Below are 56,255 nucleotides of genomic sequence, written 5' to 3' on the forward strand. Positions count from 1 at the left end.
CAACAGATCTCAACGCCGGACGGGTCACAACAACACTCCTCAATCAGATGTGTTGCATCCATCCCTTGAAGCCGAGGCGCGCAGTTTCGCAACAGCTTCACACTCGGCGCGAGCTCGGCGCGCTAGGCGCCGTAGACCGGGACCGGCGGGCGCGACTTGGCCAGCAGGTCGGCCACGACCGGCCCGAGCTCGGCGGGATCCCACCGCGCGCCCTTGTCGATCTGCGGTCCGTGCGCCCACCCCTCGGCGACGCGGATCTTGCCGCCCTCGACCTCGAACACCCTCCCGCTGACGTCGCGCGACTCGGTGCTGCCCAGCCACACGACCAGCGGCGAGACGTTCGCCGGCGCCATCGCGTCGAAATCCTGGTCCTGCGTCGACATCATCTCGGCGAAGACGGTCTCGGTCATGCGGGTTCGCGCCGACGGTGCGATCGCGTTGACCGTGACGCCGTAGCGACCCATCTCGGCGGCCCCGACCAGTGTCATCGCCGCGATGCCGGCTTTGGCGGCGCTGTAGTTGCCCTGTCCCACGCTGCCCTGCAGGCCGGCACCCGAGCTGGTGTTGATGATCCGTGCCTCAACGGTTTTGCCCTCTTTGGACAGCCCGCGCCAGTACGACGCGGCGTGCCGCATCGTGGCGAAGTGACCCTTGAGGTGCACGGCGACGACGGCGTCGAACTCCTCCTCGCTGGTGTTGGCCATCATCCGGTCGCGCACGATGCCGGCGTTGTTCACCAGGACGTCCAGCCCACCGAACTTCTCGACGGCGGTCCGGATCAGTCCCGCCGCCTGGTTCCAGTCCGCGACGTTGGACCCGTCGGCGATGGCTTCGCCACCGGCAGCGGTGATCTCGTCGACGACACCCTGCGCGGCACTGCCGCCGCTCGCGGGCGACCCGTCCAGGCCAACACCGATGTCGTTGACGACGACGCGCGCACCCTCGGCCGCGAAGGCCAGCGCGTGCGCGCGACCGATACCGCCGCCCGCCCCGGTGACGATGACGACACGGCCGTCGACCACTCCCATAGTTTCCTGTCTCCTCTACTTGACTGCGCTCGCGTTCGTGGTGGCCAGATAGTGCGGCGGCTCGCCACCCCCATGCACCTCCAACGTGGCGCCGCTGATGTAAGACGCCGCGTCCGAGGCCAAAAACGCTGCGGCCCAACCGACATCCTGCGGCTTGGCCAGCCGCCCCAGCGGCACGTTCTTCGAGATCGCGGCGATCGACTCCGCGTCGCCGTAGAACAATTCCGACTGTTCGGTCTCCACCATGCCGACCACGCACGCATTCACCCGGACCTTCGGCCCCCACTCGACCGCCAGGGTCTGGGTGAGGCTCTCCAGGCCCGCCTTGGCTGCCCCGTAGGCGCCGGTGCCCGGCGACGGGCGGCGGCCGGACAGGCTGCAGATGTTGACTATCGAGCCACCCTGCGGCTGGCCTTGCATGTGAGCGTTTGCGTGCTGCGAAACCGACAGCGCACCAATCAGATTGAGCTCGATGATCTTACGGTTGAAGTTCGGGGTGGACTCCGCGGTCAGCACGTACGGCGATCCGCCGGCGTTGTTGACGACGACGTCGAGCCCACCGTGGTTGCCGACGATGGTGTCGATCATCGCCTTGACGGCATCGTCGTCGCGGACGTCGCAGGCGTGAAACTCATAGGGCAGACCCTCGACGGCGCGCCGAGCGCAGGTGATCACGGTCGCGCCCTGCCGGGCGAAAACGGAGCTGATGCCGGCACCCACCCCACGCACGCCGCCGGTGACCAGAACGACCCGCGCGGCTAGCCCCAGGTTGATGCCTTCCGAAAGGGGCGAGCCTGCTTCGGGCGGAGTCACTGTGCTAGCGTACCAAGCAAGTGCTTGCTTAGGTAACCACCCCATCAGGAAGTGCAATGACGATCACATCCACCACCACGGAACCGGGCATCGTCGCGGTCACCGTCGACTACCCGCCCGTCAACGCCATCCCGTCACGAGGCTGGTTCGAGCTCGCCGACGCGATCACGGCCGCCGGCGACGACCTCGACACCCACGCCGTCATCCTGCGGGCCGAGGGCCGCGGCTTCAACGCCGGCGTCGACATCAAGGAAATGCAGCGCACCGAGGGATTCACCGCGCTCATCGACGCCAATCGCGGATGCTTCGCCGCGTTCCGCGCGGTGTACGAATGCGCGGTGCCGGTGATCGCGGCGGTGAACGGATTCTGCGTCGGCGGCGGCATCGGGCTGGTCGGCAACTCCGACGTCATCGTGGCCTCCGACGACGCCACCTTCGGGCTGCCGGAGGTGGAGCGCGGCGCGCTCGGGGCGGCCACCCACCTGTCCCGGCTGGTGCCGCAGCATCTGATGCGGCGCCTGTTCTTCACGGCGGCGACCGTGGACGCCGCCACCCTGCACCACTTCGGCTCGGTGCACGAGGTGGTGCCCCGCGACCAGCTCGACGAGGCCGCCCTGCGGGTGGCCCGCGACATCGCCGCCAAGGACACCCGCGTCATCCGCGCGGCCAAGGAGGCGCTCAACTTCATCGATGTGCAGCGGGTCAACTCGAGTTACCGCATGGAGCAAGGCTTTACGTTCGAGCTCAACCTCGCCGGGGTGTCCGACGAGCACCGCGACGCATTCGCCGGTACGACGAAGGGCGAGAAGTCTTGAGCGACAAGCGGACCACCCTCGACGATGCCGTCGCGCAGTTGCGCAGCGGCATGACGATCGGCATCGGCGGCTGGGGGTCGCGGCGCAAGCCGATGGCCTTCGTGCGTGCCATGCTGCGCACCGACGTCACGGACCTGACGGTGGTCACCTACGGCGGGCCCGACCTGGGGCTGCTGTGCTCGGCGGGCAAGGTCAAGCGCGCGTACTACGGCTTCGTCTCGCTGGATTCGCCGCCCTTCTACGACCCGTGGTTCGCCAAGGCCCGCACCAGCGGTGCGATCGAGGCCCGGGAGATGGACGAGGGCATGTTGCGCTGCGGGCTGCAGGCGGCGGCGCAGCGGCTGCCGTTCCTGCCGATCCGCGCCGGGCTGGGCAGTTCGGTGCCCGACTTCTGGGAGGGCGAATTGCAGACGGTGACCAGCCCCTACCCCGCCCCGGGCGGCGGGCACGAGACGCTGATCGCCATGCCCGCGCTGTCGTTGGACGCCGCCTTCGTGCACCTCAATCTCGGTGATAGCCAAGGCAATGCCGCCTACACCGGCATCGACCCCTACTTCGACGACCTCTTCCTGATGGCCGCCGAGCGGCGCTACCTATCGGTGGAGCGCGTCGTGCCGACCGAGGAGCTGGTCAAGGCGGTGCCGCCGCAGGCGCTGCTGGTCAACCGGATGATGGTCGACGCCGTCGTCGAGGCGCCCGGCGGGGCTCACTTCACCACCGCCGCACCGGATTACGGCCGCGACGAGAAGTTCCAGCGACACTACGCCGAGGCCGCCTCGACCGAGGATGGCTGGCGGCGGTTCGTCGAGACGTACCTGTCCGGCGGTGAGGACGAATACCAGGCGGCCGTGCGCGCTTTCGGAGAGGAGTCGGACCAGTGAGCACCCGGGCCGAGATCTGCGCGGTCGCCTGCGCCGAATTGTTCAGGGACGCGGGCGAAATCATGATCAGCCCGATGACGAACATGGCATCGGTCGGGGCGCGGCTGGCCCGGTTGACCTTCTCGCCGGACATCCTGTTGACCGACGGCGAGGCCCAGCTGCTGGCCGACACTCCGGCGCTTGGCAAGGCCGGGGCAATCGAGGGTTGGATGCCGTTCGGCCGGGTGTTCGAGACGCTGGCCTGGGGGCGGCGCCACGTGGTGATGGGCGCCAATCAGGTTGACCGCTTTGGCAATCAGAACATCTCGGCGTTCGGCCCGCTGCAGCACCCGACCCGGCAGATGTTCGGCCTGCGCGGCGCGCCCGGCAACGCGATCAACCATGCGACCAGCTACTGGGTCGGCAACCACTCCAAGCGGGTGTTCTGCGAGGCGGTCGACGTGGTCTGCGGCATCGGCTGGGACAAGGTGGACACCGGCAATCCGGCGTTCCGGTTCGCCAACCCGTATCGGGTGGTGTCCAACCTCGGGGTGTTCGACTTCGGCGGCCCCGGCAAGACCATGCGCGCGGTGTCCCTGCACCCCGGGGTGTCGCCCGACGAGGTCCGCGAGAACACGTCGTTCGAGGTGCACGGCCTCGACGAGGCCGGGGAGACGAGGCTGCCGACCGACGACGAGCTGCGCCTGATCCGTGAAGTCATCGACCCGAAGTCGTTGCGGGACAGAGAGATAAGGGCATGAGGTTGCGCACGCCGCTGACCGAGCTGGTCGGCGTCGAGCATCCGGTGGTGCAGACCGGGATGGGCTGGGTGGCCGGGGCCCGGCTGGTGTCCGCCACGGCCAACGCCGGCGGGCTCGGCATCCTGGCGTCGGCGACGATGACGCTGGACGAGCTGGCCACCGCGATCGGCAAGGTCAAGGCCGCCACCGACAAGCCGTTCGGCGTGAACATCCGCGCCGACGCCGCCGACGCCGGGGACCGGGTCGAGCTGATGATCCGTGAGGGCGTGAAGGTCGCCTCGTTCGCGCTGGCGCCCAAGCAGGAGTTGATCTCCCGGCTGAAAGACGCTGGGGCGGTTGTCATCCCCTCGATCGGCGCGGCCAAACACGCGCGCAAGGTCGCGAGCTGGGGCGCCGACGCGATGATCGTGCAGGGCGGCGAGGGCGGCGGGCACACCGGGCCGGTCGCGACCACGCTGCTGCTGCCGTCCGTGCTGGACGCGGTGCAGGGCACCGGCATCCCGGTGATCGCGGCGGGCGGGTTCTTCGACGGCCGCGGGCTCGCGGCCGCGCTGTCCTACGGCGCCGCCGGCGTCGCGATGGGCACCAGGTTCCTGCTCACCTCGGATTCCACCGTGCCCGACGCCGTCAAGCGTCGTTACCTGGAGGCGGCGCTGGACGGCACCGTCGTCACCACGCGCGTCGACGGCATGCCGCACCGCGTGCTGCGCACCGGGCTGGTCGAGAGGCTGGAAAGCGGCTCCCGGGCAAGGGGTTTCACCGCCGCGGTGCGCAATGCGGCGAAGTTCAAGAAGATGTCGCAGATGACCTGGCGGTCGATGATCCGCGACGGGCTGGCGATGCGGCACGGCAAGGAGCTGACCTGGTCGCAGGTGGTGATGGCGGCCAACACCCCGATGCTGCTCAAGGCCGGCCTCGTCGAGGGCAACACCGACGCCGGGGTGCTGGCGTCCGGGCAGGTGGCCGGCATCCTCGACGACCTGCCGTCGTGCGCCGAGCTGATCGATTCGATCGTCCGCGACGCGATCGAGCACCTGCGGGCCGCGGCGGCGCTGATCGAGGAACCGTAGCCGGAGGACCAACGACCCTGGCCCCGGCCCAGGGCGCGGCGTCATCCTGGATGGATGATCACGCTCGCACCAGAATCCTGGCCCGCCCCGCTCCTGAACGCGGTTCGCGCCTCCAACAGGCATCTGCTCAACCCGCTGATGTTGCGGCTGGCCGGCCACACGCACTGGTACGCGGCGGCGATCCGGCACACCGGACGGCGCTCGGGCAAGCAGTACGCCACACCGGTCGTGGCCGAGCGCGTGCCCGACGGCTTCGTGATTCCGCTGCCGTACGGCACCCGGGTCGACTGGTTGCAAAAACGTCCTCGCCGCGGGGCATGCGGCGATTTCGTCCGGGGGCGAAAGCTACGACGTGACGCAGCCCGAGATCATCGACGCGGCGACGGCCCTGCCCCTGCTGTCGGCGCGACGGCGACGCACCTTCCAACGGGTCGGCATCGAACGGTATCTCAGGGTCAAGACCGGCCCTTAAGCCATGTCCTAAATTCTGCCTGAATGAAGCTATACTCTTCATATGGCAAGGGTGAAGGCTGCCCCTTCACCGCGTGCGACCCTGATCGGCGACGTGGTGGGATCCAGGCGGGCCGGCGATCGGCCCGCCCTGCATCAACGCGTCGCCGCCGCCCTACGCCGGGCCGCCGACGGCGCGCTCGACCCGCCCGCCTTCACCGTCGGCGATGAGTTCCAGGGCAGCTACCCCACCCTCGGTGCCGCCATCGACGCGGCATTGACCGTGCGCCTACTGCTCGCCCCCGAGATCGACATCCGTTTCGGGATTGGTTGGGGCGCGGTCACCGTGCTCGACGCCGACGCGGGAATCCAGGACGGTCCGGGCTGGTGGACCGCGCGGGAGGCCATCCAGCAGACCGCGGAAACTCAGCGGCAGCCCGGCTTCGCGCTGGTGCGCACGACATTCCGGGCGGACGACGACACGCGCACCGACGTCCCCGCCGTCAACGCGGCCCTGATTTGTCGGGACCATCTGCTTGGATCGCTCGACGAGAGATCGTCACGGATTGTGAGGGGCTTGATGACGGGCCTGACCAAAAAGGAACTCGCCGCGGCGGAGGGCATCAGCCCTTCCGCGGTGTCCCAGCGGGCGGCCCGCGACGGTCTGGATCTGATTGTCCTTGCGTCCCAATATCTTCGGGGTCTCCCGTGAGTGGTGTTGCGGTCCTGCTGCTCGCGGTCGGAATAGCCGACCTGTGCCGGCGGGCGGTCCGCACCGCATGGCCCCCAATGGCGATGGGTCCGGCGGTGGTGGTGGCGTGCGCGGCGCTGGGCGCGCTGTGGCATCGCGGTGACATCCCGCTTCTCGCTGTGGCGGCCGCCGCGGCGGTCGTCTGGGAGTGGCTATGCCTGCGCAGCGAGCGCAGCGGCCGTCAGCAGGCGGCCCCGTTGGCCGTGTTCGCCGCCGCGCTGGCGCTGCTGATCGTGTTGTCCGGATGGTCGTCGCGGGTCGGCGGGGTCGTCGGCCGGTGGTCGGCGTGGGTGCAGCTGCCGCTGAGCCACGTGACGCCGACCCGGCTGCTGATGATCGTCGGCGTGGTGCTGGCGCAGTTCGCCACCGGAAATCAGTTGGTCCGCCTCGTGCTCGGCTCGGTGGGCGCGGTGCGCCCGGCCGGTGAGCCGCAACCGTCGGACCGGCTCAAGGGCGGCCGGCTGCTGGGACCGATGGAGCGCCTGCTGATCCTCAGCCTCGGCGTCGGCGGACAGGTGGCGGCGGCCAGCGCCGTCGTCGCCGCCAAGGGCATCATCCGCTTTCCCGAGCTGAGCGCCCAGAAGAACCGCAATGGCGACGTGGGCATCGACGAGGTGACCGAGTACTTTCTGGTGGGCAGCTTCACCAGTTGGCTGCTGGCACTCGGCGGGATCGCGCTGGTTGTGGCTACCCGGTAGGCGCTTTGCCCACCGCCGAGCGTGCGCAGTTGTACGCGCGACGCGGCGTGCCGGCGTACAGATACGCACGCTCGGCGAAAAGGATTACAGGCGCTCGATGATGGTGACGTTGGCGGTGCCGCCGCCCTCGCACATCGTCTGCAGGCCGTAGCGGCCGCCCACGCGCTCCAACTCGTTGAGCATGGTGGCGAACAGCTTGGCGCCGGTGGCGCCCAGCGGATGCCCCAGGGCGATCGCCCCGCCGTTGGGGTTGACCTTCTCCGGGTCGGCCTTGATCTCCTTGAGCCAGGCCAGCACGACGGGCGCGAATGCCTCGTTGATCTCGACGGTGTCGATGTCTTCGATCGACAGCCCGGTCTTTTCCAGCGCGTAGCGCGTGGCCGGGATGGGGCCGGTCAGCATGAACACCGGGTCGGCGGCGCGGGCGCTGATGTGGTGGATGCGCGCCCGCGGGGTCAGCTTGTGGTCCTTGACGGCCCGCTCGGAGGCCAGCAGCACCGCGCTGGCGCCGTCGGAAATCTGGCTGGCCATAGCCGCCGTCAGCCGGCCGCCCTCGACCAGCGTCTTGAGGCCGGCCATCTTCTCCAGCGACGACTCGCGCGGTCCCTCGTCGACCCGGAACGGCCCGGATTCTGTTTCCACGGTGATGATTTCGTTGTCGAAGTGGCCGCCGCGGATCGCGGCGAACGCGCGCTCGTGACTGGTCAGCGCGTACTGCTCCATCTCCTCGCGCGACAGGTTCCACTTCTCGGCGATCATCTCGGAGCCGCGGAACTGTGAGATCTCCTGATCGCCGTACCGGTGCAGCCACTGCTTGGATTCGCTTGTGGGCGAGGTGAACCCGAACTGCTCGCCGACCGTCATCGCCGACGAGATCGGGATCTGGCTCATGTTCTGCACGCCGCCGGCCACGATGAGGTCGGCGATGCCGGCCATGATCGCCTGCGCACCAAAGGAAATCGCCTGCTGGCTGGAGCCGCACTGGCGGTCCACCGTGACACCGGGCACCTCTTCGGGATAGCCGGCGGCCAGCCAGGAGAGCCGGGCGATGTTGCCCGCCTGTCCCCCGATGGCGTCGACGCAACCGGCGATCACGTCGTCGACGGCGGCCGGGTCGACGTCGACGCGGTCGAGCAGCCCGCGCCATCCCAACGCGCCGAGGTCGACGGGGTGTATGCCGGCCAGTGATCCGCCGCGCTTGCCGACCGGGGTGCGGACGGCGTCGATGACGTACGCCTCAGCCATTACAGAACTCCTTCTTTGGTGATCCCGCCGAGAACGATGGCGAGATATTGCTGACCCACCTGCTGCGCGGTGAGCGGTCCGCCGGGTTGATACCAGCGCACCGACACCCAGGTGGTGTCACGGATGAATCGGTAGACGAGGTCGACGTCGAGGTCGGGCCGGAAGTAGCCCTCGTCGACTCCCTGGTTGAGCACCTCGACCCACATCTTGCGTTGCTGGCGGTTCATGTCCTCGATGTAGGAGAACCGGGGCTGCGACAACAGCCGCTTGGCCTCGTCCTGATAGATGACGACTTGCGCGTGCCGATGCTCGATCGCCTCGAACGACGCCATGAACAGCCCCTTGAGTCGCTCCAGCGGGTTGGCCTCGCTGTCGATGATTTCCCGATAGCGGGCGAACAGCCAATCCAGGAAGCTGCGCAGCACCTCGTCGACCATCTCCTCCTTGGAGGAGAAGTGGTGGTAGAGGCTGCCGGACAGGATGCCGGCGCTGTCGGCGATGTCGCGCACGGTGGTGGCGCGCAGGCCGCGCTCGGCGAACATGGCCGCGGCGAGCTCCAGGAGCTCGTCGCGGCGGGTGTTCGCTTGACCGGTCACTCGGTCCACTCGATCAGGGTATCAACCAAGCGCTTGCTTGGCCAGTTCGCGCTCACGGGTGCTGACTCGAGACGGAAATGACCTCGCCGGTGAGGTAGCTGGAGTAGTCACTGGCCAGGAACGCGATGGTGGCCGCCACTTCCCACGGCTCGGCGGCCCGGCCGAACGCCTCGCCGGCGGACAGCCGGTCGAGCAGGTCGGCCGACGTGGTCTTGTCCAGGAATTTGTGCCGGGCGATGCTCGGCGACACCGCGTTGATGCGGACCCCGTACTCGACGGCTTCGATTGCGCTGCAACGGGTTAGGGCCATCACCCCGGCCTTGGCGGCGGCGTAGTGCGACTGCGAGTGTTGCGCGCGCCAGCCCAGCACGCTGGCGTTGTTGACGATCACCCCGCCGTGCGGCGCGTCGCGGAAGTACCGCAGCGCCGCGCGGGTGGCCCGGAACACCGACGTCAGGGTCACGTCCAGGACGCGGTCCCACTCCTCGTCGGTCATGTCGACCACCGGCGTCTGCCCGCCCAGCCCGGCGTTGTTGACTAGCACGTCGATGCGGCCCATCCGGGCGTGGGCCGACGCGAACAGCGCGTCGACCTGGACGCTGGACGTCACGTCGCACAGCACGCTCTCGACACGGCCCTGCCGCAGCGCCGCCAGCTCGTCGGCCGTCGCCCCCAGCCGTCGCTCGTGGTGGTCGGAGATCACCACGTCGGCCCCCTCGGCCAGCGCCCGCCGCGCGGTGGCCGATCCGATGCCGGTGCCCGCGGCGGCGGTCACGACGACGACCTTGCCGGTCAGAAGCCCGTGTCCGGCAACCTCTTTGGGAGCTTCGGCCAGACTCATCCCTTGACCTCTCGGGGTAGGCCGAGCACCCGCTCGGCGATGATGTTGCGCTGGATCTCGTTGGAGCCGCCGTAGATGGTGTCGGCGCGGGTGAACAGGAAGAGCCGCTGCCACTCGTCGAATTCGCCGTCGGGCATGGTCATGCCGGGCTTGCCGATGACGTCCATCGCCAGCTCGCCCAGATCGCGATGCCAGTTGGCCCACAACAGCTTCGACACGTTGTCCTGTCCGGGCTGCTCGACATCCATGGTGGCCAGGGCGTACGACCGCATGGCCCGAAGCCCGGCCCACGCCCGGGTCAGCCGCTCCCGGACGAACGGGTCGTCGGCGGCGCCGTTGCGCTGCGCGAGCTCGGCCAGGTTGGAAAGCTCACGGGCGTAACGGATTTGCTGCCCCAGCGTCGACACGCCGCGCTCGAAGGTCAGCGTTCCCATCGCAACCCGCCACCCGTCGCCCGGCTGGCCCACCACCAGCGACGCGTCGGTGCGGGCGTCGTCGAAGAACACCTCGTTGAACTCCGCGGTGCCGGTGATCTGCACGATGGGCCGGATCTGCACGCCCGGCTGGTCCAGCGGCACCAGCAGATACGACAGCCCGGCGTGCCGCTTGGATCCCTTCTCGGTGCGCGCGACCACGAAGCACCACTGCGACAGGTGGGCCAGCGACGTCCACACCTTCTGGCCGTTGATCACCCACTGATCGCCGTCGAGCTCGGCCGTGGTCGACACGTTGGCGAGGTCGCTGCCGGCGCCCGGCTCCGAATATCCCTGGCACCACAGCTCGGTGACGTCGAGGATGCGCGGCAGAAATCGCTGCTGCTGCTCGGGGGTTCCGAACGCGATCAGCGTCGGTCCGAGCAGCTCCTCGCCGAAGTGGTTGACCTTGTCCGGGGCGTCGGCGCGGGCGTACTCCTCGTAGAACGCCACCCGGTGCGCTGTGGACAGCCCGCGGCCGCCGTGCTCGACCGGCCACCCCAGACACGTCAGCCCGGCCTTGGCGAGGTGCTGGTTCCACGCCCGGCGCTCCTCGAACGCCTCGTGCTCGCGCCCCGGCCCGCCGAGGCCCTTGAGCGCCGCGAATTCGCCGACCAGATTGTCGGCGAGCCAAGAGCGGACCTCCGCCCGGAACTCCTCGACGTCCTGCATGCCCTGTAGGCTAACCTACCAAGCACTTGCTTTGTTAGCCCAGGAGCATCAATGTCGAACGATCCCCGCACCGTGCCCGCGGCGCTGGATCGTTTCGCGCGCCAGCTCCCCGACCACCCCGCGCTGGTCACCGACGACCGCTCGTTTTCCGCGGCCGAGCTGCGCGACGAGGTGCACCGGGCGGCCGCCGCGCTGATCGCGCTCGGCGTCCAAGCCGGCGACCGGGTGGCCATCTGGTCGCCGAACACCTGGCACTGGGTGGTCGCCTGCCTGGCGATTCACCACGCCGGCGCCGCGATGGTGCCGCTGAACACGCGCTACACCGCGTCGGAAGCCGCCGACATCCTGGCCCGCACCCGGGCGCCGGTGCTGTTCGGGATGGGCCGGTTCCTCGGCAACGACCGCGTCGCCGACCTGGACCGCTTGGGCTCTCAAGCCCTGCCCGCGCTGCGGCACGTCGTGCGGATACCGATCGAGGCCGACGACGGGACGTGGGACGAGTTCGTCGCCGGGGGCGCCGGCGCCGAAGCGGCCGTCGCGGAGCGGGCCGCCGCCGTCACCCCCGACGACGTCAGCGACATCCTGTTCACCTCCGGCACCACCGGGCGCAGCAAGGGCGTGCTGTGCGCGCACCGGCAATCGCTGTCGGCCTCGGCGTCGTGGGCCGCCAACGGCAAGATCACCAGCGACGACCGCTACCTGTGCATCAACCCGTTCTTTCACAACTTCGGGTACAAGGCCGGCATCCTGGCCTGCCTGCAGACCGGCGCGACGCTGATCCCGCACCTGACGTTCGATCCGCTGCGCGCGCTGCAAGCGATCGAGCAGCACCGCATCACCGTATTGCCCGGGCCCCCAACGATTTACCAAGCCCTGCTCGATCACCCGGCGCGCCGCGATTACGACCTGAGCTCGCTGCGGTTCGCGGTGACCGGTGCGGCCACGGTGCCGGTCGTGCTGGTGGAGCGCATGCAGTCCGAGCTCGACATCGACATCGTGCTGACCGCCTACGGCCTGACCGAGGCCAACGGCATGGGCACCATGTGCCGCCCCGACGACGACGCGGCGACCGTCGCCACCACCTGCGGCCGCCCGTTCGCGGACTTCGAGTTGCGCATCGATGACACTGGCGAAGTCCTGTTGCGTGGGCCCAACGTTATGCTGGGCTACCTCGACGACCCGGAGGCCACCGCCGCGGCCATCGACGCCGACGGGTGGCTGCACACCGGTGACATCGGCGCCGTGGACAAGGCCGGCAACCTGCGCATCACCGACCGGCTCAAGGACATGTACATCTGCGGCGGATTCAACGTCTACCCCGCCGAGGTCGAGCAGGTGCTGGCCCGGATGGAGGGCGTGGCCGACGCCGCGGTGATCGGGGTTCCCGACGAGCGGCTGGGCGAGGTGGGCCGGGCGTTCGTGGTCACCCGGCCCGGGCACCACCTCGACGAGCAATCGGTAATCGCTTATACCCGTGAACATCTGGCGAACTTCAAGGCCCCGCGGTCGGTGCGGTTCGTCGACGCGTTGCCGCGCAATGCGGGCGGCAAGGTGGTCAAACCACAACTGCGAGAAATGACGTAATGGACCTGCAACTAGACGAAGAGACATTGGCCTTCCGGTCCGAGGTGCGCGAATTCCTCTCGGCAAACGCCGCGGCGATCCCGACGAAGTCCTACGACAACGCGGAAGGCTTTGAACAGCACCGGCGTTGGGACCGGGTACTGTTCGACGCCGGCCTGTCGGTGATCACCTGGCCCAAGAAGTACGGTGGGCGCGACGCGCCGCTGCTGCACTGGGTGGTGTTCGAGGAGGAGTACTTCCACGCCGGGGCGCCGGGCCGCGCCAGCGCCAACGGCACCTCGATGCTGGCCCCGACGCTGTTCGCGCACGGCACCGAGGAGCAGCGCGACCGGATACTGCCCAAAATGGCCAGCGGCGAACAGATCTGGGCGCAGGCCTGGTCGGAGCCCGAATCCGGGAGCGACCTAGCGTCGCTGCGTTCCACCGCCACCAAGACCGAAGGCGGCTGGCTGCTGAACGGTCAGAAGATCTGGAGCTCGCGGGCGCCGTTCGCCGAGATGGGCTTCGGGCTGTTCCGGTCCGATCCCGCGGCGGAGCGCCACAACGGGCTGACGTACTTCATGTTCGACCTGAAGGCCAAGGGCGTCACGGTGCGGCCCATCGTCCAGCTGGGCGGCGACACCGGCTTCGGTGAGATCTTCCTCGACGACGTCTTCGTGCCCGACGAGGACGTCATCGGTACCCCGAACGACGGCTGGCGCGCGGCCATGAGCACGTCGAGCAACGAGCGCGGCATGTCGCTGCGCAGCCCGGCCCGCTTCCTGGCCGCCGCCGAGCGGCTGGTGCGGCTGTGGAAGGACAACGGGTCGGCCGCCGAATTCGCCGATCGGGTCGCCGACGCCTGGATCAAGGCGCAGGCCTACCGGCTGCAGACGTTCGGCACGGTGACCCGGCTGGCCGCCGGCGGCGAGCTGGGCGCCGAATCGTCGGTGACCAAGGTGTTCTGGTCCGACCTCGACGTGGCGATACATCAGACCGCGCTGGACATCCTCGCCGCCGACGGCGAGCTCGCCGGGCCGTGGACCGAGGGCCTGCTGTTCGCGCTCGGCGGCCCGATCTACGCCGGCACCAACGAGATTCAGCGCAACATCATCTCCGAGCGCTTGCTGGGTTTGCCCCGGGAGAAGCGGTAATGGACTTCGCACTAGACGAACAGCAACGCGACTTCGCGGCCAGCATCGACGCCGCGCTGGGCGCCGCGGACCTGCCCGGCGCGGTGCGGGCGTGGGCCGCCGGGGATACCGCGCCCGGCCGCAAGGTGTGGGAGCAGCTGGCCAACCTGGGCGTCACCTCGCTGGCCGTGCCGGAGAAATTCGACGGCATCGGCGCCGACCCGGTGGACCTGGTGGTCGCGCTGGAGCGCCTCGGGCGCTGGTGCGTGCCCGGACCGGTGGCCGAATCCATCGCCGTCGCACCGGTTTTGCTCGCCTCTGACGATCAGGCTGAGCGCTGCGCCGGGCTGGCGTCCGGTGAGCTGATCGCCACCGTCGCACTGCCGCCGCAAGTCCCGCGCGCGGTCGACGCCGATACCGCCGGACTGGTGCTGCTGGCCACCGACGACGGGGCTGGCGGCGTCAGCGAAGCCGCGACGGGCGAGTGCCACCGCTCCGTCGACCCCAGCCGCCGCCTGTACGACGTGACGGCGACGGGCCAGTCCTGGCGGGCAGACATCAAGCGCGCCTACGAGTTCGGCGCGCTGGCGACCGCGGCGCAGCTGGTCGGCGCCGCGGAGACGCTGCTCAACGATGCCGTCGACTACGCCAAGCAGCGGACCCAGTTCGGCCGGGTGATCGGCTCGTATCAGGCGATCAAACACAAGCTGGCCGATGTGCACATCGCGATCGAGCTGGCCCGCCCGCTGGTCTACGGCGCGGCGCTGTCGCTGCAGCCGCGCGACGTCAGCGCGGCCAAGGCGGCGGCATCCGAGGCCGGCCTGCTGGCGGCGCGCGCCTCGTTGCAGACGCACGGGGCGATCGGGTTCACCCAGGAGCACGACCTGTCCCTGTGGCTGCTGCGGGTGCAGGCACTACGCTCGGCCTGGGGCACACCCGAGCACCACCGGCGGCGGGTTCTGGAGGCGCTATGACCGTAAACCAAGAGCGAGAGCTGCTGCGGGAGACCGTCGCCGCATTGGTCGCCAAGCACGCGGACCCGGCGGCCGTGCGTTCGGCGATCGAATCCGAACGCGGCTACGACGAGTCGCTGTGGCGGCTGCTGTGCGAGCAGGTGGGCGCCGCCGCACTGGTGGTGCCCGAGGCGCTCGGCGGCGCCGGCGGCGAATTAGCCGATGCCGCAACGGTTTTGCAGGAGCTGGGCCGCGCACTGGTGCCCTCCCCGTTGCTGGGCACCACGCTGGCCGAGCTGGCGCTGCTGGCCGCGCCCGAGCCCGATGCCGACACGCTTTCGGAGCTGGTCGAGGGCAGCTCGATCGGCGCGCTGGTGCTCGACGCCGACTACGTGGTAAACGGCGACATCGCCGACGTCGTCGTCGCCGCCGACGGCGGCCAGCTGAGCCGGTGGACCCGATTCGGCGCGCAACCCGTCGCGACCATGGACCCCACCCGCCGGCTGGCCCGGGTGCGGCCCGAAGAGACCACCGCGTTGGGCCCCGACCCGGGCCTCGCCGACTCCGCGGCCATCCTGCTGGCCGCCGAGCAGATCGGGGCCGCCGAACGCTGCCTGGAGCTGACCGTCGAATACACCAAGAGCAGAGTGCAATTCGGCCGCCCCATCGGCAGCTTCCAGGCGCTCAAGCATCGGATGGCGGATCTGTACGTCGCGGTCGCCGCGGCCAAGGCCGTTGTCGCCGATGCGTGCGCCGACCCCACGCCCACCAACGCCGCCACCGCGCGCCTGGCCGCGACCGAGACACTAACCAAGGTGGCCGCCGAGGGCATCCAGCTGCACGGCGGCATCGCGATCACCTGGGAACACGACATGCACTTGTATTTCAAACGCGCACACGGCAGCGCGCAGCTGCTCGGCTCGCCACGAGAGGTGTTGGGCCGCCTGGAATCTGAGGTGCTCAAAACGTCGTGAGCCTTCCCGTCGCGCTGCGTGCCGGCATCCCGCCGTTCTATGTGATGGATGTCTGGCTGGCCGCCGCGGAGCGCCAGCGCAGCCACGGCGATCTGGTGAACCTGTCGGCGGGCCAGCCCAGCGCCGGCGCCCCCGAGCCGGTGCGGGCGGCCGCGGCCAGCGCGCTGCATCTCAACGAGCTGGGCTACACCGTGGCGCTGGGCATCCCCGAGCTGCGCGACGCCATCGCGGCGGATTACCAGCGCCAGCACGGGATCTACGTCGAGTCCGATGCCGTGGTGATCACCACGGGTTCCTCGGGCGGGTTCCTGCTCGCCTTCCTGGCGTGCTTCGACGTGGGTGATCGGGTGGCGCTGGCCAGTCCCGGGTACCCGTGCTACCGAAACATCTTGTCGGCGTTGGGATGTGAGGTGGTGGAACTTCCGTGCGGGCCGGACACCCGGTTCCAGCCGACGGCGCAAATGCTGGCCGCACTCGACCCACCGGTGCGGGGCGTGGTCGTCGCCAGCCCGGCCAACCCCACCGGGACGGTCATCCCACCGGCCGAGCTGTCGGCGATCGCGTCGTGGTGCGATGCCTCGGGGGTACGGCTGATCAGCGACGAGGTGTATCACGGTCTGGTCTACCCGGGAGCACCGCAGACCAGCTGCGCCTGGCAGACTTCGCGAAACGCGGTGGTGGTCAACAGTTTTTCGAAGTATTACGCGATGACGGGCTGGCGGCTGGGCTGGCTGCTGGTGCCGCCGGAGCTGCGCCGCGCGGTTGACTGCCTGACCGGCAACTTCACCATCTGCCCGCCCGTGCTGTCGCAGATCGCGGCGGTCGCGGCGTTCACCCCGGAGGCGATCGCCGAGGCCGACGGCCATCTGCAGCACTACACGGTCAACCGCTCGCTGCTGCTGGACGGGTTGCGCCGCATCGGGATCGACCGGTTGGCGCCGACCGACGGCGCGTTCTACGTGTACGCCGACGTCTCCGACTTCACCGACGACTCGCTTGCGTTCTGCTCGAAGTTGCTGGCGGACACCGGTGTTGCCATCGCGCCGGGCATCGACTTCGACACGGCCCGCGGGAATTCGTTCGTCCGGTTGTCGTTCGCCGGGCCGACCGGCGACATCGAGGAGGCGCTGCGGCGGATCGGCCCGTGGCTGCCGCGGCGGGGCCCGACCTAAGCGGCGAGGACCTTGTCGAGGCGCGCCTCGAGCGCGCCGGGCTCGCCGAGGCCGTCGAGATCGATGCCGAACCGGTCGCGCAGCGCGTCGACGACCGCCGCGGCGTCCTCGAGGCGGATCTTCTCGCTCCCGTCGGCGCGGTGAATGGTCAGGTCGCGCCCGGCCAGGTTAATCCGGGCCTCGCCGGTGACCCGCGCGACCATCAGGCCCGTCACGAAGTGCGACGACGGGTGGGTCGAGACGTACCAGCTGCCCACCTGCAGGTCGATGATCGGCCGGGTCCGCGTGGTGAACTCGTAGAGCGGCCGCCACTCGCCGCGGACCTGAGCCTGCAGGACCAGCCCGTCGCGGCGGTCCTGCAATCGGCACGGTTCGTGCGTGGTCTGCTGGACGCCGCCCGTCTCGAGGCGGATGGGCGACGTCGGCGTCTGGCCGCCGAAACCCACGTCGACGAGATACGGCCCCCCGCAGCCGGGGAACGTCACCGCCAGGAGCGTGTGCGTCTGTGCCCCCACCGGCGCGTCGGGCGGCAGCATCCAGACCACCCGCCCGGCCAATCGCCGCACCCGAAAGCCGATTTCGGTCAGCACATAGCCCATCAGCCCGTTCTGCTCGTAGCAGTAGCCACCCCGGCGCCGGCGAACCAGCTTGTCGGCGAGGGCCTCCGGGCTCAGGTCATAGACCGGCACCCCCATCAGCGGGTCGAGGTTCTCGAAGGGGATGGCTTGCGTGTGGGCGGTCACCAGACCCTGGAGCACATCGAGGTTGGGCTCGGCAGCGCCGCGATAGCCGATGCGATCGAAATATCCGTTCAGATCCAGCCCCATGCAGCCATTCTGGCAAAGGGCCAGATAACGATCCTCACCGAATCTTTTCCACAGGAGATTGCGAGCGATACTCTTGACCTCGCGAATTAAATCGTCAGCAGAATGGGCGGCTCAGAAATGGCTGAAGGACCCACCCCCGACGGTCCGGCGCCGGCACCGAGCGGGCTCGCGACGGAGTTGGCCGCCGCCGGATTCGAAGACGCGCGCCAGGTGGCCAGGGGCGGCGCCGGGGTGGTCTATTGCTGCTACGAGACGGCGCTGGGTCGAAACGTCGCGGTCAAGGTGTTGCCGTCGCATTTCGACCAGGACAGCAGGGAGCGCTTCCTGCGCGAGGGCTACGCGATGGGCGGGCTCTCGGGGCATCCGAACATCGTCAACATCCTGCGCGTCGGCGTGACCGAGAGCGGGCGGCCATACATCGTGATGCCCTACCACGCCGAGGATTCGCTGGCGGTCCGGCTGCGCCGCGAAGGCGCGATCCCGTGGCCCGAGGCATTGCGGATCGGCGTCAAGTTGTGCGGCGCGCTGGAAACCGCGCACAAGAGCGGCACTTTGCACCGCGACATCAAACCCGCCAACGTGCTCATCAACGACTACGGCGAGCCGCAACTGAGCGATTTCGGCATCGCCCACATCGAGGGCGGGTACGAAACGGCGACCGGGTTCTTCTCCGGCACAATCGACTACACCGCGCCGGAGGTGATGACCGGCAATCCGGCGACGGTCGCCTCCGACCTGTACTCCCTCGGTGCGACGATCTATGCGCTCATCGCCGGCAACGCCGCGCATGAACGCCGCAGCGGCGAGGACCTCATCGCGCAGTATCTGCGGATCAGCACGACGCGGGTCCCGGACATGCGTCCGGACGGGATCCCGGACGCGGTGTGCTCGGCGATCGAGCATGCGATGGCGATCGATCCGGCGGAGCGGCCGGCGTCGGCGGCGGAGTTCGGCCGCGAGTTGCAGGCGGCGCAGCGGCTCAACGGCCTGAAACCCGATTCGATGGCGATCACCAACGCCGGCGTCGATCCGGCGCGCGCGGTGGGCGTGCCAGCGGGCCCCGGTGCGACCCCGTCCGTCCCGCCCGGCGAGCACACCGCGGCGATGCCGCCGCCCGAACGGACCACGTCGACCATTCCGAAGCCGCCGGTTGCGGACAGCGCCCCGGCCACCACCAAGACGCCGAGTCGGCCCGCGCCCGCCGGCCGCGACGAGTTCTCCGAAGCGGCGATCAGGTTGCGCGGCGGCGGCATCGCGCCGCCCGGAAACGGCAGCCCGATCGGCCCGCCGGGCGGTCCCGGGCGGCCGACGTCTCCGGGCGCGCCCGGTGGGAAACCGCCGCTGACCGCGCGGGCCGCCGCCTGGTTCGGGGAGCCGGGAAAGAAGCGCAATCGCATTGCGCTGGTCGCCGGTGCCGCCGCGCTGGTGGCGCTGGTGGTGATCGCCGGGATCTTCTTCGCGCTTCCGAGCGACAAAGGCAATCGCGGCGGCACCGCGAGCCAGCCGACCACCCAGGCGCCGGTGGTGTGGAAACCGATCACGAACGCGCGCGTTTCGCGCGACGCCGCGGCGACCACCCAGGTCGACGGGACGATCTGGATCTTCGGCGGAATTCGCGCCGACGGCGCCCTCAGCGCGATGCAGGAGGGCTATGACCCCGTCATCGACAGCTGGAAGGGCGGCGACGATCTGCCGGTCCCGGTTCAGCGCGCGGCGGCGGTCAACTGGCAGGGAAATCCCGTCGTGCTGGGTGGTTTCAAGACGGTGGGCGGCAAAAACGTTGCGTCGGACCAGGTTTGGCGGGTGATCAACAGTCGCTGGGTGGAGATGCCGCACATGCTGCAGCCCAGGGCGGCGGCCGCCGCGGCCGTGGTGGGTGATCACCTCGTCGTCACCGGCGGTGTCGACGCGGGCGGCGCGCTGCTGAACACGACCGAGGTCTTCGACGGCAACTCGTGGAGCCTGGGCACGCCGCTGCCGACCCCGCGGCAGATGCTGGCCGCGGCATCGGACGGAAAGCTGGTCTACGCGGTCGGCGGCAGCAACGGCGGCTCGGACCTGGCGACCGTCGAGGCGTACGACCCGGCCGCGAAGACCTGGACGTCGCTGCCGGCGCTTCCCGAAGCACGCAGCGACCTCGGCGTGGCCATCGCCGACGGACGCCTGGTGGCGGTCGGGGGCGTGTCGTCGGGGCAGGTCCTCAAGACCGTTTCGGTGTTCGACCTGATGACCAAGGCGTGGGCGGGGCTGCCGGACATGACGACCGCGCGCCACGGCATGGCCGTCGCCGCGGTGGAGAAGGCCGTATACGCGATCGGCGGGTCCACCGCCGTCGGGGATGGCCAGCTGACCGCGTCGGCGGAGGTGCTGAAGCTGCCCGCGCGCAAGGTCCAGCCGGTTTCGCAGTGGCGGTCGCTGCCGGACGCACCCACCCCCAGGCTGATGATGGCGTGGGCCGTGCAGGGCGACAAGATCTGGATCGTGGGCGGCCTGCGCAACGGCGTCGCGCTGCAGACCGTCGAGAGCTACGACCCGCGCAGCGGCGCCTGGGAACCCGGGCCGCCACTGCCGATCCCGCTGCACCACGCGGCGGCGGCGACCTATCGCGGCGAGGTGGTAGTGCTCGGGGGCGCGAAAGAGAACCTCGCGGACGCGTCCAACAAGGTGTTCGCCCTGCGCGGCGGCAGCTGGGTGGAGCTGCCCAGCCTCACGCACGCCCGGGCGGCGCCGGCCGCCGCGGTCGTGGGCGACAAGCTCGTGGCCGTCGGCGGGCAGAACGCCAAGCAGCTCGTCCCGCAGACCGAGGTCTTCGACGGCAGTTCGTGGAAGGACGCCGCCGACATGCCGACGCCGCGCGAACACCTGGCGGCCGTGTCCGACGGCACCTACGTGTACACGCTCGGCGGCAGGTTCCTTTCGGCGGACAAGAACTCGGCGGCGCTCGAGCGGTTCGACCCCGGCTCGGGGACATGGACCAAGCTGGTGGGCATGCCGACGCCGCGGGGAAGCTACGGCGCCACCTACATCGACGGGCGCATCGTGGCCGTCGGCGGCGAGGAGCCGACGCGGGTGCTGAACGTGGCCGAGATGTACGACATCGCCGACGGGAAGTGGAGCACGCTGCCCCCGATGCCGACGGCGCGTCACGCCGAGGTCGTGGCGACGGTCGGCAACACCGTGTACTGCATCGGCGGCGCCAACCGTCCCACCCACGAGGGCCCCATCGCGACGGTGGAGGCGCTGGACTTCATGTAGGCGCTCGGGTGTGTTGCGGGTTCGGCTGTGAATCCTTGGCTTTGGGCGGGAATCGTGGGCGGAAAAATCGGCCGAAATCCCGCCGTGGGTTCACCGTGAAAGCCCTGTGTTCACACTCGATTTGCGGCGACGGCGGGTCGCGCGCCTAGGCCGTACAACAGGTTTCGCCGGGCTGGTCGGCGCACGAGCCGAAGGTGTCGGAGTCTGCGAAAACCGTGTAGACCTCCCAGCGTTCACCGCCCGGCGCGGTTACCCAGACCTTGTCCTGGGCGGCGAAGCAGCAGGTGGTGTTCAGCTGTTCCTCGGTGAACAAGCCTTCGTCGCCGAGCCGGGCGATCTCCTGGTGCACGGCGTCGCTCGTGGCGACTTCGACGCCGAGGTGGTTAAGGGTTCCGCCGTGGCCGGGGTTTTCTATCAGCACCAGCTTGAGCGGGGGTTCCGGCACCGCGAAGTTGGCGTACCCGGGCTTCACCTTGGCCGGCGCGGTGTCGAACAGCTTGGAGTAGAACGTGATCGCCTCGTCGAGGTCGTCGACGTTGAGGGCCAACTGGATACGTGACATGGTGATTCCTTTCCTTGGGTGCGCTAGGGAGTCAGTTCGGTGACGAGGGCCCGGACGCGGTCGGCGATCTCGTCGCGGATGGCGCGCACCGAGTCGAGCGGCCGGCCGGCGGGGTCGTCGAGGTTCCAGTCGCGATAGGAAACCCCCGCGAAGCTGGGGCAGGTGTCACCACAGCCCATGGTGATCACGACGTCGCTGGATCGCACCGCGTCGCCGGTGAGAACCCGGGGTCTGGCGGCGGTGATGTCGATGCCCAATTCGGCCATCGCCGAGACGGCCGCAGGGTTGATCCGCTCGGCGGGTTCGGTTCCGGCGGAACGGACTTCGATGCGGTCGCCCGCCAGATGCGTCAGCAGGGCGGCGGCCATCTGGGAGCGGCCGGCGTTATGGACGCACACGAACAGCACACGGGGCTTGCCAGCGGTCACGAGGGGCTCCATGAGAGTTCGGCGGTTCCGGGGAACAGGCGTGGGCGAAGGGCCAGCGAGACGTAGACCAGCGCGACGAGGACGGGAACCTCGATGAGGGGTCCCACGACGCCGGCCAGGGCTTGCCCGGAGGTGGCGCCGTAGGTGGCAATCGCCACCGCGATTGCCAGTTCGAAGTTGTTGCCCGCGGCGGTGAACGCCAGGGTGGCCGTGCGGGCATAGCCCAATCGCAACGAGACGCCGAGCGCGTACCCGCCGGCCCACATGATCGCGAAGTACCCCAGCAGCGGGATCGCGATGCGCGTGACATCCCATGGCCGAGCGGCGATCTGGTGGCCTTGCAGCGCGAACAGGATGACGATGGTGAACAACAGTCCGTAGAGCGCCCATGGACCGACGCGTGGCAGGAAGCGGGTCTCATACCAGTCACGGCCTTTGGCCCGCTCGCCGAACCGGCGCGACAGATATCCGGCCAGCAATGGAATGCCGAGGAAGACGAGCACCGATTTTGCGATCTGCCATGGGTGGACGTCGACGCCGGTCTGAGGCAGACCCAGCCAGTCGGGCAACACCGAGAGGTAGAACCAGCCCAGGATGGCGAAACAAGCGACCTGAAATATCGAATTCAGGGCGACCAGGACAGCCGCGGCTTCGCGGTCCCCGCACGCCAGGTCGTTCCAGATGATGACCATGGCGATGCAGCGAGCCAACCCGACGATGATCAGCCCGGTGCGGTACTCCGGCAGATCCGCGAGGAACAGCCAGGCCAATGCGAACATCACCGCCGGACCGACCAGCCAATTCAGCACCAGGGAGGACACCATGAGCTTGCGGTCGGCGGTGACATCCCCCAGACGGTCATAACGGACCTTGGCGAGCACCGGGTACATCATCACCAGCAGACCCACCGCGATCGGCAACGAGACACCGTCCACGCCAACCGCACTCAACGCCGATCCGAGGCCGGGAACGAGACGGCCCAGTAGCAGACCGGCGACCATCGCCACCCCGATCCACACCGGAAGCAGCCGGTCCAGTGTCGACAGCCGGGCGCCCACCCCGTGCGGGGCCCCGGCCGGAGCCCGCAGCTGGGTCATTGGCCGCACCCTTGGGCTGTCTCAACCAGACGGTCCTCACCGTGAAGCACCGACGAAAGCTGCTGCAGCGCTTGGTGAATCACCCAGTAGTAGACCCAGGTGCCCCGCCTCTCACAGTCCAGCAGGCCGGTGGAGCGCAGCAATTTGAGGTGGTGGGAGATCGTCGGCTGGGACAGGTCGAACGTCGACGAGATCTCGCACACGCATGCCTGCCCGCCGGGGTGGCTGGCGATCAGGCTCAACAGCCGCAGCCGCACCGGATCGCCCAGGGCCTTGAACATCGCCGCCAGCTCGACGGCCTGCGGCTCGCCCAGGGCGGCCGCCCCCAGTGCCGGGCAACATTCCAGGGCCGCTTGATTCGACATCCATCTATATAAACACCTATCGAATCAGTGCGCAAGCGTCTCGTCGCCGAAAATCCTCCAAAGCGCACGCGTTTTGCGCGCTTGTTTGATATATGTCAAATACGGGCACCTCGTGGAGACGGGTCCCCACCCGGTGGCCCGCCCCCTCAGCGGGCCACCGGGAGCCCCGCCAAGCGCCATACGTCAGAGCCAGGTGTCCTGGGTGGTGGTGGTGAGGAACGCCTCCAGGTCGTCGCGCCACTGGGCCGGCGTGGTCTTGTCCGGTTCGATCCCGGTGTAGTCGCCGCGGTAGAACAGCAGCGGCCGCGGCTTGATCTTGGGCGCCTCCGACAGCGACTGCACGGCGCCGAAAACCACGAAGTGATCGCCGCCGTCGTGCACCGATGCGACGGTGCAGTCGATGTAGGCCAGCGAGCCGTCGATGATCGGCGAACCGAGTTCGGAAGGGTGCCAGTCGATTCCGGCGAACTTGTCCGGCTCCTTCGAGCCGAACCGCGCGGAGACGTCCTTCTGCTTTTCGGTCAGCACGTTGACACAGAACCGCCCGGTCGCCTCGATGGCCTTCCAGGACCGCGACACCTTCGTCGGGCAGAACAGCACCAGCGGCGGGTCCAGCGACAGCGCCGCGAACGACTGGCACGCGAAGCCGACCGGCACGTCGTCGTGCATGGTGGTGATGATGGTGATCCCGGTGCAGAACTGACCCAGCACCTGCCGGAAGGCCCGCGGATCGATCGGCGCCGACATGGCTACCCGCGCATGCCCACGGTGAAGTCGTGGCCCCACAGGCTCACCGCGGTGCTTTCCCGGGCGATCCAATCGTGGTCGTCGACTTTCCTGCCCTCGCAACCGAATTCGACATCGAACCCGCCCGGTGTCTTCATGTAGAACGACAGCATCAGGTCGTTGACGTGGCGGCCCAGCGTCGCCGACATGGGCACCTTGCGGCGCAACGCCCGGTCCAGACAGAGGCCCACGTCGTCGGCCTGCTCGACTTCGACCATCAGGTGCACGATCCCGCTCGGCGTCGGCAACGGCAGGAAGGCCAGGCTGTGGTGGCGCGGGTTGCAGCCGAAGAAGCGCAGCCAGGCCGGCGCGCCGTCGGCGGGCCGGCCGACCACCTGCGGCGGCATCCGCATCGAGTCACGCAGCTTGAACCCGAGCACGTCCCGGTAGAAGTGCAGGGCCTCGGCGTCGTCGCGGGTGGTCAGCACGACGTGGCCCAGGCCCTGTTCGCCGGTGACGAACTTGTGGCCGTACGGGCTGACGACGCGGCGGTGTTCCAGCGCGGCGCCGTGGAAGACGGCCAGCGGGTTGCCGGAGGGGTCGGAGAACTGGATCATCTCGTCCACCCGCCGCTCCGCCAGGTCTGCGGCGGTGGCCTCCTTGTAGGGGGTGCCCTCCACATCGAGTCGGTTGCGGATCTCTTGCAGCCCTTCGGCATTCGCGCATTCCCAACCGGCCTCGGCGAGCCGGTCCTGCTCGCCGGGCACGATCACCAGCCGGGCCGGGAAATCGTCCATCCGCAGATACAGTGTTCCTTCTGGCGCGCCTTGCGCCGCGCCTTTGCCCTCGACCATGCCGAGGACCTTCAGCCCGTAGTCGCGCCAGGCCGCCATGTCGGTGGCCTCGATGCGCAGGTAGCCCAGGGACCGGATACTCATCACGCACCTCCCAGGAAATCGATGGTGAGCCTGTTGAACTCGTCGAACTTCTCCACCTGCGCCCAATGCCCACATTGCCCGAAGACATGCAGTTGCGCACGGGGAATGGTCTTCAGCGCGACCAGCGCGCCGTCCAGCGGGTTGACCCGGTCCTCGCGCCCCCAGATCAGCAGCACCGGCTGACGTAGCCGGTACACCTCGCGCCACATCATGCCGAGCTCGAAGTCGGCCCCGGAAAACGACATTCCCATCGCCCGGGTCGCCGTCAGCGATTCCGGCGTGCTGGCCAGGGCGAAACGCTCGTCGACCAGCTCCGGGGTGATCAGCTTCTGGTCGTAGACCATCACGCGCAGGAACGCCTCGAGGTTCTCGCGGGTGGGTTCGACAGAGAACTTGCCCAGGCGCTTCACGCCCTCGGTCGGGTCGGGCGAAAACAGGTTGACGCTGAGCCCGCCGGGGCCCATCAGCACCAGGCGCCCGGCCAGATCCGGGTAGTCGAGTGCGAACCGCACCGCCGTTCCCCCGCCCAGTGAGTTGCCCACCAGCGGAACGCGTCCCAGGGCCAGCTGGTCGAAGAGGCCCTTGAGCGCCCTGGCGGCATACCGATTGAACTGCCCGTGCTCCGCGCGCTTGTCGGAGTGGCCGTAGCCGGGCTGATCGACGGCGAGCACGTGGAACCGCCGCGCCAGCACCGGAATGTTGCGCGAGAAGTTCGTCCAGCTCGCCGCGCCGGGGCCGCCGCCGTGTAGCAGCACCACCGTTTGGTCGTTGCCGACCCCCGCCTCGTGGTAGTGCAGCCTCAGCGGGCCGTCGACGTTGACCTCGGCGAAGCGCGACGTGGACTCGAAAGTGAGCTCTTCGGTAGCCGTCATACCATCGTGTCGCCGGGCGGCAGCCCGAACTCATGGTTCCCGAAGATCACGTACGCGCGCTCGGGGTCGTTGGCGGCGTGCACCCGTCCGGCGTGCGCGTCGCGCCAGAAGCGTTGCACCGGCTGGTCATTGGCCAGCGCGGTGGCACCGGAGGCCTCGAACAGCCGGTCGATCGCGGCGATCGAGCGGCCGGTGGCGCGCACCTGGTCGCGGCGGGCGCGGGCGCGCAACGCGAACCGGATCTCCTTGCCCGCCGCCAGCAACGCGTACTCGTCGCCGACATTGCCGATCAGCTGCCGCCATGCCGCGTCGATGTCGCTGGCCGCCTCGGCGATGCGGACCTTGGCGAACGGGTCGTCCTTGGCCTTCTCGCCGGCGAACGCCGCGCGCACCCGCTTGCCCTGGTGCTCGACGTGCGCGTCGTACGCGCCGTAGGCCATGCCCACGATCGGGGCCGAGATGGTGGTGGGATGCATTGTGCCCCAAGGCATTTTGTAGACCGGGGCGGTGTTGGTCTGATATCCCCCGGCGGTGCCGTCGTTCATGGCCTTGTAGGACAGGAACCGGTGCCGGGGCACGAACACGTCCTTGACCACCAGCGTGTTGCTGCCGGTGCCGCGCAGGCCGACCACGTGCCAGACGTCGTCGATGCGGTACTCCGAGCGCGGGATCAGGAAGCTGCCGAAGTCCACCGGGCGGCCGTCCTTGATGACCGGGCCGCCGACGAACGTCCACGTGGCGTGGTCACAGCCCGACGACCAGTTCCACGAGCCGTTGACCAGGTAGCCGCCGTCGGTCACGACGCCCGCCCCCATCGGGGCATACGACGACGAGACCCGCGTATTGGGGTCCTCGCCCCACACCTCTTCCTGGGCCCGCTGGTCGAACAGCGCCAGGTGCCAGTTGTGCACCCCGACGATCGAGCTCACCCAGCCGGTCGAGCCGCAGGCGCTGGCCAGGCGGCGGACGGCCTCGTAGAACAGCGTGGGGTCGCACTGCAGGCCGCCCCACTGCTCGGGCTGCAGCAGGGTGAAGAAGCCGACGTCCTCGAGCGCCTGAACGGTCTCGTCGGGCAGCCGGCGCAAATCCTCCGTCGCCTGAGCGCGCTTGCGAATCTGCGGAAGCAGATCATCGATGCCAGCCAGGATCGACTGGGCATCACGCTGTTGAATGGAAGTCACTTACGTTTGCCTCCTGGGCCGGAACTGCGCAGCGGATTTACACAGAAGACTAGAACACGTTCCGATTTGTGTCGAGCAGGGTATTCCTGCGGCTGGTAGCGGTACCAATCTGGTTTTCTGTAACATGTTCTAGTTGCCATGAAAGGAAGGGCGGGTCTTTGACGGAAGCGATTCCCGACGAGCCACTCGGCGACCACGTCCTCGAACTGCAGATCGCCGAGGTCGTCGCCGAAACCGACGACGCGCGGTCGTTGGTGTTCGCGGTGCCGGACGCCGCCGGCGAACCCGGCATCCCGCCGGAGCGGCTGCGGTACGCGCCGGGCCAGTTCCTCACGTTGCGGGTGCCCAGCGATCGCACCGGATCGGTGGCGCGGTGCTACTCGTTGTGCAGCTCGCCGTTCACAGATGATGCCCTCACGGTCACGGTGAAACGGACCGTGGACGGATACGCGTCGAACTGGCTGTGCGACCACGCGCACAAGGGCATGCGGATCCATGTGCTGGCGCCGTCGGGCAACTTCGTGCCCAAGACGCTGGACGGCGACTTCCTGTTGATGGCCGCCGGCAGCGGGATCACCCCGATCATGTCGATCTGCAAGTCGGCGCTGTCCGAGGGCGGCGGGCAGGTGACCCTGCTCTACGCCAACCGCGACGACCGCTCGGTGATCTTCGGCGACGCGCTGCGCGAGCTGTCCGCCAAGTACCCCGACCGGCTCACGGTGCTGCACTGGCTGGAGTCGCTGCAGGGGTTGCCCAGCGCGACCGCGCTGGCGAAACTGGCCGGCCCCTACACCGACCGTCCCGTCTACATCTGCGGGCCCGGCCCCTTCATGGATGCGTCGCGCGAGGCGCTGGAAACGCTGAAAGTGCCTGCGCCCCAAGTGCATATCGAGGTGTTCAAGTCGCTGGAGTCCGATCCGTTCGCGGCGGTCAAGATCGAGGACAGCGCCGAGGGTGACGAGCCGCCGGCCACCGCCATCGTCGAGCTGGACGGCGAGACCCACACCGTGTCCTGGCCGCGCAACGCCAAGCTGCTCGACGTGTTGCTCGCCAAGGGCCTGGACGCGCCGTTCTCCTGCCGGGAGGGCCACTGCGGCGCATGCGCCTGCACGCTGCGCGGCGGCAAGGTGAGCATGGAGGTCAACGACGTGCTGGAGCAGCAGGATCTCGACGAGGGCCTGATCTTGGCCTGTCAATCTCACCCGGAATCTGATTCGGTAGAAGTGACCTACGACGAGTAGGGTCAGCGAACCGGGAAGGGGAGCGCGATGATGCGGCTGGTGACGGGATTTGCGGTCGTCGGGTCCATGCTGGTGTTCCTGTCCGCGCCGATCTCCTCGGGCGCCAGCAACACCTCCACCACCCTGTTCCCGCTGGACGGCCCCAACCAGCTCGAGACGCACATGACCCTCGAATGCTTCAAGTCCGGCGGCTTCTGCAACTTCACCGCCGGCGCCGACATGCGCACACCCGACGGCGTGACGGGCTTCCCGCACGACCTGTGGGCCCGCCAGACCACCGAGATCCGGTCGTCGAACCGGCTGGCCTACCTGGACGCGCATGCCAACGGCCAGTACGAGCGGGTGCACAAGTCGATGGGCAACGACGAGATCACTACCGTCTACTTCGGTGAGGGGCCGCCGGACAAATACCAGACGACCGGGCGCATCGACTCCACCGATTGGCAGACCGGACAGCCCAAGACCGACATCAACGTGATCACCTGCACCCACATCCAGGTGGTCTACAGCGGGGTCAACATCACCTCGCCCAGCACCTGCGCGCAGACGACGTTCTCGTAGCTGTGGTTTCGCCGAGCCTGTAAATCTGCAGCCAAAGTGCGAGTAAGGGCCTGCGGGATTACAGGCTCGACGAATCGGGTCGCCAACCTCTCGCGAGCAGCGCCCGCCTGACGCGCTCGATGACATCGGCGGGCTTGTCCTCGGCGATCACGCGAATCACAATCCAGCCCATTTCCGCGAGCTTTCGTAGTCGCCACTGGTCCTTTACGTACTGACGCCGATCGCTGCGGTGCTGGTCGCCGTCGTACTCGACGGCCACGCCGAACTCGCGCCAGCCCATGTCGAGCATGGCCAGGGCGCGGTAGCCGTCGACCACCGGTATTTGGGTGGTCGGGGCAGGCAAGCCGGCGTCGATGAGCAGTAGCCGCAACCAGGTTTCCTTCGGCGAGGCGGCACCGCCGTCGACAAGGCGCAATACCGAGCGCAGCTTCCGTACCCCACGGGCACCGGGGTATTTATCGGCGAGCAGCAGCACATCCTTCGTCGAAAACGGCGTCGCCCTCATCAGCGCGTCGAGCCGCGCGATGGCTTGCCCGCGCGGCAGATGCCGGGCCAAGTCGTACGCCGTCCGCGTGGGAGTGGTGACCGGCAATCCCGCGACGCGGGTGGCTTCATCGCCGGCCAGCAGCTGCTCACGCGCAATGATCCCCCTCGGCGGCCGCGTGCTCGACCAGATCAACTCGATGGGGATGTCGGCGTCGACCCAACGGGCGCCATGCAACGCGGAAGCCGCGACACCCGCCACGATCGCCCGGCGGCGCGACCACAACCATGCGCCTTCGGTCCTGGCCCGCAGCGAAAGTTGTTGACCCCGTGCGGCATACACGCCCGGGAAGATCGGCTCGTACCAACGACGCACTTCGTGCCGCGTCACTTCCGCGCTTGCGATCGCTTCACCGCCGATAAACACCACCCGCATGCCCGCATGGTGACATCGGCGTCCGACAGTTCGCCGAGCCTGCAAATCTGCAGGCAAAGTGCGAGTAGGGGCCGCCAAGATTACAGGCTCGGCGAACGGGAGAGGGCCGACTAGCGCGGCAGGCCCAGCAGGCGCTCGGCGGCCACCGTGAGCAGGATCTGCTCGGTGCCGCCGGCGATCGTCAGGCAGCGGGTGTTGAGGAAGTCGAAGACCGCCTGGTTGTGGACCAGGCCGCCGCCCTCGGAGACGTCCATCGCGAATTCGGCCAGCGCCTGTCGGTAGCGCACACCGATCAGCTTGCGCACGCTGGACTGCGCGCCGGGGTCCTGGCCGCCTACCGCGAGCTGCGCGATGCGCTGGTCCAGCAAAGCGCCGGTTTGGGCGGCGACGATCAGCCTGCCCAGCCGGTCTTGCAGGGACACGTCGAGGTCGATCTCGGCCAGGACCTTGAGCAGCTCCTCCATCGGGTTGCCCAGCGCGGTGCCGGTGGCCATCGCGATCCGCTCGTTGGCCAGCGTGGTGCGGGCCAGCCGCCAGCCGTCGTTCACCGTGCCGACCACCATCTCGTCGGGCACGAACACGTTGTCCAGGAACACCTCGTTGAACAGCGAGTCGCCGGTGATCTCGCGCAGCGGGCGGATCTCGATGCCCGGCGATTTCATGTCCACCAGGAAGTAGGTGATGCCCTTGTGTTTGGGGGCGTCCGGATCGGTGCGCGCCAGGCACACGCCCCACCGTGCCTTGTGCGCCGCGGACGTCCAGACCTTCTGCCCCGTCAACTGCCAGCCGCCGTCGGTCCGCACCGCCTTGGTACGCAGCGACGCCAGGTCGGAGCCGGCCCCCGGCTCGGAAAACAGTTGGCACCAAAGGAATTCGCCGCGCAGGGTGGCCGGCACGAAGCGCTCGATCTGCTCCGGCGTGCCGTGCTCCAGGATGGTCGGCGCCGCCCACCAACCGATCACCAGGTCCGGCCGCACCACACCGGCCGCCGCCAGCTCCTGATCGATCAGCAGCTGCTCGGCCGGTGACGCGGCGCGCCCGTACGGCGGTGGCCAGTGCGGCGCCTGCAGCCCCGCATCGGCCAGGGCCGCCTGGCGTTGGTCCTCGGGCAGGGCGGCGATCTCGGCGACGGCCGCGGCGATCTCCGGCCGCACGCCCTCGACCTCGGTGAGGTCGATACCCAGGCGGCGCCGCACGCCCGACTGGGTCAGCTCGGTGATGCGGCGCAACCAGCGCTCGGCCCCGCCGAGGAAGCGGCCGATGCCGTGCGCCCGGCGCAGGTAGAGATGCGCGTCGTGCTCCCAGGTGCAGCCGATGCCGCCGAGCACCTGAATGCAATCCTTGACGTTCGCCTTCGCCGCAGCGATGCCGGTGCTCGCGGCCAGCGCCGCGGCGATCGAGAACTGAGCCGGGTCGGAATCCGCCGCGGCGCGGGCGGCGTCGGCCGCGACCACCTCCGCCTGTTCGGCGCGGCAGAGCATCTCGGCGCACAGGTGCTTGACGGCCTGGAAGCTGCCGATCGGCTTGCCGAACTGCTCGCGCACCTTGGCATAGGCGACCGCGGTGTCCAGGGACCAGCGGGTCACGCCGGCCGCCTCGGCGGCCAGGACGGTCGCGGCGAGTTCGGTGACCCGCTCCGGCGACGCGTCGATCGCGGTGGCCGGCGCCGACGTCAGCACCACCCGCGCCAGCGGCCGGGAGAAGTCGGTGGCCCGCAACGGCTCCACCCGCACGCCGTCGCCCTCGGTGTCCACCAGCGCCCACGTCCCGTCGGCGGGCAGCAGCAGCAGGCCGCCGTCGGCGGCCCCCAGCACCAGATCGACTGAGCCCGAGGCCGTCTCGCCGTCGAACTCCACGCAGCCCTCGAGCGCGACACCGGCGAAGCGCTCACCGGAGGCCAGCGCGGCCAGCGTTTCGGGATCGGCGCCGGCCTCGGAGACGACGAGCGTGGCCAGCGCCGTGGTCGCGACCGGCCCGGGGACCAGCGCCTTGGCCGCTTCCTCGACCATCGCGCACAGGTCCTCGATGCTGCCGCCGGCCCCACCGGAGTCCTCGGCAACTGCCACGCCGAACAGCCCCAGCTCGGCCAGGCCCGCGAACACCGGCCGCCAGGCGTCGGCGTCGCCCTGCTCGACTTCGCGGATCGCCTTGGTCCCGTTGGGCCCCGACGACGCGTCGCGCGCCCAATCGCGCACCAACGCACGCGCCGCGAACTGTTCGTCGGTGACGGTCGCTACCACGTGCGTCCTCCGCGTCCTTGATTCGAGGTGATAAAAGGGGGGCCCGCGCCCACTAGAACGTGTTCTAATAGTGCCAGCGATCGAGCGTCAAGTCGAACGCCATTACAGCAGGACAGGTCCTGGAAAGGGCCGCAGTCCCGGCGGGATGGAGGTGGGAAATTCGCAATCGGCTTGCGTATCGTTTGCGAACGAACCGCCCGGAAGAGGGGGAATCCGCCAGATGTCGCCAGCGAACACCAACCTGGGCCGCGTCTCCGACTCGCAGCCGCGCGAGGTCATAAACGTGGCGGTATTGGCCGAATCCGAGCTGGGCTCGGAGGCACAGCGGGAGCGCCGCAAGCGCATCCTGGACGCCACCATGGCGATCGCGTCCAAGGGCGGCTACGAGGCGGTTCAGATGCGCGCCGTGGCGGACCGGGCCGACGTGGCCGTTGGCACGCTGTACCGCTACTTCCCGTCGAAGGTGCACCTGCTGGTGTCGGCGCTGGGCCGGGAGTTCAGCCGCATCGACGCCAAGACCGATCGCTCCGCGGTGGCCGGCGGCACCCCGTTTCAGCGGCTGAAATTCATGGTCGACAAGCTCAACCGCGCGATGCAGCGCAATCCGCTGCTCACCGAGGCGATGACGCGCGCCTACGTCTTCGCCGATGCGTCGGCGGCCAGCGAGGTCGACCAGGTCGAGAAGATCATCGATTCGATGTTCGCGCGCGCGATGGCCGACGGTGAGCCGACCGAGGAGCAGTACCACATCGCCCGGGTGCTCTCGAACGTGTGGACGTCGAACCTGCTGGCCTGGCTCACCCGGCGGGCCTCGGCGACCGACGTCACCAAGCGGCTGGACCTGGCGGTGCGGTTGTTGATCGGCCACCAGGAAGAGTCCTGAGCGGTCCTAGGCCGGCGGGCCGGCGGTGCGCCCGCGAACCAGCTCGGTGTCCAACAGCTCGACGACCGGCAGGCCCGAGCGCGGCGGGTTCAGCAGCAGTTCGCCCGCGCGGCGGCCCTTTTGCAGGCTCGGCTGGGCCACCGTCGTCAGCCCGCGGCTGATCGCCTCGGGCACGCCGTCGAACCCGGTGACGGTCATCTGCCCCGGCACGTAAATGCCATGTGCGCGAAGGTAGTCCATGGCCGACAGCGCCAGGATGTCCGCGGTGCACATCAGCGCGGTGATCCGCGGATTGGCCTCCAGCGCCGCCTTGGCCGCATCGCCACCCGACTCCGGAAGGTGCTCGTAGCTTTCCACCACGATCAGCGAGTCCGGGTCCAACCCCGCGGCTTTCATCGCCTCCCACACACCGGCGATGCGCTCGCGCTGCACGTCGAACGCCGGCGACCGCAGCCGCTCGGCGTCGGCCAGGCCCTGCCGGCGGTCCCGGCCCAGCCGCATGGTCAGCAACCCGATCTCGCGATGCCCCAGCCCCAGCACGTGGTCGGTGAGCTCGCGCATCGCCGCCCGGTCGTCGATGCCGACCCGGGAAACCCCGGTCAGGTCCTTGGGCTGATCCACCACCACGACGGGCAGCCGGCGCTGCAGCACCACCTGAAGGTAGGGATCGTCGTCGCAGACCGAATAGACCACGAAGCCGTCCACCCCGGCGCCCAGCACCGCGGCGGTCCCGTCCTGCAGGCTTCGGCCGGGCCCGACGGCCACCAGCAGCAGCCCCTGCCCCAACTCCTCGCAGGATTGCGCCACTCCCGCAACGAAATCCCGCGCCGCCGGGTCGCTGAAGAAATAGGTCAGCGGCTCGGCCATCACCAACCCGACGGCCCCGGCCTTGCGGGTCCGCAACGATCGCGCCACCGGGTCGGGTCCGGCATACCCGAGCCGCTTGGCCGTCGCGAGCACCCGTTCCCGCAGCTCGGCCGACAGCTGATCCGGGCGGTTGAAGGCATTCGAGACGGTGGTGCGCGAGACCTTGAGTTCGGCCGCCAACGACGCCAGAGTCGCACGCCGGCGGGGTGTGGGACTCACGTTCGGTGACGCTACAGCCGATGCGCGCTCGCGGGTACGCGGCTTCGATTCCCCATTTCCTAATGGAAACGATTGTCATTAGTATTAGGACGCACAATCGACACACATGGGACACGAATGGCACTGGTAAATCCGATGCGGTGGCTGTCGGCCGCGGTCGCCTGCCTGGTGACCTCGGCCGCGCTCACCGGCTGCGGCATCGCCAGCTCGGCGCACCCGCGGGCGGCCACCGTGGTGGCGTCCACCGACGTGTGGGGCAGCGTGGCGCGGGCCGTCGTCGGGCGCCACGTCTCCGTCAAATCCATCCTGAGCGGCGCGGACGAGGATCCGCACTCCTATCAGGCCAGCCCGTCGGACGCCGCCGCGATGATCGACGCCGCCCTCGTCGTCTACAACGGCGGCGGCTACGACCCGTGGGTGGACCAGGTGCTGGCGGAGCATCCGTCGGTCAAACCGATTGACGCCTACTCGTTCCTGGGTCGCGCGAACCCCGGCGAGCGGCCCAACGAGCATGTCTTCTACGACCTGGACGTGGCCAAATCGGTCGCCTCGGCGATCGCCGACCGCATGGCGGCCATCGACCCCGCCAATGCCGCGGACTACCGGGCCAACGCGGCCGAATTCTGCCGCGGCGCCGACTCGATCGCCATCTCCGAACACGCCATCGCCGGCGCGTACCCCAACGCCGGAGTCATCACGACCGAACCCGTCGTGGACTACCTGCTTCAGGCCTCCGGCCTGGTCAACCGCACCCCCGCCGCCTTCACCGCCGCCAACGAGAACGAGACCGATCCCGCGCCGGCCGACATGGCCTCCGTCCTCGACCTGATCAACCACCGCCGGGTTTTGGCGCTGCTGGTCAACCCGCAGACGTCCACCGCCGCCATCGGCGGGCTCGAGGACGCGGCCCGGCGCGCGGGCGTGCCGGTGACCGAGGTGACCGAGACGCTGCCCGACGGCACCGACTACCTGACCTGGCAGCGCAACACGGTCAAGGGCCTGCTCGCCGCCCTGCGGTCGAACCGGTGAGCGTCCAACCGGTTCAGGCCGTCGAGAATCCCCCGCACGCGGTCTCGCTCACCGGTGCGCGGCTGGCCTTCGGCGATCGCGTGCTGTGGGACCACCTCGACCTGTCGGTGTCGCCCGGCGAGTTCGTCGCGGTGCTGGGCCCCAACGGCAGCGGGAAGACGTCGTTGCTCAAGGTCCTGCTCGGGCAGCTGCCGCTGAGCGCCGGCGTCGCGCTGGTGGACGGCAGGCCGATCACGGCCGGCAGCGGGAACATCGGCTACGTGCCGCAACACCGGCCGATCGACCGGGACGTGATGCTGCGCGGGCGCGACCTGGTTCGGCTCGGCATCGACGGAGGCCACTGGGGTGGCGCGCCGCTGCGGTCCGCCGACCGGGCCCGTCGGCGCGCCGCCATGTGGCGGGCGCTGCGCGAGGTCAACGGCGAACACCTGGCGAACGTCCGGGTCGGCGTGATGTCGGGAGGCGAGCTGCAGCGCGTGCGCATCGCCCAGGCGCTGGTCGGCGACCCGATGCTGCTGCTGTGCGACGAACCGCTGCTGACCCTGGACCCCGCGAACACCAGGCTGGCCGCGGCGCTGATCGATCGGCGCCGCCGAGACGCCGGCACGACCGTCATCGTCGTCACGCACGAGGTCAACCCCATCCTGCCGTACGTGGACAGGGTGCTGTATCTGGTCGACGGGCGGTTCCGGATCGGCACCGTCGAGCAGGTGATGACCAGCGAGACGCTGTCGTCGCTGTATCGCGCCGAGATCGAGGTGGTCAGGGTCAAGGACGGCTACGCGGTGGTTGGCGAGCCGGTGCGCGGCGACGGGCCCGGGTGATGAACCACCGGCTCGCCGACATGCTGCACCATCTGTTCGCCTTCGACGTCACGGCCCACCTGCTCTCCCACGACTTCGTCCAGCAGGCGCTGCTGGCGGCCGCGCTGCTGGGGCTGGTGGCCGGGCTGATCGGGCCGTTCATCGTGATGCGGCAGATGTCGTTCGCCGTGCACGGATCCAGCGAATTGTCTTTGACCGGAGCGGCTTTCGCGCTGCTGGCCGGTTTCGAGGTGGGCCTGGGCGCGCTGATCGGCAGCGCCCTGGCCGCGGCGCTGTTCGGCCTACTCGGCCAGCGGGCCCGGGAGCGCGATTCGGTGACCGGGGTGGTGCTGGCGTTCGGACTGGGCCTGGCGGTGCTGTTCATCCACCTCTACCCCGGGCGCACGGCGACCAGTTTCGCGTTGCTGACGGGCCAGATCGTCGGGGTGGGCTACAGCGGGCTGGCCATGCTCGCGCTCGTTTGCCTGCTCGTCGTCGCCGTGCTGGCGACGTGCTACCGCCCGCTGTTGTTCGCCACCGTCGATCCCGACGTCGCGGCCGCGCGCGGCGTCCCGGTTCGCGCGCTGGGCATCGTGTTCGCCGCGCTGGTCGGCGTGGTCGCCGCGCAGGCCGTGCAGATCGTCGGGGCGCTGCTGGTGATGTCGTTGCTGATCACGCCGGCGGCCGCGGCGGCCAGGGTGGTCGCCTCGCCGGCGGCGGCGATGGTGGCCTCGGTGGCGTTCGCCGAGGTCGCCGCCGTCGGGGGCATCGTGCTCTCGCTGGCGCCCGGTGTCCCGGTGTCGGTTTTCGTCGCCACCATCTCGTTCGTGATCTACCTGTTCTGCTGGCTGCTGGGGCGGCGCCGCGAGGCCACCACTTAACGTCACCCATAAGCTAGGCGGGTGGCCGGTATCGACCTCAACGCCGACTTGGGCGAGGGCTTCGGCGTCTGGCGCCTCGGTGACGACGACGCGATGCTCGGGATCGTCACGAGCGCCAACGTGGCGTGCGGGTTCCACGCCGGGGATCCCGCGGGGCTGCTGCGGGTGTGCCGCTCGGCCGCCGAGCGCGGCGTGCGGATCGGGGCGCAGGTGAGCTACCGGGATCTGGCCGGCTTCGGCAGGCGCTACATCGACGTGGCCGCCGAGGACCTCGTCGGCGACGTCGTCTACCAGATCGGCGCGTTGCAGGCGATCGCGCGGGCGTCGGGCTCGTCGGTGTCCTACGTGAAACCCCATGGCGCGCTGTACAACACGATTGTCACCAACCGTGAGCAGGGCGCCGCCGTCGCGGAGGCGGTGCGCCTGGTGGACCCCACGCTGCCGGTGCTGGGCATGGCGGGCTCGGCGTTTTTCGGCGAGGCCACCCGCCTCGGGTTGCGCACCGTGGCAGAGGCGTTCGCCGATCGCGCGTATCGGCCGGACGGCCGGTTGGTGTCCCGTCGCGAACCGGGCGCGGTGCTGCACGACGCGGCGGCGATCGCCGAGCGCGTCGTGACCATGGTGACCTCGGGACGGGTCACCGCGATCGACGGTGCCGATATTCCCGTGAGCGTGGAATCCGTTTGCGTGCATGGTGATTCGCCCGGTGCGGTGCAGATCGCCGCCGCGGTGCGCGACGGGCTCGCCGCGACCGGCATCGACATCAGGTCGTTCTGCTGATGCGACTCAAGCCCGGCCGCCCCGACATCGCGCGCTATTCGGACCGGTTCGACGTGCCCGCCGCCGGGCCCGACGCGCCCGTTTCGGTGACGTGGATGGGCGTGGCGACGCTGCTGCTCGACGACGGGTCGTGCGCGCTGATTACCGACGGCTACTTCTCCCGTCCCAGCCTGGCGCGGGTCGCGGCCGGCAAGCTGTCCCCGTCACCGGCGCGCGTGGACGGCTGCCTTGCCCGGGCCAAGGTGTCGCGGCTGGAGGCCGTCATCCCGGTGCACACCCACGTCGACCACGCGATGGATTCCGCTCTGGTCGCCGACCGCACCGGCGCGCGGCTGGTCGGGGGCGAGTCGGCGGCCAACGTCGGGCGCGGATACGGGCTGTCCGAGGATCGCCTCGTCGTCGCGGTCAGCGGCGAGCCGATCCGCCTGGGCACCTACGAGGTGGCGCTGGTGGAGTCGAATCACTGTCCGCCCGACCGGTTTCCGGGTGTGATCGACGCACCCTTGACGCCGCCGGTGAAGGTGTCGGCCTACCGGTGCGGCGAGGCATGGTCGACGCTGGTGCATCACCTGCCGTCGGGGCAGCGGCTGCTGATCCAGGGCAGCGCCGGGTTCGTCGAGGGCGCGCTGGCCGGGCACCGCGCCGACGCCGTTTACCTGTCCGTCGGTCAGCTGGGCGTGCAGCCGCGCTCATACCTGCTCGACTACTGGGCGGAGACCGTGCGCGCGGTCGGCGCGCGGCGGGTGGTGCTCATCCACTGGGACGACTTCTTCCGCCCATTGTCAAAGCCGTTGCGGGCCTTGCCCTATGCGGGCGACGACCTGAACGTGTCGATCCGAACCCTGGACGAACTGGCCGCACGGGACGGTGTCGCGCTGCACATGCCGACGGTGTGGCGGCGCGAGAACCCCTGGGCGTGAAGCGGTTCAGACGTTGGCACTTACCGCTGCGCTGTTGCTGCTTGCCGTTGTTCTCGGGTTCGCCGTCGCGCGCCCGCGCGGCTGGCCGGAGGCGATGGCGGCGGTTCCGGCTGCCCTCATCCTGATAGGCATCGGCGCGATCCCGGTGCACCAGGCGGCGCGGCAGGTCGCCGATCTGTCGGGGGTGGTCGCATTCCTGGGCGCCGTGCTGGTGCTGGCCAAGCTGTGCGACGACGAGGGCCTCTTCGAAGCCGCGGGCGCCGCGATCGCGCGGGTACCCGCCGGATCGCACGGCCTGCTGCGGCGAGTGTTCGTCATCGCCGCCGCCATCACCGCCGTCCTCAGCCTGGACGCCACGGTGGTGTTGCTGACCCCGGTGGTGCTGGCCGCGGTCCGGCGGCTGCGAACGCCGGTGCGTCCGTACGCGTATGCCACGGCGCATCTGGCGAACGGCGCCTCGCTGCTGCTTCCGGTGTCGAACCTGACCAACCTGCTGGCGTTCCACCAGGCGAACGTCTCCTTCGCCAAGTTCACCCTGGTGATGGCCGTGCCGTGGCTGGCCACGGTGGCCGCGCTGTACGGGGTCTTCCGCTGGTTCTTCGCCGGGGACCTGCGCGTGGCGCCGCATCCCGACCAACTCGCGCCGCCGCCGCGGCCACCGGTGTTCGTCTTGGTGGTCGTGGGTCTGACGTTGGCCGGTTTCGCGCTTTCCGAATCGGTTGGAGTGGCCCCCGCCTGGGTGGCGCTGGCCGGCGCCTCGGTGCTGGCGGTGCGCAGCCTGGGCCGGCGGCACACATCGGCGTCCGAGATTGTGCGCTCCGCGCAGGCGTCGTTCCTGGTGTTCGTGCTGGCGCTGGGCGTGGTGGTGCGCGCGGTCACGCTGAACGGGATGGGCACCGCGATGTCCGCGGTGCTGCCGTCGGGTTCGGGGCTGCCCGCGTTGCTCGGTATCGCCGCGGTGGCCGCGGTGCTGGCCAATGTCGTCAACAACCTGCCCGCGACGCTGGTGTTGCTGCCGCTGGTCGCCCCCGGCGGCCCGGTGGCCATCCTGGCGGTGTTGATCGGGGTCAACATCGGGCCCAACCTGACCTACGTCGGATCACTGTCGAACCTGTTGTGGCGCAGGGTGTTACGACTGCACGGCGTCGAGGCCGGCGTCGGCGAGTACACCCGGCTGGGACTGTGCACCGTGCCCACCGCCCTGGTGGTGGCGGTGGTTGCCCTGTGGGCGTCGGCGCGGCTGCTGGGCGTTTAGGCGCACGGGCCTTACCCGACTTGCCCCGGCCCCGATCGAATGATCGACGCCAGTTCGCCGCGCGACTGGGCGCCCACCCGCTGGCAGGCCCGGTAGACATGGCCCTCCACGGTGCGCACCGACATCACCAGCTTCTCGGCGATCTCGCGGTTGGACAGGCCCGCCACCACGAGTTCGACGACGTCGCGCTGGCGACCCAACAACTTCAGCCCCGCCGGGGTCCGCAGCGCCGGCGTGCACAAACCACCGCGGTCGTCGGCCAGTTCCCTGGCCAGTGCGGCGGCATACAGTCCACGCTTGTGTCGCTGGCTTTCGGTGAACGCGACGGACGCCTGCGCCGCCGCGTCGGCGGCCGCGGCGCGATCGCCGATGCGCCGGTACGCGGCGGAGGCCGCCAGCAGCCCCTCGCCGTCGCCGGCCAGCAGGGCCTCCGCATGCGTGGCAACGGCATCGGCCAGCGGCAGCGACAACGCGTCGGCCAGCTCCCGCGCCCGCGCGGCCTGCGAGGCATCGCCCCATTGCGCCGCGGCCTGAAGGCAGGCCAGCTCGTAGGTGGACTGGCCGCGGTCGCGGGCGATCAGGGCCGCCTGTAGCGCGCTTGCCACCGCCTCGCTCAACCGCCCGCTCGCCGCCATCGCCCACCCGTCGGCCAGCGACAGGGCGGTCTGCATGAACAGAAATTCGGCCGGCACACACGACCGGGCCTCGGCCACCGCATCATTGGCTTCGGCCGGCTGCCCGAGCTTGGCGTGCGCCTCGGCCAAGGCAAAGTAGCTCGCCGGGCGCAAACCCGTAGTGACGGAGTGCATTTGAACCCCGGCAAGCGCTTCGTGCACCAGCCGGGCCGCTTCGGCGGCCGCGCCGCGAACCAGGTTGGCGTTCCCCAGCAGGAGGGCCAGGTTCGCGTAGGCGAGGCCGGGGATGTCGCGGGACGAGTCGGCCAGTTGCTCCGCGGCCCTGACGAATTCGTCGATACGCCCGGTCAACCGGCAGGCGCGGCCGTACACGGCGCCGAACCAGAACCGCATGTGGGACGCCTGAAAGGATGTCGTCGCGCGCCGCAGCTCCTGCTCGGCCACGCCAGCGAGGTCATCGACCTGCCCCAGCGCGCCCATGGCCATGATCAACGCGAGCGAGGCCATCATCGCGTGGAAGTCCGGCAGGTCAACCGAATCCAATGCGGCCCGGGCCTTTTCGGCCGCCGGTTCGCAGCGTGCGAGCACCGCGTCCACGCAGGCCTGCACCGCCAACCGCTCCGCCACCTGCGTCGGGGTCTCTCCGGCCCCGGCAAGCCCGTCGAGGATCGCCGACGCCTCCCGGGGTTTGCCGAGCATCCACACCAGGTTGGCCGCCCGCACGGTGGCCCAGTGGTGGCCGTCGGGCAGATCGGCTTCGGCCATGTCGCGCAGCGCCGCCTCGGCCTGCTCGCCGCGCCCGAGCAACACCAGGTTCATCGCCCGCACACCGGCCGCCCCGGGCGCCCCGGCTTGCGCGGCGCCGGTGGCGAAGCGGTCGGCCAGGTCCAGATCGAGCAGCGTCATGGCGTGGCGCGCCGATTCGAGATACAGCTCGGGGTCGGGATCGAGGTCGGACTCGAGGCGGAGCAGCGCCCGACGCACGGTGGCCTGCATGTCGGCGTCGCCGTCTTGGGCCAGCCGCGTCGCCAACCTGCCCCTGATCGTCGCCAGATGCAACTCGCCGGCGCTCGCGCGGCGAAGCTCACCGAACAGCGGGTGAGCCAGCCGGGCCATCAACCCGCCGCGGGTGCGTTCGACGCTCACCAGGCCCAGTCTCTCGGCGGCAGTCAGATCGCAGCGGGGCACCAAGTCGCACAGCACCTCGACGGCCAGCGGCTCGCATTGCGACAGCATGTCGACCACCGTCGCCACCGGCGGGTCGAGCCGACCCATCTGACGCCCCACCGTGTCGGACAGGCTCGCCGAGACCGCGACGTCGCCGTCCCACATCCACACGCCGGCCGATTGCCGCATCCGCCCCGCCGCAACCTGGTCGGCCAGCAACTGACGAAGGAACAGCGTGTTCCCGCCGGTCAACTTCCGGAACCGGGCCGCGGTGCGGGCGTCGACCGGACCGCCCAGCGTCGTCTCGATCACCTCGCGAGTCGCCGCGGCGGAAAGCGGTTCGAGATCAAGGCGAACCAGCAGCCCGTCCTTCCACAACGCCGTCACCGCATCGGGCGCCTCGCTACCGGTGCGCACCGTGACCAACAGCCGCGCCCCGCCCGACTGCGCCAGCTCGTGCACGACAAGGGCGGACAACCCGTCGAGCAGGTGGGCATCATCGATCCCCACCACGACCCGGCCCCTGCGTTGTCGCGCTACGAACGAGTTGATGACGCGCCGCACATTGGTCAGCGGGTCCGACATCGCCTCGCCCAGCAAGCCGATGAACGCCCCCAGCGGCAAACCACGCGCCGATTCCGTACCGACGATCCATTGGGTGCGCTCGCCCGAGGCTTCGGCGCACCGCAACGCTTCGCGGGCCAACCATGTCTTGCCCACTCCCGCGGCGCCGGCGATCACCGCGCCGGAGTGGTTGCCAGCCCTGTTCAGGGCGCGGCGAATGGTCTCCAATTCAGCCTTGCGCCCGGTCAGCGGCTCAGCGCCGATCACGCGGCGACTATAACCGTGCGCCCGCGTCCAGCGGGTGGATTTGTCGACGTTTCGCTGCGGCGGTGTGTAGTCCGCCCGACAAAGTGACGTACCCGACTACCCTATCGACGCCCACCGTGCCGCGTGAGCATGGCTTTTGTCAGCTAACAACTCGGCGCAGGCGGTGGGCTATGGCGAAGGTCGGCAATCACGCGGTGGTATTGGGAGCGAGCATGGCCGGGCTGTTGGCCGCGCGGTCGCTGAGCGAGTTCTTCGACGCGGTGACGGTGGTGGAGCGCGACCCGCTGCCCGACTCTGGCGCAGCCCGCCGGGGTGTGCCGCAGGGCCGGCACCTCCATGGCCTGCTGGCCCGCGGCGCACAGGTGCTCGAGGAGCTGTTCCCCGGCATCCTCGATCAGATGGTCCTCGACGGTGCGCACTACATGGACGGCAGTGATCTGTCGCGGCTGCACTACGACATCGGCGGCCACCTGATGGTGCGCGACGGCAGCGCCACCTCGGTCACGGCTTATCTCGCGACCCGGCCCTTCCTCGAGGAACACGTCCGCGCGCGCCTGCGCACCATCCCCAACGTCACGCTGCTCGACGAGCACGACATCGTGGAATTGACCGCGACGCCCGACAACCACCGCGTCACCGGCGCACGAGTAGTCAACCGGCGCAACGGCGAACACGCCACGCTGAGCGCCGACTTGGTGGTCGACGCCACCGGGCGCGCCGCCCGCACCCCGACATGGCTGAACGGCCTGGGCTACGACCGCCCGCGCGAGGATCACGTCGCGGTGCGCCTGACCTACACGAGCCAGTTGCTGCGCATGGCGCCGGACGCGCTGCACGAACTGGGTTTCGTCGTCGGAGTCGTGCCGGGTCGCCCGCACGGGCTGGGCATTCTCCATTGCGAGAACGACCTCTGGATGTTCACCGTGTTCGGCGTAGCGGGTCACGAGCCACCCCTTGGCCTTTCGGCCATGTGCGAGTTCGTCGAGGGATATGCACCCGCGCGGATGCTGGCCGCGGTGCGGGCCGCCGAACCCGTCGGAGAACCCACGCGGCACCGTCAGCCGTCCAGTCAGTGGCGCCGCTACGACAAGATGCGGCGATTCCCGGAGGGCCTGCTGGTCGTCGGCGACGCAATCTGCAGCTTCAACCCGATCTACGGCCAGGGGATGACGGTGGCCGCGCTGGAAGCGCTGGCGCTGCGCGACTGTTTATTGTGGGGCACAAGGGGTTTGGCGCGGCACTTCTTCCGCGCCGCGGCGGTGCCGATCCGCCAGGCGTGGGAGCTGTCGGCCAATCCCGATCTCTGCCTACCCGAAATCGACGGCACACCACCACTGCTCACCCGGCTGCTCAACGTGTACGTCGATCGGGTGCTCACCGCGGCCGAATACGACCCCGCCGCAGCCGAGCAATTCTTCCGAGTGACCTCATTTGTCGACCCCGCTACCCGGCTGCTGCGCCCGGGCATGGTTTGGCGCGCCGCCCGCGCCAACCACCGCAGGCGCCGGCATGAGCCCGACCACGTTCCCGTCCTGACCGAAAGCATGTCCCGCTAGCCGGCAGATGCCGCAAATAGCGCTACCCGCCGCTGGTGCCGGTCTTGGCGGCGGCAACCTCGCCGACGTGGGGTTGTTTGAGGTGAATCCAGCCCAGGACGGCGTTGGTGTCGATAATCATCGTGCGCTCAGACCCCAGTTCCGGGGTCGTAGTCAAGGATTTCCTCGCGCTCGCGCTTGGTGACGGGCCTGCGGTCGGTTAGTAGGGGCCAAATTTCGGTGCGCATGACGTCGAGAAGCCGTGTCTGGCAGTCGCCAACGCGCGATTCCAGCAGCGCCAGCTGGGCGCGGAGGGCGTGGCGGATCGCGTCGGTCTTGTTGGTGTGCAAGTGGGTTGCCAGTTCCGCGGCGAGCCGATCCACCTCAGGATCTTCGATACTTAACGCCATAGAGGTAGATGGTACCGGCCCATAGGGTACCGCGGCGACTACTAACTCCGGTGGTACGACGGGGGCAGCGGCGTGCCGAGTCTGGCCAGCACACCGCGCAGCAGCGTCGGGTAATCGGTGATGAGGCCGTCGACGCCGTAGCCGATCTGCGCGCGCATGGCGTCGGCGTCGTTGACCGTCCAGGGAATGACCTTGAGCCCCAACGCATGCGCGTGATCGACATACGGTTTGCCCGAGACGAGCCCATATCGCGGCGACACCGCATTGGCACCCACCATCAAGGCGCCGACCATCGGGTCGCCGGAATCCGGCGGCCAGGTCTCCTCGTTGTACAGCGCCACCAAGGGAATCGACGGCTCGGCCCGGCGCACCATCGGCAAGGTGCGCCAGTCGAAGCTCTGAATCTCCACGCGGTCGACCTTGCCCGCGGCCCGGACCGCGGCCAGCATCACGTCGACGAATTCCTGCGGCTCCGCCGAGGCGCCCGGGTGATCGGCCTCGACCTTGGTTTCGATGTTGTAGCGCACGTCGGCGCGATACGAGTCGGCGAGCGCGAAAACCTCCGGCAGCGTCGCTATCCTGTTGCCCCGCACGACTTCCGCATCGGGAAACTCGTCGAGCCGGCGGCCGCAGTCCAGCGTGCGGATCTGCACCAGGGTGAGCTCGTGAACCAGCTTGCCGACGTAGGGATAGGCCGGGTCACCGGCGAAGGCGGGTGCGGTGTCGGAGCACTTCTCGGCCTCGATCGTCGGGTCGTGCCACACCAGGGGCTGGCCGTCCTTGGTGATGCCGATGTCGAGTTCCAAAGTGCTGACGCCCAATTCGAGCGATTTGGCGAAGGCCCGCAGCGATTCCTCCGTCGTCTCGCCGCGCCCGCCGCGGTGCGCCTGCAGGTCGAAATCGGATCCTTGCGCAGCAGCCGGCCCGGCCAGAAGCACCACCAGCGCCAGCAGCGCAGCGATTAGCCGGGTGATCACCTAATGCCGCCGCTGGCGGGCGATTTCGGCGAGCACCACCCCGGCGGCGACCGAAGCGTTCAGCGACTCGGTCGGACCGGCCATCGGGATGGACACCACCTCGTCGCAGTTCTGCCGCACCAGCCGCGACAGGCCCTTGCCCTCCGATCCGACGACCACCACCATCGGGTCGGTGCCGTCGAGCTCGTCGAGCACGGTGTCGCCGTCGGCGTCCAACCCGACGACGCGCAACCCGCTGTCGGCCCATCCCTTGAGCGCCCTGGTGAGATTGGTGGCGCGCGCCACCGGGACGCGGGCGGCCGCGCCCGCGCTGGTGCGCCAGGCCACCGCCGTCACCGACGCCGACCGTCGCTGCGGTATCAGCACCCCGTGACCGCCGAAGGCCGCCACCGAACGAACGATCGCCCCCAGGTTGCGGGGGTCGGAGATGTTGTCCAGCGCGACCAGCAGGGCCGGCGGGCTGTCGCGAGCGGCCGCGAGCAGGTCGTCGGGGTGGGCGTAGCGGTACGGCGGCACCTGCAACGCGACGCCCTGGTGCAGGTGGTTGGCGGTCATCCGGTCCAGGTCGGTGCGCGGCACCTCGAGGATCGCGATGCCCAAATCGGCCGCCCGCGCCACGGATTCGGTGAGCCGCTCGTCGGCCTCGGTCCCGAGCGCGACGTACAGGGCGGTCGCCGGCACACCGGCGCGCAGGCATTCCAGCACCGGGTTGCGGCCGAGCACCGTCTCGGTTTCGTCGCCGCGTTTGGCCGGTCGCCGCGGCTGCGACTGGGAGCGCTTGGCGGCCGGATGGTGAGGGCGCATGTGCGCGGGCGGCGTGGGACCGCGCCCCTCCAGCGCGCGGCGCCGCCGGCCGCCCGAGCCCACGGTGGGGCCCTTCTTGGTGCCGGGTTTGCGTACCGCCCCCCGGCGCCGCGAGTTACCGGCCATCTACGTGCCGTCTCCGCCCAACGTCCACTGCGGCCCGTCGGCTGTGTCGGTGACCTCGATGCCGGCCTCCTTGAGGCGATCCCGGATCTGGTCGGCCAGCGCCCAGTTGCGCTGCTCGCGCGCCTTCTCCCGGTTCTCCAGCTCGGCCTCCACCAGCACGCCGACGGCCGCGAGCGCCGCCGACGTCTCGTCGCGCGACTCCCAGCGCTCGTCCAGCGGGTCGCAGCCCAGGATGCCCATCATGGCCCGGATCGCGCCGGCGTGCTTCAGGGCGCCCTCGTGATCGCCGGCGTCGAGCGCCCGGTTGCCCTCCGCGCGGGCGTGATGCACCTCGGCCAGCGCGACCGGGACCGCCAGGTCGTCGTCGAGCGCCGCGGCGAACCGCGGTGTCCATTCGCCGGGCACCACCGCACCGGCCCGAACGCGGACGCGGTGCAGGAAATCCTCAACGCCGACATAGGCTTTCACCGCGTCCTGCAGGGCGGTCTCGGAGAACTCCAGCATCGACCGGTAATGCGCGCTGCCCAGGTAGTAGCGCAGCTCGGCGGGCCGCACCCGCTGCAACATCGCCGGGATGGACAACACATTGCCCAGCGACTTGCTCATCTTCTCCCCGCCCATCGTCACCCAGCCGTTGTGCAGCCAGTAGCGGGCGAACGCATCGCCGGCGGCGCGGCTCTGCGCGATCTCGTTCTCGTGGTGTGGAAACACCAAATCCATTCCACCGCAATGGATGTCGAATTCCGGGCCCAGGTACTCGTGGGCCATCGCCACGCATTCGGTGTGCCAGCCGGGGCGCCCACGCCCCCACGGCGTCGGCCACGACGGCTCGCCGGGCTTGGCGCCCTTCCACAGCGTGAAGTCGCGCTGGTCGCGCTTGCCGCTGGCCACGCCCTCGCCCTGGTGCACGTCGTCGATCTTGTGCCCGGACAGCTGGCCGTACTCCGGGTAGCTGAGCACGTCGAAGTAGACGTCGCCGTTGCCGGTATACGCGTGGCCCTTTTCGATCAGGCGCTCGATCAACTCGACCATCTGGGTGATGTGCCCGGTCGCGCGCGGCTCCGCCGACGGCGGCAACACGTCGAGGGCGTCGTAGGCCGCGCTGAAGGCTCGCTCGTAGGTGGCCGCCCACTCCCACCACGGCCGGCACGCGGCGGCGGCCTTGGTGAGGATCTTGTCGTCGATATCGGTCACGTTGCGGATGAACGCGACGTCGTAGCCGCGCGCGATCAGCCAGCGCCGCAAGATGTCGAAGGCCACCCCACTGCGGACATGACCGATATGCGGCAGGCCCTGCACCGTCGCGCCGCACAGGTAGATGGAGACGTGCCCCGGGCGCAGCGGAACGAAGTCACGCACGGCTCCGGCCGCCGTGTCGTGTAGCCGCATGCGGGCGCTATCGGTCACGACGTGCCAGCTTACCTGCTGGTTCCGATTTCCCCGGCGGTCAGGGCGCGTCCGCGGCGGGCACCAATAGCGCCGTGGCGATCGCGGCCAGACCCTCGCCGCGCCCGGTCAGGCCCAGCCCGTCGGTGGTCGTCCCCGACACCGACACCGGGGCCCGCAGCAGGCCCGACAGCACCTCCTGCGCCTCGGCGCGGCGCGGCCCGATTTTCGGCCGGTTGCCGATCACCTGGACGGCGGCGTTTCCGACCCGATAGCCCTGCCGCGCAATCAAATCGACTACGTGGCGCAACATGTCGGCGCCGCTGACGCCCTTCCAGCGCGGATCGTCGACGCCGAACACCGCGCCGATATCGCCCAGCCCCGCGGCCGACAGCACGGCGTCGCACAGCGCATGGACCCCGACGTCGCCATCGGAATGCCCCGCGCAACCGTCGGCGCCGTCGAACAACAGCCCCACCAGCCAGCACGGCCGGCCGGGTTCGATCGGGTGCACGTCGGCGCCCACACCGACCCGCGGCTCGCTCACCGGCGCACAATCGCTTGGGCCAGCACCAGATCCAGCTGGGTGGTGATCTTGAACGCCAGCGGGTCGCCGTCGACCACCTGGACCTGGCCGCCGACGTGCTCGACGAGCGACGCGTCGTCGGTGAAATCGGCGGTGCCGGCGCGCTCGTAGGCCCGCAGCAGCAGTTCGGTGGCGAATCCCTGCGGCGTCTGCACCGCCCGCAGGCCGGCGCGCTCCGGCGTGCCCAGTACCACCCCGTTGGCATCCACGGCCTTGATGGTGTCAGACAGCGGCAGCGCGGGCACGACGGCGCGGTGCCCGGCCCGCAGCGCGTCGACCACCCGCACGATCAGCCCCGGCGGCGTCAGCGCCCGGGCGGCGTCGTGCACCAGCACGAACTCCGCGGTCGCGGGCAGCGCCGAGAGGGCCAGGCGCACGGATTGTTTGCGGTCGGCTCCCCCGGCCACGACGGTGGCGTCCTCGCCCAGCGCTCGCTCGGCCTGGTCGATGCGGTCGGTGGGGACGGCGACCACCACGCCGCCGACGACGCCGGACTCCAGCAGGCCGCCAACGGCGCGCTCCAGCAGGGTGCGCCCGTCGAGCTCACAGAATGCTTTCGGGATCCCGGCAGCCAGTCGCTCACCCGACCCCGCGGCCGGGACTACCGCTACTACGCTGCCCGCCGCCCCGACCACCAGAGCCTCAGGGCCTTCAGGAAGCGGCGGCCAAAACCTCGTCGAGGATGGTCTCCGCCTTGGCGTCGTCGGTGCTTTCGGCTAGCGCCAACTCACCGACCAGAATCTGCCGCGCCTTGGCCAGCATGCGCTTCTCCCCGGCGGACAGCCCGCGCTCCTGGTCGCGACGCCATAGGTCGCGCACCACCTCGGCCACCTTGTTGACGTCACCGGAGGCGAGCTTTTCCAGATTGGCCTTGTAGCGGCGCGACCAGTTGGTGGGCTCTTCGGTGTGCGGAGCGCGCAGGACCTGGAAGACCTTGTCGAGGCCTTCCTGGCCGACGACGTCACGGACACCGACGTATTCAGCGTTTTCGGCGGGCACTCGAACGGTCAGGTCTCCCTGCGCCACTTTCAAGACGAGATACTCTTTTTGCTCCCCTTTGATGGTGCGGGTTTCGATCGCCTCGACTAACGCAGCACCGTGGTGTGGATAGACAACGGTGTCGCCGACCTTGAAGATCATCTGATTCGAGCCCCTTTCGTTACTTCAGTCTAACACGGCGGCCCGACGCGTGCGGAACAACGTTGCAGGTCAGGGGCACAACACGTGCACATTAGGGGTTGACAGGCGGAGCGGAACATGCAAGGCAACAGAGTACCAATGCCCTCATCCGACCTGTACGGCGGCCCCATCCGGACCCTGCCGCGCAGGTCTGGTGCCCTGCGCTACCGTCGCGAGGGCCTTCCTACTACTGTGCATAGTTGCACGATCGGACGGCCGTCAGACGGCGCGAGGCCCAGCAGGAGGCAATGAGTGAACCGCTTGAAGACCAGCCTCCCGATCCTGCCCGTGCTCGCCCTGATCGCCGCCGTGCTCACCGGTTGCGGCGCCGGCCAGATCTCGCAGATGGCCACCCAGGAGCCCGCCGTCAACGGCAACAGGGTCACGATCAACAACGTGGCGCTGCGCGACGTCCGGATGCAGGCCGTGCAGACCGGCGACTACCTTCAGCCGGGCCGAACGGTGGACCTGGTGCTGGTCGCCGTCAACCAGTCGCCGGACGTCCCCGACAGGCTGGTGAGCGTCACCAGTGACATCGGGACGGTGACGATCAACGGGGACGCGCGCCTGCCCGCCGGCGGGATGCTGTTCATCGGCACGCCCGAAGGCGCGAGGGTGGCGCCCGGGCCCATCGGTTCCAACACCGCGGCCAAAGCGACCGTCAACCTGGCCAAGCCCATCACGAACGGCCTCACCTACAACTTCACCTTCGACTTCGAGAAGGCCGGGAAGGCCAGCGTGATCGTGCCGCTCTCGGCCGGGCTGGGGCCGCAGCAAGGCTGAGCGGGGCTCGCCCGTCCGCGACACCGCGACTTGTCGGACCAGCCCGATACCGTCATGGCGTGGCAAACGCACGCTCGCACTACCGCTGCTCGGAATGCCGTCATGTCACCCCCAAGTGGGTGGGCCGCTGCCTGGAGTGCGGCACCTGGGGCACCGTCGATGAAGTGACGGTGCTCGCCTCCGTAGGCGGCCGCCGACGGGCCCCGGCCTCGCGGGCCGTCCCGATCTCTTCTGTCGCGCCCAACATCAGCCGGCACCGGTCGACGGGCGTGGACGAACTCGACCGGGTGCTCGGCGGCGGCGTGGTGCCCGGCTCGGTGACGCTGCTTGCGGGCGATCCGGGCGCGGGTAAGTCGACGCTGCTGCTCAAGGTCGCCCACCGCTGGGCGCAGTCGGGCAGGCGCGCGCTGTACATCTCCGGTGAGGAGTCCGCCGGCCAGATCCGACTGCGCGCCGACCGGACCGGCTGCGGCGGTGACGAGCTCTATCTGGCCGCCGAATCCGACCTGCACACCGTGCTCGACCACATCGCGACGGTCGGGCCCGCGCTGGTCATCGTCGACTCGGTGCAGACCATGTCCACCACCGAGGCCGACGGCGTCGCCGGCGGGGTCACCCAGGTGCGGGCAGTCACCGCCCGGCTGACCGCCGCCGCGAAGGCCGGCGACGTCGCGCTGATCCTCGTCGGCCACGTCACCAAGGACGGGGCCATCGCCGGACCGCGCTCGCTGGAACATCTCGTCGACGTGGTGCTGCATTTCGAGGGCGACCGCAACGGCGCGCTGCGAATGGTCCGCGGCATCAAGAACCGATTCGGCGCGGCCGACGAGGTCGGGTGTTTCCTGTTGCACGACAACGGGATCGAAGGCGTGGCCGATCCGTCGAACCTTTTCCTTGATCAACGGCACACGCCGGTGCCCGGCACCGCGATCACGGTCACGCTGGACGGCAAGCGACCGCTCATCGGCGAGGTTCAGGCGCTGCTGGCGACGCCGTCGAGCGGCTCGCCGCGCCGCGCCGTCAGCGGCATCGACCACGCCAGGGCCGCGATGATCGGCGCGGTGCTGGAAAAGCACGGCAGGCTCTCCATCGCCGTCAACGACGTCTACCTGTCCACCGTGGGCGGCATGCGGCTGACCGACCCCTCGTCGGACTTGGCCGTCGCGATGGCGCTGGCCTCGGCGTACGCGAACCTGCCGCTGCCCACGACGGCGGTGATGATCGGCGAGGTCGGCCTGGCGGGCGACCTGCGCCGCGTCAGCGGCATGGAGCGACGGCTGAGCGAAGCCGTGCGCCAGGGGTTCAACATCGCGCTGATCCCGGACGGCGACGACCCGCGGCGGGAGATCGTGCCGAGCGGGATGCGCGCGCTGCGCGCGCCGACCATCGTCGCGGCGCTGGAGCACATGATCGACATCGCCGATCACCACGCCAGCACCCCCTGAGGGCGGCGGCGGCCGGGCGCTTCCCTTTTGCGCGCCAACGGTGCGTGGCAGAGAATGCACGCTGTGACCCGTCCCACCCTGCGCGAGACCATCGCCCGCCTGGCGCCCGGCACCGGGCTGCGCGACGGCCTGGAGCGCATCCTGCGCGGGCGCACCGGCGCGCTGATCGTGCTGGGCAATGACGAGAACGTCGAGGCCATCTGCGACGGCGGCTTCGCGCTCGACGTGCGGTACGCCCCGACCCGGTTGCGCGAGCTGGCCAAGATGGACGGCGCTGTCGTGCTGTCCACCGACGGCAGCCGCATCGTGCGGGCCAACGTGCAGTTGGTCCCCGACCCGTCCATTCCCACCGACGAATCGGGAACCCGCCACCGCTCCGCCGAGCGGGCCGCGATCCAGACCGGCCACCCGGTGATCTCGGTCAGCCACTCGATGAACATCGTCACCGTCTACGTGGGCGGGGAGCGGCACGTGGTAGCGGACTCGGCGACCATCCTGTCGCGGGCCAATCAGGCCATCGCGACCCTGGAGCGGTACAAGATGCGCCTCGACGAGGTCAGCCGGCAACTCTCGCGAGCCGAGATCGAGGACTTCGTCACCCTGCGCGACGTGATGACGGTGGTGCAGCGGCTGGAGCTGGTCCGGCGCATCGGGCTGGCGATCGACTACGACTGCGTCGAACTCGGCACCGACGGGCGCCAGCTGCGGCTGCAACTCGAGGAGCTGCTCGGCGGCAACGACATCGCGCGGGAGCTGATCGTGCGCGACTATCACGCCAGCCCCGAACCGCTCTCCGAATCGCAGGTGACCGCGACCCTGGAAGAGCTGGACGCCCTGTCGGACACCGAGCTGCTCGACTTCACTTCGCTGGCAAAGGTTTTCGGGTACCCGACGACCGCGGAGGCGCAGGACTCAGCGTTGAGCCCGCGCGGCTACCGCGCGATGGCCGGTATCCCGCGGCTGCAGTTCGCCCACGTCGATCTGCTGGTCAGGTCGTTCGGGACGCTGCAGGGCCTGCTGGCGGCCAGCGCCAACGACCTGCAGTCGGTCGACGGCATCGGCGCCATGTGGGCCCGCCACGTGCGGGAAGGGCTGTCGCAGCTGGCGGAGTCGACGATCGCCGACCCGCTGAGCTGACTTCGAGCTACCCGGTCGGGGCCGGCGGTGCCTCGGGCGGCGGGGCGAGCGCGGGCTGACCCGGCGCGGGCGCCGGACCCGGCGGCGGTGGCGGCTGATTCAGGATGAACGGAACCGGCTGCGAGCGCAGGTTGCCCAGCTGCACGACGAGGTTGTAGGTGCCCGGGCCGATCGCCGGCCGCGGCAGCGGGCAATGCGGCGCCGACCCCATCCCGGTCCAGGTGACCGCCGTCGTCACCTGCTCGCCCGGGGTGAAGGCCTTGACCAGGGTCTCGTTGGAGGGAGCGCAGTCCAGGTTGGACCACAGCCGCTTGTTGTCCAGCGAGTAGACGTAGGCCGCCAGCACCGCGGCGCCGACGTCACGCTTGCAGGTCACCAGCCCGATGTTGGTGACGACCATGGTGAATTTCGGCTGGTCACCGATGAAGTACTGGGGCGCGTTGGTCAGGCCCTTGACGGCCAGGGTCGAGTCGGGGCAGTCGTCGCCCTCCTTGAGCACCGGCGGCGGCTGCACGGCCGCGGTGGGCGTGGCCGTCTCCGGGTTTTGCCCCTGCGCCGGCGGCACCGGGACCGGCCCCTCCTGCCCGGCGGGCGGGGGCGCCTGCGGTGCGGGCGCCGCCGGCTTGGCCTGCGCGGAGTTGGCCTTGTCGGCGTTAGCGGGTTTGGCGCCCGCGTTGTTGCTCATGAAGGCGATGACCGTGGCGACCACGATCCCGACCACTACTACCGCGATACCAAGGGCCAGGCCCCGGCGCCGCCAGTAGATCTCGGTCGGTAGCGGGCCACGCGGTTCCAGATCCAGCACATTCACACCGTAGGGCCAGGTCACGTGGTTTTGCCCGACCCGCCCCGGCGTGTCGCGATGTTAGCTGGCCAACCGGCGTGTAAGAGACCGCCCACGGCGACGGTCAGCTACGGCACCGCAACACCGTGGCCAGGGGCGTCGTGAAAGACCTCGACGATCCACTCGTCGGCGTGTTCCAGGGCGTCCATCCGAACGGACCGCCGTGCGGCGGCGTCGAGCAGTGCCCGCAGCCCCGGCTGCTCGATGGCGAGCTCAGCGGCGGCGCGTTCGGACGGGACGCCTTCGTAGGCAGCCTGATCCAGCTTCGCCGTCAATAACGTCACCCAACGCTGCTCCAGCGACAACAGCAGGCCTTCCGCACCGCCGAACAGCCGCCCCACGTCGGGCAGGCTGCAGCCGTAATCCAATGCCGCGTCGGGATTCCCGGAGGCCCGGTCGATCAAATCGGCGATGATGGCCATCCGCTGGTGTTGCTGCGACCAGGCCGGGTCGGCGACGCCGGCAGGGTTGCGCACCCGCGGCAGCCCTACCGCGGCCATACCTGTGCCAGTTGCGCTGCCGTAGACCTTGATGATCCACTCGTCGTCGCGCTCCTGAGACCGGACGCGATCCGACCGCCGTGCGGCGGCGTCGAGCAGTGAACGCAGCCCCGGCTGCTCGGTGGCGAGCTCAGCAGCGGCGCGTTCGGGCGGGACGCCTTCGTAGGCAGCCTGATCCAGCTTCGCCGTCAAAAACGTCACCCAACGCTGCTCCAGCGACAGCAGCAGGCCTTCCGCACCGCCGAACAGCCGCCCCACGTCGGGCAGGCTGCAGCCGTAATCCAATGCCGCGTCGGGATCCTCGGAGGCCCGGTCGATCAGTTCGGCCATCAGGACCATCCGCTCGTGCAATTGTATCCATGTCATATAAGCCACGATACGAGCCTTTAGCAGGTTCGTCATCGCGGCGCGGGCACCCGAATCAGCTGTGCTGTTTACTCCCCGATGTCGCCGACGTGGTCGACCAAAGCGGCCTTCCCGTCGGCGAGGTGATAGGTGACGCCCGCGATGGCCAGCGTGCCGGCGGCCACCCGCTCCGCGATCGCCGAGGAACGCGCCATGAGCTGCGCCAGCGTCTCGCTGACGTGCCGCTCCTCGAACTCGTCGACGCGGGTCAGGCCGTCGCGGCGGCCCATCAGGATCGACGGCGCGACCCGCTCCACCAGGTCGCGCACCCAACCCGCCGGGATCGCACCGTCCTCGATCGCCGCCACCGCCGCCTTGACGGCACCGCAGCTGTCATGGCCGAGGATGACGATGAGCGGCACGTCGAGCACCGTCACCGCGAACTCGATGGAGCCCAGCACCGCCGAGTCGATGACCTGCCCGGCGGTCCGAACGACGAACATGTCGCCCAGCCCCTGGTCGAAGATCAGCTCGGCGGCGACCCGGCTGTCCGCGCAGCCGAACACAACCGCGGTGGGCTTCTGGCCCGCGGCCAGGTTGGCCCGATGCTCGACACTTTGGCTGGGATGCTGCGGCTTACCGGCGACGAACCGCTCGTTACCCTCTTTGAGTGCTTTCCACGCGGTTACCGGGCTGGTGTTGGGCATGCCACACATCATGCCGCAGCCGCGCATGAACGGCAGGCCACTCATAGCGGTTACCGATCTTCTCGATTGGTACGACCGGTCGCGGCGCGACCTGCCGTGGCGGGAGCCGGATGTGAGCGCGTGGCAGATCCTGGTCAGCGAATTCATGCTGCAGCAGACGCCGGTGGCGCGGGTGCTGCCGGTCTGGCAGGACTGGGTGCGGCGTTGGCCCACCCCGTCGGCCACGGCGGCGGCCAGCGCCGCCGACGTGCTGCGCGCCTGGGGCAAGCTGGGCTATCCGCGGCGGGCCAAGCGCCTGCACGAGTGCGCCACCGTCATCGCCCGTGAGCACGGTGACATGGTGCCCGACGACGTCGAGACCCTGTTGGGGTTACCGGGAGTGGGCGGCTACACCGCGCGGGCCGTGGCCTGCTTCGCCTACCGCAAGCCGGTGCCGGTGGTCGACACCAACGTGCGACGGGTGGTGGCCCGGGCCGTGCACGGCCTGGCCGACGCCGGTGCGCCGTCCGCGGCGCGCGACCACGCCGACGTCGCCGCGTTGTTGCCGGACGACGAACGGGCGCCGCGGTTTTCGGTGGCCCTGATGGAACTGGGCGCGATCGTGTGCACCGCGCGGGCTCCGCGATGCGGGCTGTGCCCGGTCAGCGAGTGCGCCTGGCGGCGCGCCGGCTTTCCGCCGGCGCACGGGCCGGCCCGGCGCGCGCAGACCTACGCCGGGACCGACCGGCAGGTCCGCGGAAGGCTGCTGGATGTGTTGCGCGACAACACATCCCCGGTCACCCGCGCCGACCTGGACGTGGCGTGGCTGACCGATACCGCGCAGCGAGACCGCGCCCTGTATTCGTTGCTCGCCGACGGCCTGGTCACCCAGACCGCCGACGGCAGGTTCGCCCTGGCCGGCGAAGGGTAGCCGCGCCGATTAAAGATCGTTGCCGGCGTACGACTGGTTGAAGCTCTTGTTGACCAACGGGAAGTCGGGGACGATGGTGTCGGCCATCGCGACGGGCAGCGCAGGCCAGTTGAACCAGGATGGGTCGACGATCTTCGCGCGCGTGATCCGGTTGGCGGCGTCGATCTCGACGCGATGGACGACGGTGCCGCGCCATCCCTCGACGATGCCGACACCACTGCACGACGCATG

54 protein-coding genes and 2 pseudogenes (1 of these 56 running past the window's edge) are annotated in these 56,255 nt (G+C 69.6%); 27 read left to right on the top strand and 29 right to left on the bottom strand.

The features are described from left to right. Positions 1-122: 122 nt before the first annotated feature. Both OQ968_RS15210 and OQ968_RS15215 read right to left on the bottom strand, forming a co-directional pair. Entirely contained in the window at positions 123-1,028 is a 906-nt protein-coding gene (locus OQ968_RS15210) for an SDR family oxidoreductase (RefSeq protein ID WP_324679259.1), read from the bottom strand. 15 nt (positions 1,029-1,043) lie between these two features. Then, the gene (locus tag OQ968_RS15215; RefSeq protein WP_324679748.1) at positions 1,044-1,802 is read right to left on the bottom strand and encodes an SDR family oxidoreductase; all 759 of its coding nucleotides are present in this window, start codon (positions 1,800-1,802) and stop codon (positions 1,044-1,046) included. A 95-nt stretch (positions 1,803-1,897) separates the two neighbouring features. Between OQ968_RS15215 and echA20 the strand changes: the two genes are divergently transcribed. The 7 genes and pseudogenes from echA20 (at position 1,898) to OQ968_RS15250 (ending at position 7,246) form a co-directional block, all read left to right on the top strand. Then, positions 1,898-2,656 (top strand): (7aS)-7a-methyl-1,5-dioxo-2,3,5,6,7,7a-hexahydro-1H-indene-carboxyl-CoA hydrolase, encoded by a 759-nt coding sequence (gene echA20, locus OQ968_RS15220; protein ID WP_324679261.1) that lies wholly within the window; start codon positions 1,898-1,900, stop codon positions 2,654-2,656. Next, positions 2,653-3,537, top strand: coding sequence for a cholesterol ring-cleaving hydrolase subunit IpdA (gene ipdA, locus OQ968_RS15225; RefSeq protein ID WP_324679263.1), 885 nt, complete (start codon positions 2,653-2,655; stop codon positions 3,535-3,537). Before echA20 ends, ipdA begins: the two co-directional genes overlap by 4 nt. Then, positions 3,534-4,277, top strand: coding sequence for a cholesterol ring-cleaving hydrolase subunit IpdB (gene ipdB / locus OQ968_RS15230; protein WP_324679265.1), 744 nt, complete (start codon positions 3,534-3,536; stop codon positions 4,275-4,277). Before ipdA ends, ipdB begins: the two co-directional genes overlap by 4 nt. Further along, complete coding sequence (gene ipdC, locus OQ968_RS15235) at positions 4,274-5,347, top strand: (3aS,4S,5R,7aS)-5-hydroxy-7a-methyl-1-oxo-octahydro-1H-indene-4-carboxyl-CoA dehydrogenase (protein ID WP_324679266.1); 1,074 nt, start codon at positions 4,274-4,276, stop codon at positions 5,345-5,347. Before ipdB ends, ipdC begins: the two co-directional genes overlap by 4 nt. 54 nt (positions 5,348-5,401) lie before the next feature. Further along, positions 5,402-5,819, top strand: a pseudogene (locus tag OQ968_RS15240) (nitroreductase). A gap of 42 nt (positions 5,820-5,861) precedes the next feature. Continuing rightward, positions 5,862-6,509, top strand: coding sequence for a SatD family protein (locus tag OQ968_RS15245; RefSeq protein ID WP_324679270.1), 648 nt, complete (start codon positions 5,862-5,864; stop codon positions 6,507-6,509). Continuing rightward, positions 6,506-7,246 (top strand): hypothetical protein, encoded by a 741-nt coding sequence (locus OQ968_RS15250; RefSeq protein ID WP_324679272.1) that lies wholly within the window; start codon positions 6,506-6,508, stop codon positions 7,244-7,246. The genes OQ968_RS15245 and OQ968_RS15250 overlap by 4 nt, the downstream gene beginning before the upstream one ends. Before the next feature lie 84 nt (positions 7,247-7,330). Here OQ968_RS15250 and fadA6 read toward each other — a convergent pair whose 3' ends face one another. Genes fadA6 through ipdE1 form a run of 4 tightly spaced genes read right to left on the bottom strand, consistent with a single transcriptional unit; the run spans position 7,331 to position 11,073 of the window. Further along, positions 7,331-8,491, bottom strand: a complete 1,161-nt coding sequence (gene fadA6 / locus OQ968_RS15255; protein ID WP_324679275.1) for a steroid 3-ketoacyl-CoA thiolase FadA6 — start codon at positions 8,489-8,491, stop codon at positions 7,331-7,333. After that, the gene (gene kstR2, locus OQ968_RS15260; protein WP_324679277.1) at positions 8,491-9,096 is read right to left on the bottom strand and encodes a TetR family transcriptional regulator KstR2; all 606 of its coding nucleotides are present in this window, start codon (positions 9,094-9,096) and stop codon (positions 8,491-8,493) included. Before kstR2 ends, fadA6 begins: the two co-directional genes overlap by 1 nt. Positions 9,097-9,139: 43 nt before the next feature. Beyond that, positions 9,140-9,928: a (5R,7aS)-5-hydroxy-7a-methyl-1-oxo-2,3,5,6,7,7a-hexahydro-1H-indene-carboxyl-CoA reductase gene (gene ipdF, locus OQ968_RS15265; RefSeq protein WP_324679280.1), complete on the bottom strand. Its 789-nt coding sequence runs from the start codon at positions 9,926-9,928 to the stop codon at positions 9,140-9,142. Next, a complete protein-coding gene (ipdE1, locus tag OQ968_RS15270; protein WP_324679282.1) occupies positions 9,925-11,073 on the bottom strand; it encodes an acyl-CoA dehydrogenase IpdE1 in 1,149 nt (382 codons plus the stop codon). Before ipdE1 ends, ipdF begins: the two co-directional genes overlap by 4 nt. Positions 11,074-11,124: 51 nt before the next feature. On the opposite strand from ipdE1, the gene fadD3 reads away from it, so the two are divergent. Genes fadD3 through OQ968_RS15295 form a run of 5 tightly spaced genes read left to right on the top strand, consistent with a single transcriptional unit; the run spans position 11,125 to position 16,868 of the window. Next, positions 11,125-12,657, top strand: a complete 1,533-nt coding sequence (fadD3, locus tag OQ968_RS15275; protein ID WP_324679284.1) for a 3-((3aS,4S,7aS)-7a-methyl-1,5-dioxo-octahydro-1H-inden-4-yl)propanoate--CoA ligase FadD3 — start codon at positions 11,125-11,127, stop codon at positions 12,655-12,657. Beyond that, the gene (locus OQ968_RS15280) at positions 12,657-13,790 is read left to right on the top strand and encodes an acyl-CoA dehydrogenase family protein (RefSeq protein ID WP_324679286.1); all 1,134 of its coding nucleotides are present in this window, start codon (positions 12,657-12,659) and stop codon (positions 13,788-13,790) included. Before fadD3 ends, OQ968_RS15280 begins: the two co-directional genes overlap by 1 nt. Beyond that, a complete protein-coding gene (locus OQ968_RS15285; RefSeq protein WP_324679288.1) occupies positions 13,790-14,743 on the top strand; it encodes an acyl-CoA dehydrogenase family protein in 954 nt (317 codons plus the stop codon). Before OQ968_RS15280 ends, OQ968_RS15285 begins: the two co-directional genes overlap by 1 nt. After that, positions 14,740-15,696, top strand: a complete 957-nt coding sequence (locus OQ968_RS15290) for an acyl-CoA dehydrogenase family protein (protein WP_324679290.1) — start codon at positions 14,740-14,742, stop codon at positions 15,694-15,696. The genes OQ968_RS15285 and OQ968_RS15290 overlap by 4 nt, the downstream gene beginning before the upstream one ends. Before the next feature lie 44 nt (positions 15,697-15,740). Continuing rightward, a complete protein-coding gene (locus tag OQ968_RS15295; RefSeq protein WP_420715932.1) occupies positions 15,741-16,868 on the top strand; it encodes a pyridoxal phosphate-dependent aminotransferase in 1,128 nt (375 codons plus the stop codon). Here OQ968_RS15295 and OQ968_RS15300 read toward each other — a convergent pair. Next, positions 16,865-17,695 carry an arylamine N-acetyltransferase gene (locus tag OQ968_RS15300; RefSeq protein ID WP_324679293.1) on the bottom strand — a complete coding sequence of 277 codons (831 nt, stop codon included), beginning with the start codon at positions 17,693-17,695 and terminating at the stop codon, positions 16,865-16,867. The genes OQ968_RS15295 and OQ968_RS15300 overlap by 4 nt on opposite strands. A gap of 117 nt (positions 17,696-17,812) precedes the next feature. On the opposite strand from OQ968_RS15300, the gene OQ968_RS15305 reads away from it, so the two are divergent. Continuing rightward, on the top strand, positions 17,813-20,950 hold the full coding sequence (locus OQ968_RS15305; protein ID WP_324679295.1) for a protein kinase domain-containing protein: 3,138 nt from the start codon (positions 17,813-17,815) through the stop codon (positions 20,948-20,950). A 145-nt stretch (positions 20,951-21,095) separates the two neighbouring features. Here the strand turns inward: OQ968_RS15305 and OQ968_RS15310 are convergent, their stop codons facing one another. From OQ968_RS15310 to hsaA, 7 genes and pseudogenes are all read right to left on the bottom strand, one after another. After that, positions 21,096-21,512, bottom strand: a complete 417-nt coding sequence (locus OQ968_RS15310; protein WP_324679297.1) for an ArsI/CadI family heavy metal resistance metalloenzyme — start codon at positions 21,510-21,512, stop codon at positions 21,096-21,098. Positions 21,513-21,535: 23 nt separating this feature from the next. Then, a pseudogene (gene arsB / locus OQ968_RS15315) lies at positions 21,536-23,037 on the bottom strand (ACR3 family arsenite efflux transporter). Further along, the gene (locus OQ968_RS15320) at positions 23,034-23,402 is read right to left on the bottom strand and encodes a metalloregulator ArsR/SmtB family transcription factor (protein ID WP_324679299.1); all 369 of its coding nucleotides are present in this window, start codon (positions 23,400-23,402) and stop codon (positions 23,034-23,036) included. Before OQ968_RS15320 ends, arsB begins: the two are co-directional and overlap by 4 nt. A gap of 183 nt (positions 23,403-23,585) precedes the next feature. Next, positions 23,586-24,149, bottom strand: coding sequence for a 3-hydroxy-9,10-secoandrosta-1,3,5(10)-triene-9,17-dione monooxygenase reductase subunit (gene hsaB, locus OQ968_RS15325; RefSeq protein WP_324679300.1), 564 nt, complete (start codon positions 24,147-24,149; stop codon positions 23,586-23,588). A gap of 2 nt (positions 24,150-24,151) precedes the next feature. Further along, positions 24,152-25,066 (bottom strand): iron-dependent extradiol dioxygenase HsaC, encoded by a 915-nt coding sequence (gene hsaC / locus OQ968_RS15330; RefSeq protein WP_324679302.1) that lies wholly within the window; start codon positions 25,064-25,066, stop codon positions 24,152-24,154. Further along, entirely contained in the window at positions 25,066-25,938 is an 873-nt protein-coding gene (gene hsaD / locus OQ968_RS15335) for a 4,5:9,10-diseco-3-hydroxy-5,9,17-trioxoandrosta-1(10),2-diene-4-oate hydrolase (protein ID WP_324679304.1), read from the bottom strand. The genes hsaC and hsaD overlap by 1 nt, the downstream gene beginning before the upstream one ends. Beyond that, entirely contained in the window at positions 25,935-27,119 is a 1,185-nt protein-coding gene (gene hsaA, locus OQ968_RS15340; RefSeq protein ID WP_324679306.1) for a 3-hydroxy-9,10-secoandrosta-1,3,5(10)-triene-9,17-dione monooxygenase oxygenase subunit, read from the bottom strand. Before hsaA ends, hsaD begins: the two co-directional genes overlap by 4 nt. A 158-nt stretch (positions 27,120-27,277) precedes the next feature. Between hsaA and OQ968_RS15345 the strand changes: the two genes are divergently transcribed. Together OQ968_RS15345 and OQ968_RS15350 are read left to right on the top strand one after the other, a co-directional pair. Further along, a complete protein-coding gene (locus OQ968_RS15345; RefSeq protein WP_324679308.1) occupies positions 27,278-28,360 on the top strand; it encodes a ferredoxin--NADP reductase in 1,083 nt (360 codons plus the stop codon). Positions 28,361-28,387: 27 nt separating this feature from the next. Continuing rightward, positions 28,388-28,921: a hypothetical protein gene (locus tag OQ968_RS15350; protein WP_324679310.1), complete on the top strand. Its 534-nt coding sequence runs from the start codon at positions 28,388-28,390 to the stop codon at positions 28,919-28,921. A gap of 58 nt (positions 28,922-28,979) precedes the next feature. Here OQ968_RS15350 and OQ968_RS15355 read toward each other — a convergent pair whose 3' ends face one another. Together OQ968_RS15355 and OQ968_RS15360 are read right to left on the bottom strand one after the other, a co-directional pair. After that, positions 28,980-29,840: a hypothetical protein gene (locus OQ968_RS15355; RefSeq protein ID WP_324679312.1), complete on the bottom strand. Its 861-nt coding sequence runs from the start codon at positions 29,838-29,840 to the stop codon at positions 28,980-28,982. A gap of 110 nt (positions 29,841-29,950) precedes the next feature. Next, positions 29,951-32,080: an acyl-CoA dehydrogenase gene (locus tag OQ968_RS15360; RefSeq protein WP_324679314.1), complete on the bottom strand. Its 2,130-nt coding sequence runs from the start codon at positions 32,078-32,080 to the stop codon at positions 29,951-29,953. A 283-nt stretch (positions 32,081-32,363) separates the two neighbouring features. On the opposite strand from OQ968_RS15360, the gene kstR reads away from it, so the two are divergent. Further along, positions 32,364-32,963, top strand: a complete 600-nt coding sequence (kstR, locus tag OQ968_RS15365; RefSeq protein WP_324679750.1) for a cholesterol catabolism transcriptional regulator KstR — start codon at positions 32,364-32,366, stop codon at positions 32,961-32,963. Between the two features lie 6 nt (positions 32,964-32,969). Here the strand turns inward: kstR and OQ968_RS15370 are convergent, their stop codons facing one another. After that, positions 32,970-34,049, bottom strand: a complete 1,080-nt coding sequence (locus OQ968_RS15370; RefSeq protein ID WP_324679316.1) for a LacI family DNA-binding transcriptional regulator — start codon at positions 34,047-34,049, stop codon at positions 32,970-32,972. A 117-nt stretch (positions 34,050-34,166) separates the two neighbouring features. Between OQ968_RS15370 and OQ968_RS15375 the strand changes: the two genes are divergently transcribed. The 6 genes from OQ968_RS15375 to OQ968_RS15400 are packed head-to-tail and all read left to right on the top strand — an operon-like array spanning position 34,167 to position 39,717. After that, the gene (locus OQ968_RS15375; protein ID WP_324679319.1) at positions 34,167-35,078 is read left to right on the top strand and encodes a metal ABC transporter solute-binding protein, Zn/Mn family; all 912 of its coding nucleotides are present in this window, start codon (positions 34,167-34,169) and stop codon (positions 35,076-35,078) included. Continuing rightward, positions 35,075-35,902 (top strand): metal ABC transporter ATP-binding protein, encoded by an 828-nt coding sequence (locus tag OQ968_RS15380; protein ID WP_324679321.1) that lies wholly within the window; start codon positions 35,075-35,077, stop codon positions 35,900-35,902. Before OQ968_RS15375 ends, OQ968_RS15380 begins: the two co-directional genes overlap by 4 nt. Next, entirely contained in the window at positions 35,902-36,762 is an 861-nt protein-coding gene (locus tag OQ968_RS15385; RefSeq protein WP_324679323.1) for a metal ABC transporter permease, read from the top strand. The genes OQ968_RS15380 and OQ968_RS15385 overlap by 1 nt, the downstream gene beginning before the upstream one ends. 21 nt (positions 36,763-36,783) lie before the next feature. Continuing rightward, entirely contained in the window at positions 36,784-37,542 is a 759-nt protein-coding gene (locus OQ968_RS15390; RefSeq protein ID WP_324679325.1) for a 5-oxoprolinase subunit PxpA, read from the top strand. Next, positions 37,542-38,462 (top strand): MBL fold metallo-hydrolase, encoded by a 921-nt coding sequence (locus tag OQ968_RS15395; RefSeq protein WP_324679327.1) that lies wholly within the window; start codon positions 37,542-37,544, stop codon positions 38,460-38,462. The genes OQ968_RS15390 and OQ968_RS15395 overlap by 1 nt, the downstream gene beginning before the upstream one ends. A gap of 13 nt (positions 38,463-38,475) precedes the next feature. Next, positions 38,476-39,717, top strand: coding sequence for an SLC13 family permease (locus OQ968_RS15400; RefSeq protein ID WP_324679329.1), 1,242 nt, complete (start codon positions 38,476-38,478; stop codon positions 39,715-39,717). Positions 39,718-39,728: 11 nt separating this feature from the next. Here OQ968_RS15400 and OQ968_RS15405 read toward each other — a convergent pair whose 3' ends face one another. After that, positions 39,729-42,350, bottom strand: a complete 2,622-nt coding sequence (locus OQ968_RS15405; RefSeq protein WP_324679331.1) for a helix-turn-helix transcriptional regulator — start codon at positions 42,348-42,350, stop codon at positions 39,729-39,731. Between the two features lie 170 nt (positions 42,351-42,520). Between OQ968_RS15405 and OQ968_RS15410 the strand changes: the two genes are divergently transcribed. Further along, positions 42,521-43,906 (top strand): 2-polyprenyl-6-methoxyphenol hydroxylase-like oxidoreductase, encoded by a 1,386-nt coding sequence (locus OQ968_RS15410; RefSeq protein WP_324679333.1) that lies wholly within the window; start codon positions 42,521-42,523, stop codon positions 43,904-43,906. 128 nt (positions 43,907-44,034) lie between these two features. Here OQ968_RS15410 and OQ968_RS15415 read toward each other — a convergent pair whose 3' ends face one another. The 7 genes from OQ968_RS15415 to carD are packed head-to-tail and all read right to left on the bottom strand — an operon-like array spanning position 44,035 to position 49,314. Next, positions 44,035-44,295, bottom strand: a complete 261-nt coding sequence (locus tag OQ968_RS15415; RefSeq protein ID WP_324679335.1) for a type II toxin-antitoxin system VapB family antitoxin — start codon at positions 44,293-44,295, stop codon at positions 44,035-44,037. 41 nt (positions 44,296-44,336) lie between these two features. Next, complete coding sequence (locus OQ968_RS15420; protein WP_324679337.1) at positions 44,337-45,272, bottom strand: glycerophosphodiester phosphodiesterase; 936 nt, start codon at positions 45,270-45,272, stop codon at positions 44,337-44,339. Continuing rightward, on the bottom strand, positions 45,273-46,202 hold the full coding sequence (gene rlmB, locus OQ968_RS15425) for a 23S rRNA (guanosine(2251)-2'-O)-methyltransferase RlmB (RefSeq protein ID WP_324679339.1): 930 nt from the start codon (positions 46,200-46,202) through the stop codon (positions 45,273-45,275). After that, a complete protein-coding gene (gene cysS / locus OQ968_RS15430) occupies positions 46,203-47,609 on the bottom strand; it encodes a cysteine--tRNA ligase (protein WP_324679341.1) in 1,407 nt (468 codons plus the stop codon). It lies immediately after the preceding gene. A gap of 40 nt (positions 47,610-47,649) precedes the next feature. After that, positions 47,650-48,135, bottom strand: coding sequence for a 2-C-methyl-D-erythritol 2,4-cyclodiphosphate synthase (ispF, locus tag OQ968_RS15435; RefSeq protein WP_324679343.1), 486 nt, complete (start codon positions 48,133-48,135; stop codon positions 47,650-47,652). Beyond that, the gene (gene ispD / locus OQ968_RS15440; RefSeq protein WP_324679345.1) at positions 48,132-48,809 is read right to left on the bottom strand and encodes a 2-C-methyl-D-erythritol 4-phosphate cytidylyltransferase; all 678 of its coding nucleotides are present in this window, start codon (positions 48,807-48,809) and stop codon (positions 48,132-48,134) included. Before ispD ends, ispF begins: the two co-directional genes overlap by 4 nt. A gap of 16 nt (positions 48,810-48,825) precedes the next feature. Continuing rightward, on the bottom strand, positions 48,826-49,314 hold the full coding sequence (gene carD / locus OQ968_RS15445) for an RNA polymerase-binding transcription factor CarD (protein ID WP_003419482.1): 489 nt from the start codon (positions 49,312-49,314) through the stop codon (positions 48,826-48,828). A gap of 291 nt (positions 49,315-49,605) precedes the next feature. Between carD and OQ968_RS15450 the strand changes: the two genes are divergently transcribed. The 3 genes from OQ968_RS15450 to disA are packed head-to-tail and all read left to right on the top strand — an operon-like array spanning position 49,606 to position 52,718. Then, on the top strand, positions 49,606-50,136 hold the full coding sequence (locus OQ968_RS15450) for a hypothetical protein (RefSeq protein ID WP_324679347.1): 531 nt from the start codon (positions 49,606-49,608) through the stop codon (positions 50,134-50,136). 59 nt (positions 50,137-50,195) lie between these two features. Continuing rightward, the gene (gene radA / locus OQ968_RS15455; protein ID WP_324679349.1) at positions 50,196-51,581 is read left to right on the top strand and encodes a DNA repair protein RadA; all 1,386 of its coding nucleotides are present in this window, start codon (positions 50,196-50,198) and stop codon (positions 51,579-51,581) included. A gap of 54 nt (positions 51,582-51,635) precedes the next feature. Next, complete coding sequence (gene disA / locus OQ968_RS15460) at positions 51,636-52,718, top strand: DNA integrity scanning diadenylate cyclase DisA (protein WP_324679351.1); 1,083 nt, start codon at positions 51,636-51,638, stop codon at positions 52,716-52,718. A gap of 7 nt (positions 52,719-52,725) precedes the next feature. Here disA and OQ968_RS15465 read toward each other — a convergent pair whose 3' ends face one another. The 3 genes from OQ968_RS15465 to OQ968_RS15475 all read right to left on the bottom strand — a co-directional run bounded on the left by OQ968_RS15465 (position 52,726) and on the right by OQ968_RS15475 (position 55,114). Beyond that, positions 52,726-53,523 carry a hypothetical protein gene (locus OQ968_RS15465; RefSeq protein ID WP_324679353.1) on the bottom strand — a complete coding sequence of 266 codons (798 nt, stop codon included), beginning with the start codon at positions 53,521-53,523 and terminating at the stop codon, positions 52,726-52,728. A gap of 107 nt (positions 53,524-53,630) precedes the next feature. Further along, entirely contained in the window at positions 53,631-54,392 is a 762-nt protein-coding gene (locus tag OQ968_RS15470) for a hypothetical protein (RefSeq protein WP_324679356.1), read from the bottom strand. 104 nt (positions 54,393-54,496) lie between these two features. Continuing rightward, on the bottom strand, positions 54,497-55,114 hold the full coding sequence (locus OQ968_RS15475) for a carbonic anhydrase (protein WP_324679358.1): 618 nt from the start codon (positions 55,112-55,114) through the stop codon (positions 54,497-54,499). Here OQ968_RS15475 and OQ968_RS15480 point away from each other — a divergent pair. Further along, on the top strand, positions 55,113-56,024 hold the full coding sequence (locus OQ968_RS15480) for an A/G-specific adenine glycosylase (RefSeq protein ID WP_324679360.1): 912 nt from the start codon (positions 55,113-55,115) through the stop codon (positions 56,022-56,024). The genes OQ968_RS15475 and OQ968_RS15480 overlap by 2 nt on opposite strands. A 9-nt stretch (positions 56,025-56,033) precedes the next feature. On the opposite strand, the gene OQ968_RS15485 is transcribed toward OQ968_RS15480, so the two are convergent. Beyond that, a protein-coding gene (locus OQ968_RS15485; protein ID WP_324679363.1) for an NADH-quinone oxidoreductase subunit C crosses the window boundary here: on the bottom strand, positions 56,034-56,255 show its final stretch. Its footprint extends 1,206 nt past the window's final position; 222 of the gene's 1,428 nt are visible here — the last part of the coding sequence; the start codon falls outside the window, past its right edge; its stop codon occupies positions 56,034-56,036.

The organism is Mycobacterium sp. 663a-19 (genome assembly GCF_035616495.1).
Lineage (GTDB): Bacteria > Actinomycetota > Actinomycetes > Mycobacteriales > Mycobacteriaceae > Mycobacterium.

What these genes read in the sequence shown, in the direction of transcription:
- OQ968_RS15210 (WP_324679259.1), bottom strand. Translation starts at nt 1,028, where the DNA reads ATGGGAGTGGTCGACGGCCGTGTCGTCATCGTCACCGGGGCGGGCGGC.
- echA20 (WP_324679261.1), top strand. Translation starts at nt 1,898, where the DNA reads ATGACGATCACATCCACCACCACGGAACCGGGCATCGTCGCGGTCACC.
- ipdC (WP_324679266.1), top strand. Translation starts at nt 4,274, where the DNA reads ATGAGGTTGCGCACGCCGCTGACCGAGCTGGTCGGCGTCGAGCATCCG.
- OQ968_RS15245 (WP_324679270.1), top strand. Translation starts at nt 5,862, where the DNA reads ATGGCAAGGGTGAAGGCTGCCCCTTCACCGCGTGCGACCCTGATCGGC.
- fadA6 (WP_324679275.1), bottom strand. Translation starts at nt 8,491, where the DNA reads ATGGCTGAGGCGTACGTCATCGACGCCGTCCGCACCCCGGTCGGCAAG.
- ipdF (WP_324679280.1), bottom strand. Translation starts at nt 9,928, where the DNA reads ATGAGTCTGGCCGAAGCTCCCAAAGAGGTTGCCGGACACGGGCTTCTG.
- ipdE1 (WP_324679282.1), bottom strand. Translation starts at nt 11,073, where the DNA reads ATGCAGGACGTCGAGGAGTTCCGGGCGGAGGTCCGCTCTTGGCTCGCC.
- fadD3 (WP_324679284.1), top strand. Translation starts at nt 11,125, where the DNA reads ATGTCGAACGATCCCCGCACCGTGCCCGCGGCGCTGGATCGTTTCGCG.
- OQ968_RS15280 (WP_324679286.1), top strand. Translation starts at nt 12,657, where the DNA reads ATGGACCTGCAACTAGACGAAGAGACATTGGCCTTCCGGTCCGAGGTG.
- OQ968_RS15285 (WP_324679288.1), top strand. Translation starts at nt 13,790, where the DNA reads ATGGACTTCGCACTAGACGAACAGCAACGCGACTTCGCGGCCAGCATC.
- OQ968_RS15290 (WP_324679290.1), top strand. Translation starts at nt 14,740, where the DNA reads ATGACCGTAAACCAAGAGCGAGAGCTGCTGCGGGAGACCGTCGCCGCA.
- OQ968_RS15295 (WP_420715932.1), top strand. Translation starts at nt 15,741, where the DNA reads ATGGATGTCTGGCTGGCCGCCGCGGAGCGCCAGCGCAGCCACGGCGAT.
- OQ968_RS15300 (WP_324679293.1), bottom strand. Translation starts at nt 17,695, where the DNA reads ATGGGGCTGGATCTGAACGGATATTTCGATCGCATCGGCTATCGCGGC.
- OQ968_RS15305 (WP_324679295.1), top strand. Translation starts at nt 17,813, where the DNA reads ATGGCTGAAGGACCCACCCCCGACGGTCCGGCGCCGGCACCGAGCGGG.
- OQ968_RS15310 (WP_324679297.1), bottom strand. Translation starts at nt 21,512, where the DNA reads ATGTCACGTATCCAGTTGGCCCTCAACGTCGACGACCTCGACGAGGCG.
- OQ968_RS15320 (WP_324679299.1), bottom strand. Translation starts at nt 23,402, where the DNA reads ATGTCGAATCAAGCGGCCCTGGAATGTTGCCCGGCACTGGGGGCGGCC.
- hsaB (WP_324679300.1), bottom strand. Translation starts at nt 24,149, where the DNA reads ATGTCGGCGCCGATCGATCCGCGGGCCTTCCGGCAGGTGCTGGGTCAG.
- hsaC (WP_324679302.1), bottom strand. Translation starts at nt 25,066, where the DNA reads ATGAGTATCCGGTCCCTGGGCTACCTGCGCATCGAGGCCACCGACATG.
- hsaD (WP_324679304.1), bottom strand. Translation starts at nt 25,938, where the DNA reads ATGACGGCTACCGAAGAGCTCACTTTCGAGTCCACGTCGCGCTTCGCC.
- OQ968_RS15350 (WP_324679310.1), top strand. Translation starts at nt 28,388, where the DNA reads ATGATGCGGCTGGTGACGGGATTTGCGGTCGTCGGGTCCATGCTGGTG.
- OQ968_RS15355 (WP_324679312.1), bottom strand. Translation starts at nt 29,840, where the DNA reads ATGCGGGTGGTGTTTATCGGCGGTGAAGCGATCGCAAGCGCGGAAGTG.
- OQ968_RS15375 (WP_324679319.1), top strand. Translation starts at nt 34,167, where the DNA reads ATGGCACTGGTAAATCCGATGCGGTGGCTGTCGGCCGCGGTCGCCTGC.
- OQ968_RS15385 (WP_324679323.1), top strand. Translation starts at nt 35,902, where the DNA reads ATGAACCACCGGCTCGCCGACATGCTGCACCATCTGTTCGCCTTCGAC.
- OQ968_RS15395 (WP_324679327.1), top strand. Translation starts at nt 37,542, where the DNA reads ATGCGACTCAAGCCCGGCCGCCCCGACATCGCGCGCTATTCGGACCGG.
- OQ968_RS15410 (WP_324679333.1), top strand. Translation starts at nt 42,521, where the DNA reads ATGGCGAAGGTCGGCAATCACGCGGTGGTATTGGGAGCGAGCATGGCC.
- OQ968_RS15415 (WP_324679335.1), bottom strand. Translation starts at nt 44,295, where the DNA reads ATGGCGTTAAGTATCGAAGATCCTGAGGTGGATCGGCTCGCCGCGGAA.
- rlmB (WP_324679339.1), bottom strand. Translation starts at nt 46,202, where the DNA reads ATGGCCGGTAACTCGCGGCGCCGGGGGGCGGTACGCAAACCCGGCACC.
- carD (WP_003419482.1), bottom strand. Translation starts at nt 49,314, where the DNA reads ATGATCTTCAAGGTCGGCGACACCGTTGTCTATCCACACCACGGTGCT.
- disA (WP_324679351.1), top strand. Translation starts at nt 51,636, where the DNA reads ATGCACGCTGTGACCCGTCCCACCCTGCGCGAGACCATCGCCCGCCTG.
- OQ968_RS15470 (WP_324679356.1), bottom strand. Translation starts at nt 54,392, where the DNA reads ATGGCCGAACTGATCGACCGGGCCTCCGAGGATCCCGACGCGGCATTG.
- OQ968_RS15480 (WP_324679360.1), top strand. Translation starts at nt 55,113, where the DNA reads ATGCCACACATCATGCCGCAGCCGCGCATGAACGGCAGGCCACTCATA.
- OQ968_RS15475 (WP_324679358.1), bottom strand. Translation starts at nt 55,114, where the DNA reads ATGCCCAACACCAGCCCGGTAACCGCGTGGAAAGCACTCAAAGAGGGT.